The following is a 57,671-nucleotide window of genomic DNA, read 5'->3' as shown; positions in this document are numbered from 1 at the left end:
GATCGAATGACGGCATGGGCCCGGTCACATTCTCGACAGCAGCCATACGGCTCACCTCAATGCTTTCGCTGCGGTAAGTACCCTACCAAGAAGTGGCTACTCGCCAACAGAGAGTGTCCAGGTCATTCTGTGTTCCATCCCGCGGCGGACGGACCGCGGCAGGCGTGCGAGGCACGCGCGGAAGGAAGGAATGACCATCATGCCGATCGTCGTCACTGGAGCCACCGGCCAGCTGGGCAGGCTCACCGTCGAGGCACTGCTGCGGCGCGGGATTCCGGCCGCGGACATCATCGCGACCGGCCGGGACATCGCCGGGATCAAGGATTTGGCCGACCGAGGCATCACGGTACGCCGCGCCGACTTCGCGGACACGGACGGCCTGGCCGAGGCATTCGCGGGGGCGGACAGGCTGCTGCTGATCTCGGCCTCGGTCCCCGTGGGCGAGCGGGTCGCCAACCACCGCCGCGTGATCGACGCCGCGGCATCCGCAGGCGTGTCGCTAGTGGCGTACACGAGCACGACGCACGCGGACACGGCCACCACCGTCATCGGTGCCACGCACAGCGAGACCGAGGCGTATCTGCGGGACCGCGGAATCCCCAGCGTGCTGCTGCGCAACGGCTGGTACTTGGAGAACTACACCAGCCAACTGCCGCAGATCCTGCAGAACGGCGCGGTCGTCGGCGCCGCAGGCGAGGGGCGGATCAGCGCAGCGTCCCGCGCCGACTACGCCGAGGCCGCAGCGGTCGTCCTCACCACTGAAGGCCACACCGGCGCCGTGTACGAGCTCGGCGGCGACGAATCCTTCACCCTGACTGAGCTCGCCGCCGCGATCTCCGCTGCGGCCGGAAAGCAGGTTACCTACGCTGACCTCCCGGTGGCCGACTTCGCCCAGGTACTGGACGCCGCGGGCCTACCCGCCGAGCTGGCGGAGGTCCTCGCTGACGCTGACCGCGGTATGAACCGCGGCGAGATGTACACCGACTCCGGCGACTTGCGCCGCCTGATCGGCCGCCCGCCCGTGACCCTGGCCGAGGCACTCGCGGCCGCCCTGCATTACTGAGGTTGAACTCGTGATGTGGCCGGGTTGCTCAGGTGGGTCTGATTGCCAGGCCGGTCCCGGTAGTCGCGCCAGGAGAAGCTCTTGCGCCCATCGCGACGGCCGTCGTCATGGCGGGGCCGGTAGATGAGCCTGGAGCGGCGACCGGGTTTGTAGCAGGTCAGCGCGGCGATGGAGATCCGTCTGCGGGAGCGGCCGCGGACCCGCACCACCGGGGTCCGGCCGCGCTGTGACCAGGTCTTCGCGTGCGGCGTCCCGCGTACGGCTGCGCGTCTCGGCCCTCGGGGGACGACGCGACGTTGATCGGCGTCGGCGCTCTGACGGGCTGCGGTGCTCAGGGATTGAGCTTCTCGTAGGCGGCGCCGTGCCATTCGAGGAGTAGCACGGTGGCGTCGTCCTGCAGCCGGTGATTCTGGTAGTCCATCACGGTGCGGATCAGCCGCCGCAGGGTCTCGGGCACCGGCAGCCCCGCGGCGTTCTGTTTGATCATGAACTCGACGAACCGGCCCAGGCCGAACTCGCCGCTGTCCGGGTTGCGCATCTCGGTGATGCCGTCGGTGTAGAGGAGCAGCCGGTCGCCGGGCTGGAGTTGGTCCCGGCAGAGCGTGACGGGAAGCCCGAGATCGAGTCCCATCGGATGGGCGGGCGGGCACTTCAGGGTGGCGATCCACCGGCCCCCGCGAATCAGCACCGGCGGGTGATGGCCGCGGTTGATCCAGCTGAACACGCCGGTGTCCAGGTCGAGGTCGCCGATGATCGCGGTGACGAAGCGGTCGGCCCGGCCGAACTCGTCGATCAGTACACGCTCGATCATCTCGCTGTTCTGCGCCAGGCCGTGGCCCTGCCGCCGGTTGTTGCGGCAGGCCGCGACCGCCAGGTTGGCGGTCAGCCCGGCCGACACGTCGTGTCCCATCGCGTCGAAGACGGCGACGTGCGCCACGTTGCCGGAGGTCGAGTAGTCGAAGGCGTCCCCGCCGATCTCGTACGCCGGTTCGAGGACCGCGCCGATCGCCACCGTCGGCGTGGCGAAGGTGAGCGGCGGCATCAGGTTCCACTGCATCTCGGCCGCCACGTGCATCGGCCGGGTCCGCACGAGCCGCGCGTGATAGTCGCTGAACGACCGCTTGCTCACGACGATCAGGGAGATCAGGGAGGCGATGTGCCGCATCCGGTCGCCGAGGCCGGCGTCCTCGGCGGTGGGCCGCATGTGCAGGACTCCCAGGCGCTCGGTGCCGTCGAGCATCGGAACCCACCACTGGACCGGGTTGTCGCCGCGCAGCGGGCGCACCTCCTGCAGGGCGCGGCCCGCCAGAGTGGTGTCGATCTTCAGCTCCTCCGGCTGGGCCTCCTCCTCGGCCGGGCCGCACAGCCTGCGCAGCACGTTCTGCTGCAGGTCGCAGAGGTAGACGGAGATCCCGTCGAAGCCGGCCAGGTGTTTGTAGTTGTCGATGAGCGCCGGAATGCCTTCGAACGCCGTCAGGTGGCTGTCCGCCAGCATGTTCGCCAGTGCGCCCAGCAGATCGTGTTTCTCCGTAGGAGGGGGGATGCCCTGCTCCATCGTGCTCACCCCCAGGGTCCTTCATTACCTACCTTCGATGCTCGCCCTCACACGGTCCTGGGCCGATCGGTATCAACGTTTTTTGGAACAGATGACCGGTGCTTCACCGGCTCAGTCGAAGAAGCGGGCCAGCCGCCGCTCGTCCGCGGGCGTGGTGCCGTCCTTCGCCGGCACGAGGTCCGCGTAGACCGTGGACTCGTCGCGGGTGACCAGCAACGGGAACCAGCACCGGCCCGAACCGTCGGGCCGGCACAGGTGCTTGAAGGTCGCGACGTCGATCAGCCGCAGGTGGGTGGGGTCGGCCACCGCGTTGACGTGCCGCCACCAGGGGGCGAGGACGTGCAGCACCCCGCCGGGCCGCAGGATCCGGTGACACTCCCGCAGCAGGGGCAGGTAGTCGGCGAGGTGCTCCAGCACGTGCACCACGAAGACCTGGTCCACCGACTCGTCCGCCAGCGGCACCCCGCGCGACAGGTCGGCCAGCACGTCGACCATCGGCCCGGGGGACAGGTCGAGGCCGAGGTTGTCGCGGTGCTGCTTGGTGCCGCCGCAGCCGAGATCGACGACCCGGGGGGTGACGCCGGCCACCCGCACCCGGTCCCAGACGGCGAGCACCCCGGCCAGCCGGCCGAGCCGCTCCCGCAGCACCGCGAGAGCGGCGGCGTCCGGCACGTCTCCCTCGACGTGCGCAACCGCGCCGTCGAAACACACCCGCACGTCCAGGCCGCGGAGCCGGGGGTCGTGCGCCAGCAGGTCCGCCGCCGCCTCCTCCAGGTCCCGGTCGACCAGGTCACGCCGCCGCCTGTCCATCCGCACGCCCCCGCCGCTCCCGGCCCGCCGCCGGCTGTCTGACGTGTACCCGCCGCGGCCCCCCGGGGACCGTCGCGCACGCACGCTCCGTACGGGTCTGTGAGAAGGTGAATGAGGACCGTACAACGGGGGCAGGTGAGCGGTCATGCGCGATCCGCGGACCGGGGGGACCGGCGGACGGCGGAGAGGACACGTGGGAGGAGACGCGGACGTGGTTGCCGAAAGATCCGGAGCGCGGGACGCGAGAGGCACCTCACCGGAGCCGCTGACGCCGGAGCCGGACGACGGCGGGCTGGAGAAGATGATCGGCGGAGAGGCCGACATCGAGACACCGGCCGCCGAGACGCCGCCCCCGACCGGTGACGAGTCGGCGATGCCCGAGCCCGAGCCGGAAATCGGCCCGACCTCCTGAAGGCCCGGTGAACGGCTGAGATGGCTGACTACGTCGGCGCGGTCGACCAGGGGACGACCAGCACCCGCTTCATGATTTTCGATCGGTCCGGCAACGAGGTCGCCCGCCACCAGCTGGAGCACCAGCAGATCCTGCCGCAGGCGGGCTGGGTCGAGCACAACCCGACCGAGATCTGGGAGCGCACCCGCGCGGTCGCAGAGACGGCCATGCGTACGGCGGGCCTGCGGGCGTCCGACCTCGCGGCGCTCGGCGTCACCAACCAGCGCGAGACGACCGTCGTCTGGGACCGGCGCACCGGCCGCCCGTACTACAACGCCATCGTCTGGCAGGACACCCGCACCGACCGCATCGCCGCGGTCCTGGAACGGGAGGGCAAGGGCGAGGTGATCCGGCGTAGGGCCGGGCTGCCGCCCGCCACCTACTTCTCCGGCGGCAAGATCCAGTGGATCCTGGAGAACGTCCCCGGGGTCCGCGAGGCCGCCGAGCGCGGCGACGCGGTCTTCGGCACCACCGACACCTGGCTGCTGTGGAACCTCACCGGCGGCGTGGACGGCGGCGTCCACGTGACCGACCCCACCAACGCGAGCCGCACGATGCTGATGGACCTGGAGACGCTCGACTGGGACGACGAGCTGCTGTCGTTCTTCGGCGTGCCCCGGCGGATGCTCCCCGAGATCCGGCCGTCCGCCAATCCCGGCCTGTACGGCGTGACCCGCGCGGGCGGCCCGCTCGGCGGCGAGGTCCCGCTCGCGGGCGACCTCGGCGACCAGCAGGCCGCGACCGTCGGCCAGGTGTGCTTCGAGCCCGGCACGGCCAAGAACACCTACGGCACCGGCAACTTCCTGCTGCTCAACACCGGCACCGAGCTCGTCCGGTCCCGGCACGGCCTGCTCACGACGGTCTGCTACCAGTTCGGCTCGGCCAAGCCCGTGTACGCCCTGGAGGGGTCGATCGCGGTCACCGGCTCCGCCGTGCAGTGGCTGCGCGACCAGCTCGGCATCATCTCGGGGGCGGCGCAGAGCGAGGCACTCGCCCGGCAGGTCGAGGACAACGGCGGCGTCTACTTCGTGCCCGCGTTCTCCGGCCTGTTCGCGCCGTACTGGCGCGCCGACGCCCGGGGCGCGATCGTCGGCCTGTCCCGCTACAACACCAACGCCCACCTGGCCCGCGCCACCCTCGAATCGATCTGCTACCAGACCAGGGACGTCGTCACCGCGATGGAGCAGGACTCCGGCGTCGTCCTCGACGTGCTGCGGGTGGACGGCGGAGTGACGGCCAACGAGCTGTGCATGCAGCTCCAGGCCGACATCCTGGGCGTACCGGTCTCCCGGCCGGTCGTCGCCGAGACCACCGCGCTCGGCGCGGCGTACGCCGCCGGGCTCGCCGTGGGCTTCTGGAAGTCCACCGACGATCTCAGGCGCAACTGGCACGAGGACCGCCGCTGGGAGCCCACCTGGACCGACGAGCGGCGCGAGCGCGGCTACGCCGGATGGCGCAAGGCCGTCCAGCGGACGCTCGACTGGGTCGACGTCGACTGATCACGGATACGGAGGGGCGTCCGCCGTCCGCGACAGCACGTCGAGAAGCCGCCCGGGCGTCTCCACCACGGCGAGGAGCCCGGCGCCGGCGAACACAGGTGCGCCGAACTCGGCCGGGTCGCCGAACCCCCACGTCACGGCGACGGTCCGGACGCCGCACGCGGCGGCCCCGGCGACGTCCTCCAGGCGGTCGCCGACCATGACGGTCGCGTCCGGCGGCGCGCCGAGGACGTCGAGCGCGTGGCGGACCACGTCCGCCTTGTGCCGCCGCGTCCCGTCCAGCGTGGCCCCGGCGACGTACGCGAAGAAGCCGTCGAGGCCGAAGTGCGCGAGGATCTTCGCCGCGAAGACGGCCGGTTTCGACGTCGCCACCGCCAGGGTCCAGCCCTCGGCGACGAGGGCCTCCAGCACGGCGGGGATGCCCGCGATCACCTCGTTCTCGTACATCCCGGTCTCGGCGAAGCGCTCCCGGTACGCGTGGATGGCGTCGCCGAGGCGCTCCTCGGGGACGCCGAGCATCAGGAAGCCGTCCTGGAGGGGAGGGCCGATCAGGGCGCGGAGCCGTCCGTGGTCCACCTCCGGGAACCCGACGGCGGCCAGGGCGTGCCGCAGCGAGGCGACGATGCCGATCTCGGGGTCGGTCAGTGTGCCGTCGAGATCGAAGAGGCAGTAACGGGCATCGGTCACGTGAGGCCGTCCGTTCGCGGTGGTCGTGCAGGTGGGATCGCACGGGTGAGGGCGTGCGGGTGGGGTCATGGGCGGATGCGTGCAGGTGGGTACTATTCCAGCCGGTCGTCCCGTCGCTTCGCGCGGGTGCGGCAGCCGTACAGGACCTTCCCCCTGGTACGCGCGGACGCGGAGGTGATCACGCGAGCCGCGGGTAGACCGGTGAGCGGGAGGTGAGGCCGATGACCACGCCGGAGCGGAGCCGTCCCCACGCGGAGCCCGAGGAGGGCGTGCGGCACGGCCGGCTGTCCGCCCGTCCCGTGGCCGTGCCGCGGGCGGCGTCGCCTCCCGAGCCCGGGACCCACCGCCTCGACGGCCGCGCCCTGCTGCACGTGCCGCCCGGCCTCGGGGACGGGCCGGCCCCGCTCGCCGTGGTGCTGCACGGCGCGGGCGGCACGGCGGAACAGGCGCTGGAGTGGCTGGTCCCCGAGGCGACCCTTCTCGGGGTGCCGCTGCTCGCGCCGCAGGCCGTCTCGGCCACCTGGGACGTGATCGTCGGCGGGTACGGCGCGGACGTGTCGAGGATCGACGCCACCCTGGAGGAGACGTTCGCCCGCGTGGCCGTCGAACTCGGCGGCGTGGCCGTCGCCGGGTTCTCCGACGGCGCCTCCTACGCGCTGTCGCTGGGGCTGGCCAACGGCGATCTGTTCCATGCCGTGCTGGCGTTCTCTCCCGGCTTCATGGCTCCGATGATCCGGCACGGCCGGCCCCGCGTCTTCGTCTCGCACGGCACCTCCGACCGGGTGCTGCCGATCGACCGCTGCAGCAGGCGCCTCGTCCCCGAGTTGCGGGACGGCGGATACGACGTGACGTACGAGGAGTTCCGGGGCGGGCACCGGGTCCCGCCCGAGGTCGCCGCGGCCGCCGTCCGATGGTGGCGGAACCCTACCCCTGATGGTCCCTTATTCATGTAGGTAATAGGGGTTATTATCACGGGTATGGGAGCACTGCTCGACCTCGTGCAACTGCGAACGTTCGTGGCCATCGCCGACTGCGGTGGCTTCGGCCGGGCCGCGTCCGCGCTGCGGACCAGCCAGCCGACCGTGAGCCAGCACGTCCGATCGCTGGAACGCGTCATCGGGCAACCGCTGGTGGAGAAGACCGGCAGGTCCACCCGGTTCACCATGGCGGGCGAGACGCTGCTCGTGGAGGCGCGGCGGCTGCTCGCCGTCCACGACGAGGCCCTCTGCCGGCTGGGGGCCGAGCGGACGGCGGGGCTGACCGTCGGCGCCGTCGAGCACGCGGGTTACCAGACGCTGCCCGACCTCCTCGGCGCGCTGATGGCGGCGCTGCCCACGCGGGACGTCGTGTTCCGGCTGGACCGCAGCACCCCCCTGGCCGAGGCGACCCAGAAGGGGACGCTGGACATGGCGCTGATCCTCGGCGTCGTGCCCGGCGTCGGCGGCAGGCAGGTCGCCGCGCTGCCGCTGCGCTGGCTCGCCGCGCCGGGCTGGTTCCTCCCGCCGCCGGACCGGCCGGTGCCGCTGGTGGCCTTCCAGGAGCCGTGCGCCCTGCGGCGGCAGGCCGTGAGCGTGCTGGAGGGGCTCGGCTGGCCGGTGCGGATCACCACGGAGGCGGTCAACCTGGAGGGTGTGCTGGCCGCGGCCCGCGCCCGGCTCGGCATCGCCCTGCTGCCCACCGCATTCGGCGTGCCGAAGGGCCTGGAGGAGATCACTCCGCTGCCCGCGCAGGACCCGGTCGGGCTGCGCCTGCTGAGCAGGCGAGGGCTCGACCCGGAGATCGAGTCGAGTGCCTGCGCGGCCCTGCGTGAATTCTTCTCCTCGGTCGCGGAATTCCCCGGCGCGCTCGCCGCACAGGTTGCCATAGGGAATTCGAATTGATTTCAATCGGCATCGCAAATGGGTCGGTGACAATGGCGTAATAAGTTGACCGTCGCGTTTTGTCGTGGTGTGATTCCGTCGATGTCCTGAATTCTCCTGGTCCGCGGGACGGGAATTCGCCAATCGATCCGCCGGTTCCGCCGGGTTCCGGCTATTTCGGCGCGCCCGCGTGCCCCGCTCTCTCCTTTTCCCATCGCGACAGAAAAGGCCTCACCGATGTCAGTGAGCGACGACACCGCCACCCAAGTGGACGACGAACCGGCCGGGCGGCGGGGCAGCCTGCGGTCCAGGCGTCCGGCGGTACGCGCTCGCCGGCACGCAGGTGTCGCTCGACCCCGCGGTGGCGGCCACCGCGGTGACCGGCCTGATCGACCGCAACATCTTCGACTCCCTGGTCGTGCAGACCGGTCCCGCCACCTTCGGGCCCTGGCTGGCCACGAAGTGGGCCGTGTCCGGAGACGGACGGACCTACACGTTCACCCTCAGGGACGGCGTCACCTTCCACGACGGCACGCCGTTCACTGCCGAGGCGGTGAAGGCGACGCTCGACCACGTGGTGGACCCGGCCACCAAGTCGGCCTACGCCGCGTCGCTGATCGCGCCGTACGAGAAGTCGCGGGTGGTGGACGACCACGTCGTCGAGGTGACGCTGAAGCGGCCGTTCACCCCGTTCCTGCAGGCCCTGTCGGTGCCGTACCTGGGCATCCAGAGCCCGGCGGCGCTGGCCAAGCCGGTCGCGGACTACCGCCCGGTCGGCACCGGCCCCTTCTCCTACGTCTCCTGGGAGAAGGACAAGCGGGTCACGCTGCGCAAGAACGCCGCCTACGCCTCGCCGCCCGCCGGCGCGTCCCACCAGGGCGCGGCCTACCTCGACGGCCTCGTGTTCGAGTTCGTCCCCGAGGACGCCACCCGGTACGGCGCGCTCACCAGCGGGCAGGTCCAGGCGATCGCGGGCGTCCCGCCGGTCAACGCCGGCAGACTGCGGTCGCTCGGGGGATTCGATCTCACCGCGCAGGAGACGCCGGGCCTGAACTACAACCTCTATCTGAACCAGACCCGCGGGCCGCTCAAGGACGTGCGCGTGCGCCGCGCCCTGTCGGCCGCCGTGAACGTCGCCGAACTGGTGAAGAACATCTACTTCGGCCGGTTCCCCGTCGCGCGCCACCCGCTGAGCCGCACGACCGCGGCCTACGACGCGACGGCCGAGAGCGAACTGGCGTCCCACGACCTCGCCGCGGCGGAGCGGCTGCTCGACGAGGCGGGCTGGAAGAAGGGCTCCGACGGCTACCGCGTGAAGGACGGCAAGACCCTCGCCCTCACCTGGCCCTACTGGGCGGAGGGCAACAAGGAGCAGCGCGACGTGCTCGCCGAGGGCGTCCAGGCCCAGGCCAAACTCGCCGGCATAAAGATCGAACGACCGGCCGTGGACACCGGCGCGTTCGTGAGCAAGTACCTCATCGGCGGCGAGTACGACCTCGTCGACGTCAGCTTCGCCCGGCCCACGCCCGACGTGCTGCGCTTCGCGTTCGCCTCGGGCAACACCTACGCCAAGGCCGGCGGCAACGTCGCGCTGGTCGACTCGCCGCGGATCGACACCTGGGTGGAGGAGGCGGCGGAGACGTCCGATCCGGCCACCGCCGCGAAGGACTACGCCGCCGTGCAGCACGAGGTGCTCCGGCAGGCGTACGTGCTGCCGCTCTACACGCCGGTGCAGCTCACCGCCTTCTCCGCCAAGGCGCGCGGCGTCGCCTTCGACGCCCAGACCTACCCGGTCTTCCACGGCGTGTGGCTGGGGGCGTGATCCCGTGCCGCCGCTGGCCCGCCGGCTGACCCGCCGGCTGGCGCTGACCCTGTTCGTGCTGTGGGGCGCCGCCACGTTCGCCTTCGCCGGGATGCGGCTGGTGCCCGGCGACCCCGCCCGCGTCATCGCGGGCGGGGTCCAGGCCAACGCCACACCCCAGGTGCTGGACGCGATCCGCGCGGAGTACGGCCTGCAGGAGCCGACCGTCGTGCAGTACGCCCTGTTCCTCGGCCGGCTCCTGCGCGCCGACCTCGGCGGCTCCTACCAGCTGGGCCGGCCGGTGAGCCAGGTGATCGGCGAGCAGATCGGCGCCACCCTGGCGCTCGCGGCGGGGGCGGCCGCACTCGGCTTCGGCCTCGCGGTGGCGCTCGCCACGCTCACGGCCGACCGGCCACGCCTGCGGGCGCTGTCGCGCGCCGCCGAGTTCTGCTCGATCTCGACGCCGAACTTCTGGATCGGCATCCTGCTGCTGGCCGCCTTCTCCTTCCACCTGGGCTGGTTCCCCGTGATCGGCGACGACGGTCCGGCCGCGCTGGTGCTGCCGTGCGCCGCGCTCGCGCTGCCCATCGCCGGGGTGTTGGCCCAGGTGACCAGAGAAGGGCTGGAACGCGCCCTGGACCAGCCGTTCGCGCTGACCGCCCGGGCGCGCGGCGCCACCGAGCACCGCATCCGCGTGCGCCACGCGCTGCGGCACGCCGCGCTGCCGGTGCTCACGCTCTCCGGCTGGGTGCTCGGGGAACTGCTCGCCGGCACCGTGGTCGTGGAGACGGTCTTCGCCCGGCAGGGCCTCGGCCACGTCGTTGTGGCGGCGGTGCGCGGCCGGGACTTCCCGGTCGTGACGGGTGTGGTGGTGCTCTCCGCGCTCACCTTCTCCCTGATCAACATCGTCGTCGACCTGCTCTACGGGCTCGCCGACCCGCGGATCGGGGCGGCGGCGTGAGCGCGGTCCCGGACGCGGCGGCCGGCGGGCCGTACGAGCCGACGCGGGCCGGCCTGCCGAAGGTGAGGCTGCCGAGGGTGGGGCTGCCCCGGCCGGGCGTCGCGCTGGCCGTCGCGTTCTTCGCGCTCGTCTGCCTGGCCGCGGCCTTCCCCGGCCTGTTCGCCCACGCGCCCGACCGGGTGGACCCGGCGCTCGCGCTGCGCGGGCCGATGGAGGGACACCCGCTCGGCACCGACCAGCTCGGCCGTGACGTGCTCGCCCGGCTGGTCTTCGGCACGCGGCCGTCGCTGCTCGTCGGCGTGGGCTCCACCCTGCTCGCCGGCGTCGCGGGCGCCGCCTGGGGGCTGCTCGCCGCGCTGGGCGGCCGCGTCGCGGGCGAGGCGGCCATGCGGCTGGCCGACGTGCTGCTGTCGTTCCCGGCCGTCCTGATGGCCCTGCTCGTCGTGGCCGTCCTCGGGCCCGGCACCCGCAACGCCGCCCTGGCGATCACCGTCGCCCTCGCGCCGGGGTTCGCCCGGGTCGTGCGCGCGCAGGCGCTGGTCGTCCGCGGCTCGCCGTACGTGCGGGCGGCGGTCGGCCTCGGCCTTGCCCCGGCGCGGATCCTGCTGCGGCACATCGCGCCGAACGTCGTCGCGCCCCTGCTGATCCTGGCCACGGTCAACGTCGGCACCGCGCTCATCGCCGGGGCGTCGCTGAGCTTCCTCGGGCTCGGCCCGCAGCCCCCCGCCCCCGAGTGGGGCGCGATGCTCGCCCAGTCGCGCGACTACCTCGACGTGAGCTGGACCCTCGCCCTGTTCCCGGGGGCGGCCATCACGCTGACCGTGCTGTCCGCCACCGTCGCCGGGCGGGCCCTGCAGGCCCGCTACGAAGGACGGGAGGCTCGATGAGCGGCGACCACCTCTCCACGCCGCTGCTGGAGGTGGCGGGGCTCTCCGTTGGCTTCGCCACCCGGCGCGGCGTCGTACCGGCCGTGCGGGACGTCGACCTGTCGCTGCGCGCGGGGGAGTGCCTCGCGGTGGTGGGCGAGTCGGGATCGGGAAAGAGCGTCACGGCCCGGGCGCTGCTCGGCCTCGCCGGTGCCGGCGCCCGGGTGACCGCGCGGACGCTGACCTTCGAGGGACGGGACCTGCGCACGCTGGGCGGCGGCCAGTGGCGGCGGCTGCGCGGCCGCCGCATCGGCTACGTCCTTCAGGACGCGCTGACCTCGCTCGACCCGCTCCGCCGGGTCGGCCTGGAGGTGGCGGAGGCCCTGGAGGTGCACGGCCTGGCGCGCCGCGACGACCTCGACGACCAGGTCATCCGGCTGCTCACCGAGGCCGGGGTGCCCGACCCGCACGTGAGGTTCCTGCAGTATCCGCACGAGCTGTCCGGAGGTCTGCGGCAGCGGGCGCTGATCGCCTCCGCCATCGCGGCCGAACCCGCCCTGCTGATCGCGGACGAGCCCACCACGGCACTCGACGTCACCGTGCAGGCGCAGGTGCTCGGCCTGCTGGAGGAGCGGCGGCGGCGGGGCACGGCGCTGCTGCTCATCAGCCACGACCTCGCGGTCGTCGCCCGGCTCGCCGGCCAGATCGCCGTCCTGTTCGCGGGCGTGGTCGTGGAGCGGGGACCGGCGGCGGCCCTGCTGGCGTCTCCCGCCCACCCCTACACCGCCGACCTGCTGGCGGCCGTGCCCGGCCTGGACGGCCCGGACAGCCCGGACGGCGGTCCGGTGCGAGGGCTGCCGATCGTCCGGACCGGACCCCCGGCCGCCACCGGCTGCCCGTACGCCCCGCGCTGCGCGCTCGCCGACGACCGCTGCCGCTCCGAGCCGCCGCCCCCCGTGTCGTACGGAGAGAACGGGCCGGACGGGCAGGACGGGCAGGACCGGATGGTCCGCTGCTTCCACCCCGGGCGGGCGCGGCCCGCCACCGCCTCCCGAGCGCCGACGGAGCCGGTCCGGGTGAAGGACCATGCCGTCGTCTCGGTGCGGGGCGTCACCAAGCGCTACCGCTCCCCGGACGGATCGTGGCGTACGGCCGTCGGCGACGTGTCGTTCGACCTGCGCGCGGGGGAGGCGCTCGGCCTGGTCGGCGAGTCGGGGTCGGGGAAGAGCACCACCGCGCGGATCGTGTTGGCGGAGATCGTCCCCGACGCCGGGACGGTGCTGCTCGACGGCGAGCCGTGGACCGGGCTGCGCGAGCGTGACCGGCGCTCGCGGCGCTCCCGGATCCAGCTCGTCGACCAGGACCCGCTGAGCTCGTTCGACCCGCGCTTCACGGTCGAGCGGGTCGTCGGCGAGGCGGTGCCGGGGAGGATGCCGCGACGCCGCAGGCGTGAGCGGGTCGCCGCGCTGCTCGGCCGGGTCGGGCTCGACCCCGCCCTGCTGGACCGCGTGCTCGCTCGGCTGAGCGGCGGCCAGCGCCAGCGGGTCGCGATCGCCCGCGCGCTCGCCCCGGGCCCCGAGGTGATCGTCTGCGACGAGCCGGTGTCCGCGCTCGACGTCACCGTGCAGGCGCAGATCCTGGCCCTGCTCGCCGAGCTGCGGCGCGAGGCGGGGGTCGCGCTGCTGTTCATCTCGCACGACCTGGGCGTCGTCCGCCAGGTCTGCGACCGCGTGGCCGTGATGAAGGACGGAAGGCTGGTCGAGACCGGCGCCGTCGCCGACGTCTTCCGCGCCCCGCGCGCCGCGTACACCGCAGAACTGCTCGCCGCCGTCCCGCGGATCGACGCGGGGCGTACGGCGGGAGCACTCCCGCACGCCGCCCTCAACCTGGAGGCTCCATGACCTCGCCCAACCCCTCCTCCGGCTCCGCTGGCTCCTCGGCCGGCCCGGGTCCGCGCGCCGCCCTCGTGACGGGCGCGGGGTCGGGCATCGGCCGGGCCACCGCCGAGCTGTACGCGGCGCGCGGCGTCGCGGTGCTCGCCGTGGACCACGACGAGTACGCGCTCAAGGAGCTCGCCGTGCTCGACGGCGTGCTGACGCTGGCCGGCGACGTGTCGCGGGAGGAGACCAACCACGCCGCGGTGGAGCTGGCGGTCCGCGAGTTCGGCCGCCTCGACGCGGTCGTGCTCAACGCCGGCATCGGCGGCACCCGGCCGTGGGAGTCCCCGGGGGCGGTGGAGGCCGCGGAGCGGATCTTCGCGGTCAACCTCCGGGGCCCGATCCTGGGCATCAGGGCCGCCGTGCCCGCCCTGCGCGCCGCCGGGGGCGGGGCGGTCGTGGTGACCGCGTCCGTGGCCGGGCTGCGCGCCGACCCCGGCAACTGGGCGTACAACGCGTCGAAGGGCGCGCTGATCAACCTCGTCCGCGCCGCGGCCATCGACCACGCGCCCGACGGCATCCGGGTCAACGCCCTCGCCCCGGGGCTCACCTGGACGCGGATCAACGCCGGGGTCCGCCGGGACCCCGTGCTCACCGCCGAGATCGAGCGCCGCATCCCGCTCCAGCGGTTCGCCGAGCCCCGCGAGCAGGCCGAGGCCGTCTGGTTCCTCACCTCGCCCGCCGCGTCGTACGTCACCGGGACCGCCCTGGTCGTCGACGGCGGCCTCGACGCGAGCCTCGGCATCCTCCCGCTGCCGCCCGTACACCCGTGACCCGCACGCACCGACCACAGCAACCGACAGGAGAAGGAGACCGCCGATGAGCACGACGGAGACGAGCACCACCGAGATCAACCGTACGGTGGCCAGGCGTTTCTACGAGGAGGTCGTCTCGCAGGGGCGGCTCGACGTCCTCGACGAGATCGTCGCCGACGAGGCGACGGACGGCGCGGTGCCCGCCGGGGGCAACCTCGGGCGGGCGGGGTTCGTCCAGCACATCACCTGGCTGCGCTCGGCGGTCGAAGGCGTGACCGCGACCGTGACGGACACCGTCGCCGAGGGCGACCGGGTGGTCGTCTACTGGACCATCGAGGGCGTGCAGCGCGGCGAGGTGTTCGGCGCCCCGCCGAGCGGGCGCCGCTTCAGCGGCCAGAGCATCAGCACGATCCGGTTCCGCGACGGCAGGATCGTGGAGTACGAGGTGCTCCCCGACCGTCTGGGCATCCTGCAGCAGCTCAGCGGCTGAGGCAGCCGTCAAGGAGCGCGGGGAGGGGGCGCTGTGGGGCGCGGCGCCGGCCGCGTCGCGTTCCCGCAGCCGGCTCATGCGGCCGGATCGTGCCGCCTGCTTGTGCCGCCTGCTCGTGTGGCCGGCTCGCGCGGCCGGCGAGTCGGCCTTCAGGCCCGGCCGGAGCGGTCGAGGAACCGGCGCAGGCCGTCCCGCACTCCGTCGGTGGGCACGGTGGCGGCGAAGCAGGCCGCCTCGACCGCCAGTCCCTCGTCGATCGGCAGGTTGATTCCCCGGGTGACGGACCGAAGGCAGGCCGCGACGGCCGTCGGCGCGTGCCGGGCGATCCGGCCGGCCAGATCCCGCGCAGCGCCGAGCAGGTCGGCGGCGGGCACGACGGCGTTGACCAGTCCGATCTCGGCGGCCCTGGCGGCGGGGATCGGATCGCCGGTAAGGATCATCTCCAGGCCGCGCTTGCGGCCCACGTGGCGCGGCAGCCGCTGGGAACCGCCGAACGGCGGAGGGAACCCGAGGGTGATCTCGGGTTTGGCGAACGTCGGCGCCACCGGCAGCAGCGGACCGGCATCGGGTTGGTTAAGGTCTCGCGCCGGTCTTTCGTCATGGGCACCAGGTGGGTGTGGGGGTGGACAGCGGCGTCCGGTGCGTAGATCCGGTGTCACTCTTCGTGTGGATTCCGTCACGGTGGTGTAAACCCGAGGGTACGATCAGGGTGTGGAGGTGGCCAGACGGGCTCGTGCGCACGTAGCGCGTCTCGACCTCAGCGCCGCCAAGGTGGCGGTGCTGGACGGTCAGGCGCATACCGCCCGCGCGCTGTGGAATCTGCTGCATGAGTTCTGCACCTTCCGGCAGGGCCGGTTGGCGACGGTGAAGGACTGTGACGCGGCGATCCGGGCGGCGCGCCGGGAGATCGACTGGATGGGCCGGTTGCCCGCCCAGGCGGCGCAGGCGGTGCTGAAAACCTACCGGCAGGCGTGGGCGAACTACTTCAACCCTGCCCATCCCGCAAACCGGCCTACGTTCAAGGGCCGGTTCCGGACCCGGTTGGCGGTGGATGTGCCGCAGGCCCGCGACTTGCAGGTCAAGCGGGTGAACCGGCGGTGGGGTGCGGTCAGTCTGCCGAAGGTCGGGCGGGTGCGGTTCCGGTGGACCAAGAACTTGCCCGGCGTGACCAGGGGCGGCCCTGCCGGGCGGGTCACCGGGGCACGCCTGGTAAAGGACGCCTTCGGCTGGCAGATCGTGTTCCGCACCGAAGCGGTGGTCGCGGAGGCCCCGGCCGCGCACCCCGGCCCTGGGGTGGGGATCGACCGGGGGATCACCGTCGCCCTGGCGTTGTCGGACGGCACCATGCGCGAGCATGGGCCCTGGCTACGTGACGGCGAGCAACAACGCCTGCGCCGGCTGGAGAAGAAGTCGGCCCGCCAGCGCGCCGCTCGTCCCTCCGGGCAGCCGGCCTCGCGTCGGCTGGCCCGCACCTACGACCGGATCGCCCGGCTCCGCGCGATAGCCAAGCGTCGAGCCGTCGACTGGCAGCATCAGACCACCACCGAACTCGCTGACACTTTCAGCGTGGTCGTGGTGGAAGACCTGAAGATCACGAACATGGTCCGCTCCGCCACCGGCACGATCGAACAACCTGGCCGGAACGTGCGGCAGAAGGCCGGGCTGAACCGCGCCATCACCGGGCAGGCGTGGGGCCGGACGGTCACCCTGCTGGAGTACAAAACCCGTGATCGCGGCGGGCTGGTGGTGAAGGTGCCCGCCCCGGGTACGTCACAGACCTGCCACCGGTGCGGGCACCGTGACCCGGCGGCCCGGGCCGGGATCAGGTACGCCTGTGTCAACCCCGGGTGCGGGTGGGCCGGGCATGCCGACACCAACGCCGCGATCAACATTTACAACGCCGCAGGAACTGTGGTGTCAGGACGTGGAGACCTCGGGGCTGCCCGGTCTGCGAAGCGTCAACCCCCGCGTGTCGCCTGACCGCGACACGACGGGAGAAGCTCCGGCCGTCAGGCCGGGGAGGAGTTCAAGCGATGCCTACCCTGCACAACACAACCCGCTCGGCTGGGTCCTCGACCGGGAGCGGCGTGCCCGCGTCGTCGAGATCGCCCGCGCCGCCGGCTGCCTGATCGTCGAGGACGGCACGGTCACCCGGCTGGAGGAGGCCCGCCGGCGGGACGCCGCCGCCCGGCAGGGCATCGCCCGGGCGGCGCTCGGCGGCATGGACGCGGTCGCCCACCCCGGGTCGTACATCGTCTGGCTCGGCCTGGAGCCGCACCAGCGTCCCGACCATGTGGCGGCCGTGCTGGCGCAGGAGGGGATCCTCGTGTCCACCGCCGACGCGTTCGCCACCGGCGCCTGGAGTCCCCCCGCGATCCGGCTGGCGCTGGCCACGCCGCTCCTGGACGACCTCGGGCCCGCGCTGCGCCGCCTGAGGTCCGCGATCGAGGCGATCCCGCCGTAACCCGCCGTAACCCGCCGTGACCGCCGTAACCACCGTGACCCGCCGTGACCCGCCCGCGCGTCCGGGCCCGGGCCGGGTCTCCGGCACCGGGCTCAGGCGCGGGGTCGCGAGGTCTCAGGTACGGCGGGGTCTCAGGTGCGGGTCCACCGCTGGTTCGCGCCGCCGTTGCACGTCCACATCTGCACCTTGGTGCCGTTGGCCGTCTGGTTGCCGTTCACGTCCAGGCACAGGCCCGACTGGACGCCGACGACGGTGCCGCCGGAGTTGACCGTCCACCGCTGGTTGGCGCCGCCGTTGCAGTCCCAGATGCCCACCGGGGCGCCCGCCGTGGTCCGCTGGTCGAACACGTCGAGGCACTTCGTGCCGCCGAACGTGCGCAGTTCCCCGGAGGAGGTCAGGGACCACTTCTGGCCCGCGCCGCCGTTGCAGTCGTAGATCTGGAGGGTCGAGCCGTTGTTCGCGGCCCCGCCGGCGACGTCGAGGCAGCGCCCCGACTGGGCGCCGACCAGCGTGAAGCTCTGCGGCGGAGTCGACGTGGCCGCCCAGGTGCCGGTCGCCGTGTCGATGGTCCAGGAGTCGTAGAACGCACTCATCGAGGCGGTGGAGCCGCTGATCGAGAGCGGCAGCCATACGGGCGTCGAGCTGTTGAGGTCGTTGGGGTTCCACCGGTCGCCGACGTAGACGTACGTGGTGCCCGACGACCCCGTCACCGGCACGACGGAGGAGGTCTGCGAGTCGAACGTGCGGCTGCCGTTGGGGGCGAACGTGGTGAAGCCGCTCCACGGCCCGGACAGGGAGGTCGCGGTGGCGTACGCGTTGTCGTTGGTGGACCAGCCCGTCAGGTGCGAGGCGAACAGGAAGTATCGTCCGTTCACCTTGACCATCGCCGGGGACTCCAGGTCGGCGAGCACCGCCGTCGTGCTCACCGCCTGGGTGTAGTCGGCGGACAGCCGGTCGATGCGCAGGCCGTGGGCACGGTCCTCGGTCAGCAGGTACGCCGTGCCGTCGTCGTCCTTGAACAGGCCCAGGTCCCGGCTCTCGAACCCGAGCGGACGCGAGGAGCCGCGGTAGGTGTACGGCCCGCACGGTGTCGGGCTGGTGGCCACCCCGGCCCGCGCGTCCCCGTAGGAGGAGTTGTCGATGTGCACCCACATCACGTACTGGCCGGTCGACGAGTTGTAGATCACCTTCGGCCGCTCGACGATGCGCCCGGCGGCGAGGTCTCCGCTGCTCTGCCGGCTCAGCGCGTTGCCCTGCCGGGTCCAGGTGGCCAGGTCGGTCGAGGAGTAGCAGGCGACCGCGGTGAACGTCGCGCCCGCGCTCTTGTCCTCGCCGACCATGTAGTACGTCGAACCGACCTTGAACACCCCGGCGCCGTGCGCCTGCAGCCGGTTGCCCGCCGTGTCGTACCACAGGACGCCGGGGCGAAGCGTCGCGGGGGCGGCGAACACCGGTGCGGGCATGATCAGCCCGGCGATCGTCAGGACGGCCGTGCCGAGCGCCGTGAACCACACGCGCATGCGTCTCATGGGTGCCTCACCTGGGTGGACGGGACGGGCGGGGCCGCGATCGGCGCCGCCCCGCCGGCCAGGCCCGGACGGGGGCCGCGGTGAGGAACCAGGCGAAGCGCCGGCGTCACGTGGCCGCGGAGGCGGAGCGTCGATCTTCGGCTTCGGGCGTCCCCGGACCATAGACGCGGTCCGGGGACGGGGGCAACGGCCGGCCCGCCCCGCCGGCTCGTCCACCCGCGATGACCTCGCCCCCGGCCGCCCGCCCCGCCCGGGAAAGCCGAAACTTTCACGTCCGGCGCCGCCGAGTGCCGGGATCAGCCGGCCGGTTTGAGTTCGAGGCCGGCGAGCGAGGCGTAGTGCATGAACTTGAACGGGTTGAGCATCTGGTTCCGCGCGACCATCGACTGCAGCAGGCTCTGCCGCAGGCCGGCGAGCTCGGGAACGCCGGGGTGGCTGAGCAGGCCGAGGTCGACGATGTGCAGGGCCAGTGGGTGCTCGCCGCGCCGGGCGAGTTCGAGTCCCGCCGTGACGAAGGCCGAGGCGCTCCCGCCACCCAGCAGGTCCAGGGCGGCCGACAGTTCGCCGGACGTGAACCGTTCGACTCCCTCACCGCTCCGGTGCCAGTATCCGGTCCGCTGGCGGTGCACGCGCTGGATGAAGTTGTCGCGGGTGACCAGGTAGGGCATGACCGAGGCGGGATGGTCCCTGAGGCTCGCCGGAAGATGGTCGAGCCGAAGGATCTCGGTGAGCGTCAGCCCGTCCGAGATCCCGGCCGTGATGACCCCCTCCAGGTCGCGCAGCGCCGCCAGCAGCCCGGGGAAGGCCTCGATCGTGTAGTTCTCGGTCAGCGCGGGATGCCCGTGGACGAGCTTGCGCGGGTGCAGGTCCATGACCGTCTGCATGGCTTGGAACAGGCCCTGCGGGGATCCTTCCGCGAGGGTCGGCGCGCCGAGATAGGGCATGCACATGTCGCCGGTGAAGGCCACTTCCAGGCTTGGGAGGTGAACGACCAGCCCGTCCTCGGTCTCGCCTCCCGGAATCGGGACGAGGGTGAAGTCCACTCCGCCGATCGTCAGCTTCTCCACGTCGTGCACGAGCCGATCGGGCTCGACCCGGGCGCGGCGGTCGTGCCCGATCGGGAGGTAGTAGCCGAGCGGCGGCGGGCCGGAGCTCTGGAGCGCGAGTTCGTGGGGGAAGTTCGCCTGGGCGATCACCTCGGCACCGTCGGCCGTGAGCGCGTCGAGTCCGCCGACATGGTCCCAGTGGGCATGCGTGAGGATCACGTGCGTGACCGGCAGGTCGGTGATCTCGCGAAGGTCGCGGAGGGCCGCGGCCGCGTGCTCGGGTGTGCTCGCGGCGTCGACGGCGACCACCCCGGTGCCGGTGACGACGAAGCCGACATCGGCGAAGTCGTAACCCTGCGCCACGTGGACGCCCGGTGCGTGTTCGACCATGCGCCGGGGGACGAAACGGAACCCGTCTTCGGGGCTCCCCCAGTGGTCGGTGATCAGGTGGTCGGTGGCCGGGTCACCGGCGCGGCCGCGCGCCCGTGCGGCCTCCTCGGTGCGGCCGAGCAGGTCGTACGCGCGTGACAGCGCGGCGTGGACGGGCCGCATGAAGCCCGGCGGGAACTGGTCCTTGACCATGAGGACGAACTCCAGGTCCGCCACGACGGTCTCCGCGCGGCCCGCGCATCGGGGCAGATCGGCCAGGGAGGTTCCGCGGTAGTAGTGGGGCAGCCCGAGGTCCAGGGAGGTGGCGGCGTCGAGCTTGGCGATCGCCGCCCCGGCCTGGCCGTCCAGACGGGCCTGGAAGGCGCCGGCGAGCGCCAGCAGGAGCCCGTCGCCCGGCGTCCGGGACGACAGGTCCGAGAAGAACTCGAACCCCTCCATGTCGAGCCCGGCGGCCCTGAACTGGTTCGCCAGCACGATCCTGACGCGCCGGTCGGCGTTCGGCCACGTGGCCACCTGGGAGAGCGCCGCGATCTCACCGTTCATGTCTCTTCTCCTGATCGTGTCGTCAGCCGGCCGGGTGCCGGTCGGCCGCATCCGGCGTGCCGGTCGCGCCGGGTCGTGGCCGGCGGATGAGTGCGAGGGCGAGGGCGGCGCCCGCCGCGGTGGCGATCATGAACCACCGGACGTCGTCGTGGGCGCCGATCACGGTGGACGCGGTGGGGGTGCCGAAGACGGCGACGAAGGCGGCGACGCCGAGGGCCGAACCGATCTGGCGGAACATGGTCTGGGCGCCGATGCCGGTGGCCAGCGTCCGTGGCGCCAGGGTGGAGGTGGCGGCGATCGTGAACGCGGGCAGGGCCAGGCCCACTCCGCTGCCCCCGATGAGCATGGCGGGGAGGAACAGGGACCAGTAGGCGGGCTCCGGTCCGATGAACGCGACCCACATCACCGACCCGGTTCCGAACAGCAGGGCGCCCGCGCCGCCGACGAGTCCGGGCCCGACGCGCTGCGCGAGCCTGCCGGCGAACGGCGCGCACACCGCGGCCGCGACGGGTCCGGGAGTCAGGGCCAGCCCGGCCCGCAGGATCGAGTAGTGCCAGGTCCCGGTGAGGAAGAGCACGTTGGCGAGCAGCATCGCCGAGAACGCGGCGGAGAACAGGGCCGCCGACAGGCTCGACAGCGCGAACGCCGGGACGCGCACGATGCTCAGCTCCAGGACCGGGGCGCGGTGACGCCGGGAGCGCGCCGCGAACCCGGCCGTGAGCACGACGGCGGCGGCGAAGCAGCCGATCACCCGCCCGTCCCAGTGCCACGAGTGCCCCTGGACGAGGCCGAGATTGGCGAGGGAGACGGCGGCGACGAGGACGACGGTGCCGAGACCGTCGGGCAGCGGCGGACGGGCGGGATCGCGGATCTCGGGCAGCACGCGATACGCGCCGGCGAGCACGATCACGGTCAGGGGAACGTTGACGATGAAGATCCAGTGCCAGCCGACCTGAGTGAGGAGCCCGCCCAGCGACGGGCCCGAGGCGGCGCCCACCGCGCCCAGGGCGGACCAGGCGCCGATCGCGGCCGCCCGGCGCCGCGGTGGGATGGAGGGCAGCAGAAGGCCGAGTGAGGCCGGGGTGACCGCGGCGGCTCCGGCTCCCTGCAGGACGCGGGCGGCGATGAGGAACCCGAGGGACGGTGCGACCGCGCACAGGGCCGACCCCAGGCCGAACGCGAGCAGGCCGGCCGTGAAGACCCGGCGCCGGCCGACGACGTCGCCGAGTCTGCCGGCGGGCACCAGCAGAGCGGCGAAGACGATCGCGTAGGCGTTCAGGACCCAGGACACGTCGGCGACGGTGGAGTGGGCGAAGTCCGCCTGAATCGCCGGGACGGCGATGTTGACGATGAACACGTCGAGCGTGGAGACGAACACCGCCAGCGCCAGTACGGCGAAGACGGCACGTGGGTGACCGGCGCCCGGGGGCGGGGTGAAGGGAGGCGGGCCTGAGGACGGATCCGCGTCCGCGGCGGCGGCTCGCCTGTCGAGAGTAGCCATGGACGTACTTCTAAAGTGCTTAGACAAGAAAGTCAAGCAACTGTGTGATTCTCTCAAGTCCTCCTGGTAGGCTGGGGTCGTGCGCTCCTATGGTCAGTACTGCTCCGTGGCCAAGGCCCTCGACGTCATCGGTGATCGGTGGACGCTGTTGATCGTTCGTGAGCTTCTGGCCCGTGGTCCCTCCCGCTACACCGACCTGCGCTCCGGGCTGCCGGGAATCGCCACCAACCTGCTCGCGGACCGTCTGCGCGACATGGAGGCCGCCGGTCTCGTGGAACGCGAGGACGCCCCGCCTCCGATCGCCACCACCTTGTTCCGGCTCACCGATCGCGGAGGCGAACTGGAGCCGGTCCTTTCCGCGCTCGGCCGCTGGGGCGTGCCCCTCATGCGCGACTACCGGCCCGAGGACGCCTTCCTCGGCCAGTGGCTGCGCCTCCCGGTCCGGATGTTCCTCGCCGACCACGAACCCGATCGGCCCTCGGTCTCGATCCAGATCCGCGCCGGGGACCAGGCGGTGGTGATCGACGCCGACGGCGGCCGGGTCTCACTCCGACTGGGAGCCGACCCGGACGCCGACGCGACGATCACCGGCCCGCCACCGCGCGTCCTCGCCCTCTTCAGCGGCAGCGTCGCCCTCGATGACGCCGAAGAGCAGGGGCTGCTGGTCACCGGCTCCCGCGAGGCCGTCCAGCGGGTCCTGCCCCGCGCGGGAAGAGCCGTCGGCGCGGACGGGACCGCCTCCGCCTGATCTGACCTGTCCCGGCGGCCGAGAGACGGCTCACGCCGCCGGCTCGTCGAGGCGGAGCGTGCCGATCCAGGTGCGGATCGCCTCCGCGGTCGTGCCCGCGTGCTCCTCCAGCGTGGTGAAGTGGTCGCCGGGGATGTCGGCCGTCTCGTGCGACACCGGCCAGTACGCCTGCCAGCGCGCCGGGGCGGCCGGGTCGACCGTGGTGCCGCGCAGCGGCTCCACGGCCCGCAGCAGCAGGATCGGCGTGTCCAGGGGCTTCGGCTGCCAGCCGATGAACAACCGGTTGTAGGCGCCCATCGTCGTCAGCCTGGTGTCGTGCAGCGTCATGTCGAAGCGGTCGATGCGTTCGAGCATGCCGCCGATCATGGCGCCCTGCCACCACTCCATGCCCTCCTGGGCGGAGGCGTCGATCGGATAGCTGTCGATCAGCGCCAGCCCCGCCGGTCGAAGGCCCTGCTCCTCCAGCGCGAGGGTCACGGCGTGCGCCACGGCGCCGCCCATGGAACGGCCGACGACCACGAACGGCTCGTCGTCGGCCACGCACCGGCGCAGGCCCTCGACGTTCATCTGGATCAGCGTCTCCAGTGAGCCGGGCAGCAGGTCGTCCTCCCCGTCGGTGAACCCCGGCGACGGCACGACGTACACGTTCCGGTCGTCCCGGAACGCCTGCCCGAACCGGGAGTACTCGTGCGGCCCGGAGATCGCGCTGAGCGCGGGGAAGCAGACCACGGAGACGCGGCCGGGCCCGGTCGCGAGCCTGACCGGGGGCAGCGCGTGCCGGTCCCGGTCAGGCGCGGCGAAGTGCTCGCGTACGTGCGACGCCGCGACCAGCAGCCCCGCCGCCTCGTCGTGCTTGCCCGTCTCGTGCATGCGGCGGTGCAGCGCGGCGAGCCCTCCCGCCGGAGCCGCTCCGGTACGGCGGGCCGCACCGGCCGGGTCCTCGGCGGAGCCGGGCAGCTCACGGTCGAGGTACGCCGCGACGGCCTCGGGGGTGGGGTGGTCGAAGGTGAGGGTGGCGGGGAGTCGGAGGTGGGTTGTGGTGGTGAGGCGGTTGCGGAGTTCGACGGCGGTGAGGGAGTCGAGGCCGAGTTCGATGAGGGGGCGGTCGGGGGGGATGGTGTGGGGGTCGGGGTGGCTGAGGACGGTGGCGACCTCGGTGCGGACCAGGTCGAGCAGGGCCGCGCTCCGCTCCTCGGGGGTCAGCCCGGTGAGCCGGGCGGCGGGGGAGGGACCCGCGGACGCCGCGCCGCGCGCGGCGCGGCGGGCCTGCCGGACGACTCCCCGCAGCAGGGGCGGTGGCGCCTCCGCGGTGGACGTGAGACCGGTCGGGACGACCAGGGGCAGGCCGGCGTCTCCGAACGCGGCGGCGTCGAAGAGGGCGAGTGCCTCCTCCGCGGTCAGCGGCCGGAGCCCGGTCCGCCTGATCCGCGCCTGGTCCACCGAGGTGAGGTCGGCGGTGAGGGTGCTGGTGTGGGCCCATAGTCCCCAGGCGAGGCTGGTGGCGGGGAGGCCTTGGGTGTGGCGGTGGTGGGCGAGGGCGTCGTGGAAGGTGTTGGCGGCGGCGTAGTTGGCTTGGGCGGCGCCGCCGAGGAGGCCGCTGATGGAGGAGAACAGGATGAAGGCGGCGAGGTCCTGGTGGTAGCGGGTGTGGTGGTGGAGGTGGGTGGCGCCGTCGATTTTGGGGGCGAGGACGGGGTGGAGGTGGTGGTTGGGGGTGAGGGTGTGCAGGGGGGTGTCGTGGGTGATGCCGGCGGCGTGGATGACGGCGGTGAGGGGGTGGTCGGGGGGGATGGAGGTGATGAGATCTTCGACGGCGTGGGGGTTGGTGATGTCGGTGGCGGTGACGGTGACGTGGGCGCCTGCGGTGGTGAGTTGGTGGATGAGGGTGTCGGCGCCGGGGGTGTGGTGGCCGCGTCGGCCGGTGAGGTGGAGGTGGCGGATGTGGTGGTGGGTGGCGAGGTGGTGGGCGAGGAGGGCGCCGATGCCGGTGAGGCCGCCGGTGATCAGGACGGTCCCGTCGGGGTTCCACGCGCGCGGCTGAGCGTCGTCGGCCCTGTGCTGGGGGGTGTGTGGGGTGAGGCGGGGGGTGAGCAGGGTTCCGTCGCGGAGGGCGGTGTGGGGTTCGTCGTGGTGGCGGGCGGTGGCGGCGGCCTGGGGGAGCTGGCTGAGGGTGTTGTGGTCGTGGTCGATGAGGTGGATGCGGCCGGGGTGTTCGGTCTGGGCGGAGCGGACCAGGCCCCAGACGGGGGCGGTGGTGAGGTCGATGGGTTGTTGGCTGGTGGTGGCGACGGCGTGGTGGGTGAGGACGAGCAGCCGGGTGGTGGTCAGGCGGTCGTCGGCCAGGAAGGTCTGCAGGGTGGTCAGGGTGCGTTCGGTCACCGCGTGCGCCGCCGCCACCGGGTTTCCGCCCACCCTGCTGGGATCGCCCGTCTCGTTACCGGTGGCGGATGTGGCCCGCTCCGGATCGACCGGCTCGGTGTCGTCGTCCCGGACAGGGTGTTCCTGGTGGAGGTGGGAGCCGACGGGTAGGACGATCACGTCGGGGACGGGTTCTGCGGCGTCGACGGCGTCGGTGAGGGCGGTCAGGTCGTCGTAGTAGGAGGCGGTGACAGTTTGGCGGAGGGCTTCGTGGAGGGCGCGGTCGCCGAGCACGGCCCAGGCCTCACGCGCCACCGGCTGGAGTTCCAGGGGCGACCACTCCACCCGGAACAGGCTGTCGTCTGGCCTCGGTCCGGAGACGTTCAGCTGTTCTGCGGAGACGAGACGGGCGGTGAGGGTGTCGATGGAGGCGACCGGCGCGCCGGTGGGGTCCGTGGCCTGCAGTGACAGCGACCCGGCGTCACCGAGCTTGACGCGTACCCGCAGGTCGGTGGCGCCGGTGGCGTGCAGGCGCACCCCGCTCCAGGCGAACGGCAGCCGGTTGTGCCCCTCCGGGACCTCCGCCAGGCCGGCCCACGCCGGCAGGTGCACGGCGGCGTCGAACAGCGCCGGGTGCACGCCGTAGCCCGTCACGTCGCCGTCCGCCTCCTGCGGGAGCGTCACCTCGGCGAACAGTTCGTCGCCGAGCCGCCACGCCGTGCGCAGCCCCCGGAACGCCGGGCCGTACGGCAGGCCCGCCAGGGTCAGGGCGTCGTAGACGCTCTCCACCTCGATCGGCACGGCGTCCTCGGGCGGCCAGACGGTCAGATCGAAGCCGGGTGTGGCGTCGTCTCTGGTGAGTACGGCGGTCGCGTGGCGGGTCCACTCACCGTGCTCCCCCTCGTCGCGTGAGTACACGTCGAGCGTCGCGTTCCCGTCGGCGTCCGCGCCGTTCACGATCACCTGCACCCGGACCTTACGGCCCGGTCGCAGGACGAGTGGGGCGTGGAGGAGGAGTTCGTCGATGGTGGTGTGGCCGGTGTGGTCGGCGGCGTGGAGGGCGAGGTCGAGGTAGGCGGTGCCGGGGAGGATGGGGGTGTCGAAGACGGTGTGGTCGGTGAGCCAGGGGTGGGTGGTGAGGGAGAGGGTGCCGGTGTAGACGGTGGTGTCGTCGTGGGCGAGGGTGAGGGCGGCGCCGAGCAGGGGGTGGGCGGTGGTGGTGAGGCCGAGGGCTGCGGGGTCTGTCTGGCGGGTGGGTGGGGTGAGCCAGAGGTGTTCGTGCTGGAAGGCGTAGGTGGGCAGGTCGACGGTGGTGGCGGGGCCGTGGATGGCGGTCCAGTTGATGGGGGCGCCGTGGGTGTGGGTGTGGGCGGCGGCGGTGACGGCGGTGTGGGGTTCGGGCCGGTCACGGCGCAGCACGGGGACGGCGACCAGGCCGGGTGTGCCGTCGAGGGTGTCGCGGATGAGGCCGGTGAGGATGCCGTCGGGGCCGATCTCGATGTAGGTGGTGGCGCCGTGGTCGTGCAGGGTGCGGGTGGCGTCGGCGAAGCGGACGGGGCTGCGGAGGTGGTGTGTCCAGTAGGCGGGGCCGTCGGGTGGGGTGGGGGTGCCGGTGAGGTCGGAGACGAAGGCGATGGTGGGGGGTGTGTGGGTCAGGTCGTCGATGGCTTTGTGGAAGTCGTCGAGGATGGGGTCCATGTGGGGGGAGTGGAAGGCGTGGCTGACGGTCAGGGCCCGGACCTTGTGTCCCTGCTGCCGGAAGCGTTCGGTGATTTCGGTGACGGCGTCGTGGTCGCCGCTGATGACGGTGGAGGTGGGGGTGTTGACCGCGGCGATGGTGACCCTGCCCTCATGGGCGGCGAGGTGGGGGGTGATGGCGGTTTCGGGGGCGTTGATGGCGGTCATGGCGCCGCCGGGTGCGGCGGTGTGCATGAGGCGGGCGCGTGCGGCGACGAGGGCGGCGGCGTCGGTGAGGGTGAGGATGCCGGCGGTGTGGGCGGCGGCGATGGCGCCGATGGAGTGCCCGGCGACGGCGTGGGGGGTGATGCCCCAGGTGGACAGGAGGTGGGTGAGGGCGGTCTGCAGGGCGAACAGGGCGGGCTGGGTGTAGAGGGTCTGGTCCAGCAGCGTCTGGTCGGCGTCCCCGAGCAGGACCTCGCGTAGCGGCACGGGGGTGTGTCCGGCCAGGTGCTCGTCCAATGCCTCGATGGCCTGGTCGAGGGCGGTGGCGAAGGTGGGGTAGGCGGCGTAGAGGCCGCGTCCCATGCCGGGGCGTTGGCTGGCTTGGCCGGTGAACACGAACGCGACCTTGCCCGGCCGGGCGGTCCCGGTGACGATGCCGGGGGTGATGCGGCCGTCGGCGAGGGCGCGGGTGCGGTCGAGGAGTTCGTTGCGGGTGGTGCCGGTGATGACGGCGCGGTGGTCGAAGTGGGCGCGGGTGGTGGTCAGGGAGTGGGCGATGTCGACCGCGTCCAGGCCGGGGTGGCGGTCGAGGTGGTCGGCCAGGCGGGCGGCCTGGGCGCGTAGTGCTTCGGGTGACCGCGCCGAGACCACCCACCCCACCACCGGCACCCCACGCCCATGAGAAACGCCCAACGGCAGTGGCTGCCGGGCGCCCTGAAGGTCGTTCGCGAGCAGCGGTCGCGGGGTGTTCTGGCGGGCATCCGATCCTCGCGGCAGGGCGAGGGCGCCGTTCGCCGGCGCCGCATGCTCCCCGCCATGTGCGGTCGCCGGCCGCGTCCGCACCGGAGACGGGAGTGGGAGCTCGTCGTTCGAAGCGACGGTGCCGGTCGGCTCTGGTGCCTGTTCGATGATGACGTGGGCGTTGGTGCCGCTGATCCCGAAGGACGACACTCCGGCCCGCTTCGGCCGCCCGGTCTCCGGCCAGGGCACGGGCTCGGTCAGCAGGGCGAGCCCCGCCGACCAGTCGACGTACGGGGAGGCCTCCTCGGCGTGCAGCGTCCTGGGCAGCACCCCGTGCCGCATCGCGAGCACTGTCTTCATGACACCGGCCACGCCCGCCGCCGCCTGGGTGTGCCCGATGTTCGACTTGAGGGAGCCGAGCAGCAGCGGGCGTTCGCGGTCCTGGCCGTAGGTGGCCAGCAACGCCTGGGCCTCGATGGGATCGCCGAGCGTCGTGCCCGTGCCGTGGGCCTCGACCGCGTCCACCTCCCCGCCCCTCAGTCCGGCGTCCTCAAGGGCCCGGCGGATCACCCGTTGCTGCGCCAGGCCGTTGGGCGCGGTCAGGCCGTTGGAGGCGCCGTCCTGGTTGACGGCGGTGCCGCGGACGACGGCCAGCACGGGGTGCCCGTTCCTCCGCGCGTCCGACAGACGCTCCACCAGCAGCAGTCCGACGCCCTCGGCCCAGCCGGTGCCGTCCGCGGCCGCGGAGAACGCCTTGCACCGCCCGTCCGGCGCGAGCCCGCCCTGCCGCGAGAACTCGGTGAACATCCCCGGCGACGACATCACCGTCACTCCGCCCGCGAGCGCGAGATCCGACTCGCCCGATCGCAGCGACCGTACGGCGAGGTGCAGCGCGACCAGTGACGACGAGCAGGCCGTGTCGACGGTCACCGCCGGGCCCTCGAAGCCGAAGGTGTAGGCGATCCGCCCGGAGGCGACACTGGCCGCGGTGCCGGTCAGGGCGTACCCCTCGGAGCCCTCGGCCGTTTCGTGCAGCCGGGGGCCGTAGTCCTGGGGCGTCATGCCGACGAACACGCCCGTCCGGCTGCCGGCCAGCGACCGCGGCACCAGACCGGCCCGCTCGAAGGTCTCCCACGCCACTTCCAGCAGAAGCCGCTGTTGCGGATCCATGGCCGCCGCCTCGCGGGGGCTGATGCCGAAGAACTCCGCGTCGAACCGGTCGGCGTAGTGGAGGAAGCCGCCCTCACCGGTGACCGACGTGCCCCGATGTGACTCCACCGGGTCGTGCAGCGCCTCCGCATCCCAGCCACGGCTGATGGGGAAGGTGGTGACGGCGTCGGTGCCGTCGAGCACCAGGTCCCAGAGCTTTTCCGGGGTGTCGGCACCTCCGGGCCACCGCCCGGCCATCGCGACCAGCGCGATCGGCTCGTCGTCCGCCGGATCACCCCCCGACGGCGGTGAGAACGACGGCGCCACTGCATGAGCCGACGTGCCGCCCGGCGCCACGCCACCCGTGGCGCCGTCTGTTGCCATGCCACCCGTGGTGCCGCCGCTCGTGCCGATCCCCGGGGTGCGGGCCTCGGACAGAGCGCGCAGGTGGCGGGAGAGCGAGAGCGGTGACGGGTGGTCGAACGTGACGGTCGCCGGAAGCGGCAGGCCGGTGGCGGCGGCCAGAGCGTCCCGCAGTTCCACCGCCCCCAGCGAGTCGAGCCCCAGCTCCTTGAACGTGAGCTCGGCTTGGACGGCGTCGGCGTGACCCAGGACGGCCGCCGTGGCGGACAGGACGAGATCGAGCGATGACCGCCCGTCCGCCACCGGCTCCCGCTCGTGCCGGACCTCCGGCTCGCGCTGGGCTTCCGGCTTGACGGGCGCCTCCTGGCCGCTCTGCGCCTCCGGTTCGTGCTGTGTTTCCGGCTCGTGCTGGGCCCCCGGCCTGACATGTGACTCCTGCTTGGTCTGTGCCGCCCCTTCGTGCCGCGCCGCCGACCCTGCGGCCTCCTGCTCGGCCTCCTGCTCGGCCTCCTGCTCGGCCTCCTGCCCGGGCGCCGCCGGGGCGACCGATTGAGCGGGTTCGCCCGTGTACGGGGCCACATCGGCCGGTGCGGCGCTCTCCGCCTCGGCGGGAACCGCGTCGAGCCAGTACCGGCGTCGCCGGAACGGGTAGGTGGGCAGGGGCACCCGTCGCGCACCGGGCCGCAGGGCGCGGCTCCAGTCGACGTCGCCGCCGTTGACGTGGAGCACGCCGAGCGCCCGGAGGAACTCGTCCAGATCCCCTCTGTCGCGGCGCAATGTGCCGGTGACCAGGCCGTCGCGGCCAGCGGCGTCCAGGACCTTCCGGATGTCCGGCGTCAGGACCGGGTGCGGCCCGGCCTCCACGAACACGGTGTGGCCGTCGCTCAGCGCCGCCTCGACGGCCTCCTGGAACCGCACGGTGTCCCGAAGATTGTGGTGCCAGTACCCGGCGTCCAGCTCCGCCGGGTCGAACCGTCCGCCGGTAACCCCGGAGTAGAACGCCACCTCGCCGCGCCGGGCGGGCCGTCCGGCCGGGGAGCTCACCAGGCGGTCTCGCACGGTCTCGATCCCGTCCCGGTCCGAGATCCCGGCGAGCGCCTGACCGCACAGGACCGCGATCGCGGCGGCGTCGTCCAGCGACAGGGCGCCCGCGACGTGCGCTGCGGCGATCTCCCCCTGGGAGTGGCCGATGACGGCGTCCGGCCGGACGCCGAAGTGTTCCCAGAGCCGGGCCAGCGCCACTGTGACGGCGAACAGCGCGGGCTGCGCGACGTCCACCCGCTCGATCGGAGCCGCACCCGGCAGGTTCCACAGAACGTCGCGGGGCGACCAGTCGACGTACGGTCCGAGGGCCTCGGCGGCCTCGGCGAGATGCCCGGCGAAGACGGGGGAGGCGCCGGCCAGGGCCCGGCCCACGCCCGCCCACTGCCCGCGCTGCCCCGGGAAGACGAGCACGGTGCCGCCGAGCGCGCGTGCCCTGCCGTGTACGGCTCCCGGCGCCACATCGCCCGCGCCGAACGCCCGTAGGCGTTCCCGCAGCTCGTGGCGGTCGGTGCCGACCACCACCGCCCGGTGCTCGAAGGAGGTGCGGCCGGTGGCGAGCGAGAGCGCGACGTCGGACAGGTCGCCGTCGAGCGCGGACGAGCCGGACAGCCGGGCCGCCTGTTCGCGAAGCGCGTCCGGGTCGCGGGCGGAGAGGACGAGCGGCACGGCCACCGGCCCGCCGGTCTCGTCCCGGCTCTCCACCGCACTCCGGCTCTCGTCCCGGCTCTCCATCCGGCTCTCCATCCGGCTCTCCGTCCGGCTCTGGGCCTGGCTCCCCGTCCGGCTCTGGGCCTGGCTTTCGGCCTGGCTCTCGCCCCGGCTCTGGGCCGGAGCTTCGTTCCCGTCCGGGGCTTCGCTTCGGTGCGCGGCTTCGCCGCCGCCCCTGATCCCCCTACGGCCGGTGGCGGGGGACGTGTGCTCCGGCGGAGGCTCGGCGAGGACGACGTGGCAGTTCACCCCGCCCACGCCGAACGAGCTGACCCCCGCGACGAGCGGCAGGCCGGGCCGAGGCCAGGGGGACGGCTCGGTGACCACCCGCAGGTTGAGCGCGTCCAGGTCGATGGCGGGGTTCGGCGTCTCGTAGTTCAGGCTCGGCGGGACCTCGCGGTGGTGGATGCCGAGCACTGCCTTGAGGAGCCCGGCGATGCCGGCCGCGCCTTCGAGATGGCCGATGTTCGTCTTGACCGAACCCACCAGGAGCGGCTGCGTCGCGGGCCGTGCCGCCCCGAGCGCCGCGCCGAGCGCGGCCGCCTCGATCGGGTCGCCGACCTTCGTGCCCGTGCCGTGCAGTTCGACGACCTGTACGGCCCCGGGGTCGACGCCGGCCCTCTCCACCGCGAGCCGTACGACCCGCTGCTGCGCGGCGGCGTCGGGAACGGTGAGGCCGGGGGTCGCGCCGTCGTTGTTGACCGCGCTGCCCAGGATGACGGCGTAGACGTGGTCTCCGTCGGCCAGAGCGCGCCGCAGCGGCTTCAGCACGACGATCCCGCCGCCTTCCCCGCGCGCGTAGCCGTTGGCCCGGGCGTCGAAGGCGAAGCACCGGCCGTCGGGGGACAGGCCCCCGAACCGTTCGGCGGTCGCGGTGCTCTCCGGGACGAGGTTCAGGTTCACCCCGCCCGCCAGGGCGACCTCCGACTCGCCCGAGCGCAGGCTCTCGCAGGCCAGGTGCACCGCGACCAGCGCGGACGACTGCGCGGTGTCCACGGTGAGGCTCGGCCCCCGCAGGTCCAGGGCGTACGAGATCCGGTTGGCCAGGATGCCGCGGGTGAGCCCGGCGAGCGTGTGCCGGGTGATCGCCGCGTCTCCGCGCCCGTAGACGAGCGCGGCGTAGTCGGCGGCCATCGCCCCGATGACCACCCCCGCGGGCGTGCCGGCGAGACCGGCGGGCGGGATGCCCGCGTCCTCCAGCGCCTCCCAGGCCAGCTCGAGCACCAGCCGCTGCTGGGGGTCCATCGCCGCCGCCTCCTTGGGCGAGACGCCGAAGAAGCCCGCGTCGAACCCGTCGACCTGGTCCAGGAACCCGCCCCGCAGGCCGGCGAGCCGGGGCTCGCTCGTCAGCCGGCTCCGCGGGGGCGCGCCGACCGCGTCGCGCCCGGTGCGCAGCAGGTCCCACAGGGCGCGCGGGTGCGCCGCGCCCGGCAGCCGGCAGGCGAGGCCGACCACCGCGACCGCGCCCGCACCATAGGTGACCGCTTCGTCCATGCTGAGCATCCGCCCCTCGTCGAGCCTTGCGTCGTTTCCCGCCGCGTTCTCCCGGGCCGGCCGGCGTGCCGGCCCTGAAAAGGCCGGCCGTCACCGTCCCGCCGCGCCGCCCGGCCGCTCGGCCCGCCCGCTCACGCCGCTTTCGCCAGGAAAGGAGAAATCCGCCCGCCCGGTCGCGCCCACGTGGCGGAACGCGCCGGAAAAGGGATGTGAGCGGCCCACGGACTTTCTCGCCGGAGCGACGCCCTCCGGCCGGGACCGGCACAATCGACATTTGCACGAATTTCGTGAAATAGTCAACTGTGATGGCGAACACGCTTCTTCCGGGCTATCCATAAGGATTTCTTTTGATATTTCATCAAATATTCTGATTAGACCGTGAGAATGGCTCGCGGCTACCGTTCCGGAGAAGGAAAGGCCGGGCCGGACGATCGAGCGGAAACGCGAGCAGGGGGTGCGCCGATGACCGCTGCGCAGACGGAGACTGCCCAGACGGAAACCGTGCGGGAGGACCGGGAGGATCAGGACGATCGCGATCCCGCCGCCCGGCTCGCCCGTCTGCTGGACGCGGACTCGGCGGCGCCGCTGCATCCCGGGGACACGAGCGGCGTGCTGGCGGTCACGGGCCGGATCGGCGGGTCACCGGTGGTCGCCTTCTGCACCGACGCGACCGTCATGGGCGGGGCGCTGGGCCTGGCCGGGGCCCGGCACATCGCCGCCGCCGTGGACGAGGCGCTGCGGCGGCGGGTGCCGGTCATCGGGGTGTGGCACTGTGGCGGGGCCCGCCTCGCGGACGGGGTCGAGTCGTTGCACGGAGCGGGCCTGGTCTTCGCGGCCAACACCCGCGCCTCCGGGCGCGTGCCGCAGATCTCGGTCATCGTGGGTCCCGCGGCGGGCGCGGCGGCCTACGGCCCGGCACTGACCGACCTGATCGTGATGTCCGGTGCGGGTCGGGTGTTCGTCACCGGTCCCGACGTGGTCCGCCGCGTGACGGGCGAGGACATCGACATGGAACGCCTCGGCGGCGCGGACGCGCACGGCCGCCGCTCCGGTGTGGTGCACGTGGTCGCCGGTGACGAGCAGGACGCCTTCCGGCGCACCCGTGTGATCGCCGGCCTGCTGACCGGGACCGGGCGGTTCGACCTGGAACGCCTGACCGACGACCGGGATCCCGCCGCACTGCTGCCCGAGTCGGCCCGCCGCGCCTACGACATCCGCCCGGTGATCCGGGCGCTGCTCGACGACGGCGCGGACGGTCCCGCGTTCGTGGAGATCCAGCCTCGCTGGGCGCCGAACATCGTCGTCGGCCTCGGCCGCCTGGCCGGGCACCCGGTGGGCGTCGTGGCCAACAACCCGCTGCGCATGGGCGGCTGCCTCGACTCGGCGTCGGCGGAGAAGGCGGCCCGGTTCGTCCGCATGTGCGATGCCAACGGCGTCCCGCTCGTCGTGCTGGCGGATGTTCCGGGCTATCTCCCCGGCGTCGACCAGGAATGGGGCGGCGTGGTCCGCCGGGGGGCGAAGCTGCTGCACGCCTTCGCCGAGGCCACCGTGCCCAGGGTCACGGTGATCGTCCGCAAGTCCTACGGAGGGGCGTACATCGCGATGAACTCCCGCTCCCTGGGCGCGACCGCGGTCTTCGCCTGGCCCGGGGCGGAGGTGGCGGTCATGGGCGCCGAGGCGGCCGTGGGCGTCCTGCACCGGCGCCGCCTCGCCGCGGCCGGGTCCGAGGAGGAGCGGGAACGGCTGCTCGCCGAGCTGGTCCGCGAGCACGAGGAGCGTTCGGGCGGGGTCGGCCGGGCGCTCGAACTCGGGGTCGTCGACGAGGTGATCGACCCGAGGACCACCCGGCGGCGGGTGGCCGAGGCCCTCGCCGCGGCGCCCGCCTCGCGCGGCGCGCACAACAACATCCCGCTCTGACACCCCGCGCCTTGCCCACCCCGCGGCTCAGCGGCCTCCCGGCCTGGACACGGGGCGCTCTGCGTAGCTCCTGGCCTCGACCCGGCAGCTCCCGGATCCGGGTCCCGGAGGGCCTGCTGCGGAGTGCTCAGGGAGTCCGGGCCTGCGGGCCGGGGACGGCCTCACCGGCGACGTCGGCCTCGGTCCTGGGCGTCACCCGCCGCCGTACGGCCAGGCCGAAGCACGTGACGGCCAGGCTGAAGACGCCGGCCACGACGAACGGACCGGCGGGGCGCCACGCGTCGAACAGCGCCCCGCCGAGCGCCGAGACGATCATCACGCCGGCCGCGCCGCAGAGCGTGTGGACGCCGAACGCCGACCCCCGCACCTCCGCGGGCGCCTGCTGCGCGAGCAGCGGGCCCGCCGTGGTGATGGCGGCGATCTCACCGACCCCGATCAGCACGGCGACCAGCATCATGCCCGGGCCGAGGGGATCGGTGACGAGCAGCGTCGACAGGTAGGCGACGGCGGCGACGGCCTGCGCCAGGACGACCAGATCCTGACGCCGCATGCGGTCGCCCAGCCACCCGAACAGCGGCGCGCACAGCAGCGCGACCATCTGCGACACGCCCACCACCGCGCCCGCCTTGGCCAGCGCCGCCGCACCGGTGAGGCCGCCGTGCTCCGTGCCGTAGTTCTTGATCCACAGGGACATGAAGGCGACCACGATCGCGAGGTCGGCGCGGGCCACGAACGACGCCGCGTACGACAGGGCCACCCCGGGGTCGCGGACGAGGGCCACGCCCTCGCGCACCAGGCGGACCAGCGGCACCCGCGCCGCCGCGACGGGCCGCCGCCCGGACAGCGTCAGCCACAGCAGGCCCGCCGCGGCCACGATGCCCGCGGCGATCAGCAGGAACGCCGTGCGGGCCGCCCGCACCGGCTCCATGCCGCCCGACTCCAGCGTCTGCGGCAGCCGCACCAGGACCAGCACGGCGACCAGCGCGCCCAGCCCGCCGAAGAAGCCGACCAGCCCGTACGACGCGCCTCGTGACCTGCTGCGCACATAGTCGATCGCGATCGTGGACAGCATCGCGTTGATCGCCGCGACGCCCAGGCCGAACACCACCCGCAGCCCGGCCAGCGCGGCCGTGTTCCCGGCGAACGGGAACAGCGCGGTGCCGGCGGCGCACAGGGCCAGCCCGGCGACCACGATCACCCGCCGCCCGAACCGGTCGGCCAGCGCGCCGTACCACGCGAGGCTCACGACCATCGCGATCTCGGCCGCCGTGTTGAGGAGGCCGACGACGGTGCCCTGCCGGGACTCGGGCAGGCCCAGGATCACGCTGAGGACGTGCGGCTGGGCCGACGGCAGGAAGGAGATCACCGCCGTCCCCGCCGTGGCGAGCGCCAGCAGGGCCCACATGTTGCCCCTGGTGACGCCGTCGGCGAGCCACGCGCCCAGCACGCGGCGCGCCAGGGAGGGCTCGGCGCCGGGCTCGCGGCCAGGCTCGGGGCCGGTCCCTGGGGCGGTCTCGGGGGGTGCGGGCATGAGGCGATCATGACACCGGACGATGCGCCTATTCGGGAAATATCGCGTTCTTCATTGCGATCGGATGAGATGGCTTCACTTTCCCGCCTCCGGCTACGATGATCGCCACTGGCGAGGGGGGAGATCTCCATGGATCCGGGGGAAAGCGGGACCGGTGGCGAGCCCGTCGTGGCATCGGGCGCCGGGGCTGGTTTCGATCCGAACGTGCCCAACGCGGCCCGGATGTACGACTATTTCCTGGGCGGCAAGGACAACTTCCCCGCCGACCGCGCGGCGGCCGAGCAGGTGCTGAAGCATGTGCCGGAGATCCCCCTCGGCATCAGGGAGAACCGGGACTTCCTCGTCCGCGCCGTGCGGTTCCTCGCCGGCCGGGGCATCCGGCAGTTCCTCGACATCGGCGCGGGCCTGCCGACCCAGCGCAACGTCCACCAGGTGGCGGCCGAGCACGCGCCCGGCGCGCGGACGGTGTACGTCGACAACGACCCGCAGGTGCTCGCACACGCCCGCGCGCTGCTCCAGGACAGCCCGGAGGTGCGGGTCGTGCAGGGCGACCTGCGGCGGCCGGAGGAGATCCTGGCCCATCCGGACGTGCGCGACCACCTGGACTTCACGCGGCCGGTCGCCGTCCTGCTGCTCGCCATCGTCCACTTCCTGCCCGACTCCGACGAGCCCCGCCGCGTGATCGGCCGGATCCGCGAGGCGCTCGCCCCCGGCAGCTACCTGGCGATGTCGCACGTCGCGGTCGACGAGCGCCCGGAACGCGCCCCGGACGTGGAGCGGGTCTACCAGGGCGCCTCGGCGCAGTTCGTCGCCCGCCGGACGGCCGAGATCACACCGTTCTTCGAAGGGCTCGACCTGGTCGAGCCCGGCGTCGTGAACCTGCACCAGTGGCGGCCCGAGCACGACGCCTTCGACCCGCGCCTGCTGGGCATCGGGAGCTACTTCCTGTGCGGGGTCGGCGCCGTCCGCTGAGTTGCCTCCCGCGCGGAGGGCGCGAGCCTGCCCGCGCCGAGCGCGACCGCCAGCAGCAGCACGGCGACCAGCCCGAACGAGGCGGGCAGCCCGGTCAGGGAGGCGATCCCGCCGATCGCGCTCGGCGCGACGAAGCCCGACGCGTAGCTGACCGTGGCCGCTCCCGCGACGCCCTCGCTCGGCGTGCGCCCGGCGTGGCCCGCCGCCGCGAACACCAGCGGGACGACCACCGCGATCCCCAGGCCGATCAGCATGAACCCGCCGGCCGCCGGGACCGGGGAGCGCGCGGCCACCACGAGCAGCGCGCCGAGCGCCGCCAGCGCGCCGCCGCCCCTGACGGTCGCGACCGGGCCCAGCCTGCGGACCACCGCGTCGCCGCACAGCCGGCCCGCCGCCATCGTGCAGGCGAAGGCCGTGTACGCGGCGGCGCCCACGGCCTGGGACGCGCCGGTCACCTGCCCGAGGTAGACCGCGCACCAGTCCTGGGCCGCGGCCTCGCCGAACACCGCGCAGAAGCCGACCAGCCCGATGATCACGACGCCGCGCGACGGCAGCACGAAGTGCGGCGGGGCGGCCTCCTCCTCGCCCGCCCGCACGTCGAGCAGCAGCGGCCCCATCGCCAGGGCCACGAGGAACAGCACGACCGCGGCCCCGCCCAGATGCGCGCGGGCGTCGAGCCCCGCGTTGGCCGCAAGCGTCCCCACCGCGCCGCCCGCGAGCGTGCCCACGCTCCACATCCCGTGCAGGCCGGACATGATCGGACGGCCGAGCCGCTGCTCGGCCACCACCCCCTGGGCGTTCATCGCGACGTCGCCGACGCCGGCCACCGCGCCGTACAGCAGGAGCGCGGCGCACAGCAGCGGCAGGTTGGGCGCCAGCGGGGGCAGGACGAGGGCCAGGCACCACAGGCCGATCGAGACCCGGGTGACGGCCCGCCCGCCGAACCGGTGCGTGATCCGGCCCGCGGTCGGCATCGCCAGGATCGAGCCCACAGCCGGCGCGAGCAGGGCCAGGCCGAGGCCGCCGGGCCCCACACCCACGTGATCCTGGATCCAGGGGATGCGGGAGGCGAAACCACCGGTGACCGCCCCGTGCAGGGCGAAGACGACCGACACCGCGAACCTGGCGCGTCTCAGTTCCCGAAGATCCACGGTCGTACGCTATTGCGTGCCCGGCCGTGCGGTCGCCGCGGGCCCGTGCGGTCACCCCGGGTGCGCCGCCGAGTGCGGGGGGTGCCATTCGGGGTACGGGCGGAAAGACCGTTAGGGTCTTCCCGTGCACATCCGCCCCATGAGGAGCTTGACATGTCCGTGAACGAGATCGAAGACGGACCCGGCTTCGCCGACCTGGCGCTTGGCCCGGAGCTCCTCAAGGCGCTGTCCGGCCTCGGTTACGAGGAGCCCACCCCCATCCAGCGAGAGGCCATCCCGCCGTTGCTGGAGGGCCGCGACCTGCTCGGGCAGGCAGCCACCGGGACGGGCAAGACCGCCGCGTTCGCGCTGCCCATGCTGCAGCGGCTGCACGGCGTCCTCCGCGCGGCGGGCGGGGAGGAAGGTGGCGAGCCCGGCGGGCTGGTGCTGGTGCCCACGCGCGAGCTCGCCGTCCAGGTGTCGGAGGCGATGCACCGCTACGGCCGCGACCTCGGCACGCGGGTGCTGCCCATCTACGGCGGCCAGCCGATCGGCCGGCAGCTGCGGGCGCTGGAGCGCGGGGTGGACGTCGTCGTCGCCACGCCGGGCCGCGCCCTCGACCACATCGGCCGGGGGACGCTGCCGCTGAAGGGGCTGCGCATGGTCGTCCTCGACGAGGCCGACGAGATGCTCGACATGGGCTTCGCCGAGGACATCGAGGCCATCCTCCAGGACATCCCCGAGGAACGGCAGACCGTGCTGTTCTCCGCGACGATGCCGCCGCGCATCGACGGGATCGCCCGCCGCCACCTGCGTGAACCCGTCCGCATCAGGATCGAGCGGGAGGCGCCCGCCGCCGGGGAGGCGCCGCTCATCCGGCAGAGCGCCTACATCGTGAGCAGGGCGTACAAGCCGGCCGCGCTGGGCCGGGTGCTCGACGTGGAGGCGCCGACCGCGGCGATCGTGTTCTGCCGCACCCGCGAGGAGGTCGACCAGCTCACCGAGACGATGAACGGCCGCGGCTACCGCGCCGAGGCCCTGCACGGCGGCATGGGCCAGGAGCAGCGCGACCGGGTGATGGGCAGGCTGCGCAGCGGCACCGCCGACCTCCTGATGGCGACCGACGTGGCCGCGCGCGGCCTCGACATCGAGCAGCTCACGCACGTCATCAACTACGACGTGCCGTCCGCGCCGGAGTCGTACGTGCACCGCATCGGCCGGGTCGGCCGGGCCGGCCGCGAGGGCGTCGCGATCACGCTCGCCGAGCCCCGCGAGCACCGGATGCTGAAGACCATCGAGCGGGTCACCCGCAGCAGGATCACGGTCGAGAAGGTGCCGACGGTCGCCGACCTGCGCGCCCGCCGCCTGGAGCTCACCCGGGCCGCGCTGCAGGAGAGCCTGATGGAGGACGGCGACCTCGACCGCTTCAGGGTCGTGGTCGAGACGCTCGCCGACGAGTTCGACCTGGTGGACATCGCGCTCGCCGCGGTCAAGCTCGCCCACGAGTCCACCGGAGCCGCCGCCGACGAGGAGGAGATCCCCGAGGTGACGCCGCGCGCGCCGCGCCCCGAGCGCGGGCCGCGCGAGGGCCGTGACGACCGGTACGGACGCGACGACCGGCGCGGGCGGCGCGGCGGCGGCCCGATGAGCCGGGTGTTCGTGGGCGCCGGCCGCAGCGCCGGGGTGCGCCCTCAGGACATCGTCGGCGCGATCACGGGAGAGACCCGGGTCACCGGGCGGGAGATCGGCGCCATCGAGATCGCCGACCGGTTCACGCTGGTCGAGATCCCCGACGCCGCCGTGGACGAGGTGGTCGAAGCGCTGCGCCACACCACCATCAAGGGCAAGCGGCCCACCGTGCGCAGGGACCGCGACGGCGCCCCTCGCGGCCGCCGCTGACGGTCCCGGCGCGGCCGCCGGCTCCGATCACCCGCCCGTGGTCACCCGCCCGTGGGGCTGGCGGCGCGTTCTCCGCGTTCTCCCGTGGCGTCTCGCGCCGCCGTCCTGCGCAGGGCCGCCCGCCACCGGCCGAGCAGCAGCACGAGGAGGGCCGCCAGGACGGCGACGCTCAGCCCGGTGCCGAGCAGCGCCCCGGTCCGCTGGTCGGCCGCCGGATCCGGGGCCCAGGGCAGCCCGAGCGCCGCGTACCACTGCGGCGCCTGTCCCGGACCGGTGAGCACCGCCAGGCCCGTCCAGATCCGTACGGCGATCGCCGTGGCGAGCATCCACGCGCGGACCTGCGGCCGGATCGCCCACGGGAGCGGGTCGACGCCGGCCGCGACGACGAAGAAGAGCACCCCGGTGACGATCACGATGGTCTGCGCGGCCAGCCGCAGGGCGAGGCTCGGCTGGGCGAACGCGAACAGCCCGGTCAGATACAGCGCCGGGTACGGCAGCGCGTACAGGGCCAGTGCCACCATCGGATGGGACAGCGTGCGGGCCGCCGGGCCGTCGAGCGCATCCGGGCCGGGGTGGGCGCGCCGCCACAGCGTGAGCGGGGCGCCGGCGGCGAGCAGGACGGGCCCCACCGCGCCGAGCAGCGCGTACTGCGCCGCGTGGGCGGAGAACAGCGCCGGCGCGTACGCCGCGACCCCTCCCGACGTGGCGTAGGCGAGGACCAGCAGGCCCGCCAGCCAGGAGACGGTCCGCCCGGCCGGCCACCCCGCGCCGTCCGCCCGCAGCCGTCGCACGCCGGCCAGGTAGGCCGCCGCGGCCGCCGCGAGCAGGAGCAGCGCGATCGGGTCGGGCCGCACGTCCGTGGCGAGCGCGCCGGGGGTGAACGGCGGGAGGGCGTATCCCAGGGCGTCGTGCTGGTGCTCGGCCTCGCCGGCGGGCGGCGCGCTGCGCCCCAGCGCCACGGCCAGCGCCAGCGTGCCGGCCATGACAGTGATCTCCCCGGCGGCCAGCCGGACGAACGGCGCGCGGGACACGCCGGTCCGCAGCGCCTCGATCGTGGCGCGCCGGTGCCGCCACCCGAACCAGCCCAGCGCGGCCAGCGCGGCGATCTTGGCCAGCACGAGCAGGCCGTACCTGGACTGCCACAGCGGGGGGAGCGCGCCGAGCCGGACCCAGGCGTTGAGCGCGCCGGACGCCGCGGCGGCGGCGAAGCAGCCCAGGGCGAGCGTGCTGAACCGGCCCACCGCGACGGCCAGGCCGGGCGCGGCGCGCAGGTGCGCGACGAGGGCATAGAGGCCGCCGGTCCACAGCACGACGGCCGCGACGTGCGCCATCAGGCTGAGGACGGCGAGATTGTGGTCGGCCGCCGAGGCCGAGTGCCCCACGTACGCCGGGGGCAGCACCGCGAGGATCGCCACCGCCAGCAGCACCGCCCGCCAGGCGCGTCCCCACGGCAGGAGGGACCCGGCGGCGAGGGCCACGGCCGCCGCCGCCACCACCGCGAAGGCCTGGCCCTGCGGGATGTTCAGCAGGAAGACGGTGAGCGCGCCGGAGCGCATCGCCTGGCCCGCGGGCAGCCCCAGGAAGTCCGACAGGGTCAGGACCTCGGTGACCATCGCGCTCAGCGCCCACCCGGCCGCCCACGCGGCGGCGGCCCGGGCGAGTGACCGGGTGGTCCCGGCGTCCGCGGCCCCGGCGTCCGCACGGCCGGTGCCCGAGGAGCCGGTGGGGACCAGGACGACGGACGCGAGCAGCACGCCGACCGTCGCGGCGGCGCACACGTCGAGCACGAGGCGGGCGACGGGCAGGCCCCAGGTGGTCAGCACTCCGGGTGAGGGCAGCCCTTCGATGGCCGGGCGTGGCCCGGCGCCGCCGAACCACAGGGCGAGCACCAGCACGGCCGCCGCCGTCGCCACGACGGCGGTGACCGGCCCGGCGGTGATGAAGCCGCCACGGCGCGGGGGAGAGGTCATCGGGGGGTCCCTCGGTTCGGCACCGTTGATCGGTCATGAGTATGACCGGTATGTGGCCGTTAGGGGAGTCCTGCCGCACTCGCCGGTCGCGGTCTTGGCGTCCCGGTGAAAACTTCAGCGCCGCCGGCGCAGTTCGGTGCCCGGGCGCGGGGGACCGGGAGGAGGCCTCCGTCCCGCGCGGGTGGACGCGCCGCAGGCGTGAGCCGGCGGCGGCTTCCGGGCACCGCGGAGGTCTCGGTGCCCGGGAGGAATCTTCGTGACCAGTGCGGCGGCGCGGCGAGGCCGAGGCCGGGGTACGCGGAGCAGGCATGGAATCGCTGAACACGACTCAGGGCCGAGATCACGGCGATATGCGATAATCCCCGCGTCATGCGCGCCACGCTCTCCTTCCGGCTCGCGCGGTCGGCCGCCTTCGCGGCCGTCAGCGTGCTCCTCGCCATGGGCGCGCACTGGTTCGCCGGGGGAGGCGGGCCCACGACCGGGGCGCTGCTCACCGGCGTGCTCGCCGTCACGGCGGGCGCGGCCGTCGCGGCGGGCCGGGAACGGTCTCCCCAGGTGATCGTCGGGCTGCTGCTCGGCGCGCAGGCGTTCCTGCACCTGCTGTTCGACGTCACGGCCTCCGCGGGTGAGCCCGCCCACCTCACGTGGCACGGCGGCCTCACCACGCAGACCGGCATGCTCACCGCCCACCTCACCGCCGCGCTGCTCACCGGATTGTGGCTGTCGCGCGGCGAGGAGGCGTTGTGGTCGGTCCTGCGCCGGATCGGCGCCGGGGCGGCCCACTGGCTCACGATGCTCGCCACGCTGGTGGCGCTGCTGCGGGCCGGTCTCGCGGGGATCACCCGTCCGCGCGTGCGCGCCACGCCGGGACGGCCTCGCGCGCCGCGCCCGGCATGGGTGCTGCGGCACGCGGTCGTCCGTCGCGGGCCACCCGTTTCTCCCGTCTTCTGAGCTTCCCGCGCGAGCGGCGCGTATCTCCCGGCGGAGGCCTCTCCCTCGTCGTCCCCCGGCATGGAGAGACGTGCCCTGCGGAGGCGTGCCCTGCGGAGGCGTGCCCTGCGGAGAACAGCGGCGCCAAGAGGCCTCGTGCCGCCCGGCGGCGCTGCCTTCCGGCCGTCCTCTGACGGCACTTCCTGCTCGCGCGTTCCCGGCATTTCAGTACAGAGACTGGAGAACCCCCATGACTTCATCTGTCCGCCGTGTGTCGGCGGTCGCCGCGGGTGCCCTCGCCGTCACCCTCGGTCTCGCCATGCCCGCCCTCGCCCACGTCACCGTCAACCCCGGCACCGCCGAGCAGGGCGGCTGGACCAAGATCGCGTTCCGGGTGCCCAACGAGCGCGACAACGCCTCCACCACCAAGGTGGAGGTGGCGTTCCCCACCGACCATCCGCTGCCGTTCGTCTCGGTCCGCCCGGTGTCCGGGTGGAAGGTCAAGGTCACCCAGGGCAAGCTGCCCCAGCCCGTCGTGTCCGACGACGGCGACAAGATCACCGAATCGGTGCTGAAGATTACCTGGACCGGAGGGAAGATCGAGTCCGGCCAGTTCCAGGAGTTCGAGGCCTCGGTCGGCCCGCTGCCCAAGAACGTGGACGCGCTGGAGTTCCCCACCGAGCAGACCTACTCGAACGGCGAGGTGGTCAAGTGGGCGGACCCGCCGAAGGCCGACGGGTCCGAGGCGGAGCACCCGGCGCCCACGCTCAAGCTCGTCGCGCCGAAGGCGGAAGAGGGCGGCGGCGAGGCCGCCGCGGCCTCTCCGTCCGCCGCCGCGGCCGCCGGCCCTGACGTGGCGCCGTCCGTGGCCGCGGTGGCGGAGGACGACGACGAAGGCGGCAGCGGCACCGCGGCCCTGGTGCTCGGCGGTCTCGGCCTGCTGGCCGGCCTGGTCGGGGCCGGCGCGGGCATCACGGCGCTGCGCCGTTCCCGCGGCTGAGCGGTCCTCCCGCCCGATCCGAACGAGCCCTCTTTCCGGCACCTCCGGGAAGAGGGCTCGCGCCTTCCGCGACCCCTCGTCATGATCCCGTGGCGGGGGCGGCGGGGCGCCGTGAAAAGGTGTTGACTCTCGCCCCAGGGGAGCCGTCAGGCTGGTGTCCCCCTGATCACCGGAGAGCAAATGATCATCGAAGCGCACGACCTGCGCAAGACCTTTCACGCGAAACGAGGACGAGGCAAGAAGAAGGAGGAGGTCGAGGCCGTACGCGGCATCGACCTCCAGGTCGAGCGGGGCGAGGTCTTCGCGGTCCTCGGCCCGAACGGCGCGGGCAAGACCACCACCGTCCGGATGCTCGCCACCTTCACCCTGCCCACCTCGGGCAGCGCCCGGGTGGCGGGTTTCGACGTCGCCAGAGAGGCCGCCAAGGTCCGGGAGAACATCGGCTACGTCAGCCAGGCGGGCGGCGTCGACGACACCGCCCCCGGCATCGAGAGCCTGCTCCTCGCGGCCCGGATCAGCGGGATGTCCCGCCGGCAGGCCCAGGCCAGGGCGGACGAGCTGCTCGCCGCGTTCAGCCTCACCGAGATCGCCAACCGCCCGGCGAAGACCCTCTCGGGGGGTCAGAAGCGGCGCTTCGCGATCGCCGTCGGACTGGTGAACGCGCCGCCGCTGATCTTCCTGGACGAGCCGACCACCGGCCTCGACCCCCAGAACCGGGCCAACCTCTGGGACGAGGTCCGCAAGCTGCGTGAGCAGGGCACCAGCGTGCTGCTCACCACGCACTACCTCGACGAGGCCGACGCGCTCTGCGACCGGCTGGTCATCGTCGACAACGGCAGGATCGTCGCGAGGGGGACGCCGGAGGAGCTCAAGAAGGAGGTCGCGGGCGACGTCGTGACGCTCCGGCTGGAGGACACGGACGCCGCCCGGAAACTCCTCGACGCGCAGCCGTACGTCAAGGAGGTCCGCGCCGAGCCCGGCGTCGTCCGCGCGTACCTCGACGACGGGGAGCACGGCCTGATGCACATGCTGCGCACCCTGGAGGAGAACGGCCTGGGCATCCGGTCGGTCTCCCTCGAACGCGCCACCCTCGACGACGTGTTCCTCAAGCACACCGGCCGCTCGCTGCGCGACGCCGCCTGACCTCCCGGGACTCACACGATGACTCGACACACGATGCTCTTCCTCGGCTACGAGCTCAGGAAACTCTTCGCCAACCCGGTCTGGCCGTTGTTCGGGATCATGCAGCCGGTGCTCTACCTGGTGTTCTTCGCGCCGCTGCTGAGGAGCACGGTCCCCGGCGGGAAGATGACGGACGTGCTCGCGATGTTCACGCCGGGCTCCATGATGATGATCGCCTTGTTCGGCTCCATGTTCGCGGGCTTCGGCATGATCAACGAGACCCGCAACGGCATGCTGGAGCGGCTCGCGGTCAGCCAGGCGTGGCGCCCCGCGATCATCCTGGGCCGCCTCGTCAAGGACGTGATCGTCCTGGTCCTGCAGGCGATCCTGGTGATCGGCATCGCCGCACTGATGGGCCTGCGGATCGGGCTGGCCGAGATGCTCCTCGTGCTGCTGCTCATGGCCGCGACCGGCCTGTTCGCGGCCAGCCTGTCCTACGGCCTGGCGCTGACCCTGCGGGACGAGAACGGCATGTCGCAGCTGGTGCAGTTCTTCGCCATGCCGCTGACCCTGATCGCCGGGCTGTTCCTGCCGGTCTCGCTCGGGCCCCAGTGGCTGCAGACGCTGGCGAAGTTCAACCCGCTCTACTACGCCGTCGAGGCGGGCCGGTCGCTGTTCCGCGGCGACCTGAGCGCCGAGACCATCCCGGTCGCCTTCGCCCTCTTCGCCGCGCTCACCGCGCTCACCCTGGTCTGGTCGGTGCGCTCCCTGCGCAACCTGGCCGGCTGATCACGAGACGGACCCGGCACCGGTCCGGCCGGGCCGGGGCCGGCGCGCCCGGACCGGTGCGGGTTTCGATGACCGCCGAGCGCTCCTGACGAAGCGTCTCAGGGGCCTGGGAGGCGTGTCGGGGGAGCGGATCGCGAGACGACGGCCTGGGCGGCGAGGAGTTCCGCGTACCTGCCGGGCACGGCCATCAGCCGTTCGTGAGTGCCGCGCTGGACGATGCGTCCCGCGTCGAGGACCAGGATGAGGTCGGCGTCCCTGACCGTGCTGAGGCGGTGGGCGATGACGATCCTGGTCTGGGGGAGCCGGGCCAGGTTGGCCTCGACGGCGGCTTCGGTGGCGCTGTCGAGGTTACTCGTGGCCTCGTCGAGCAGGAGCACCTTGGGCCGGGACAGTACGGCGCGGGCCAGCGCCAGCCGCTGCCGCTGGCCGCCGGACAGGCCGCCGCCCTCGGTCAGCATGGTCTCGTAGTTCATTGGCATCGCCATGATCTCGTCGTGCAGTGCGGCCAGTTCGGCCGCCGCGACGATGCGCTCCAGTGGGGCGTCGGGGTCGTTGAGTGCGATGTTCTCCCGTATGGTGCCGTTGAACAGGGACGGGTCCTGGGTGACGACGCCGAACTGGCGGCGCAGGGTGCGCAGGTTGAGCTCGCCGGCGGGGACGCCGTCGTAGCGGATCTCGCCCTCGACCGGGGGGTGCAGCGCCAGCAGAAGCCGGGCCAGCGTGCTCTTCCCGGAGCCGGAGGCGCCCACCAGCGCGACCTTCTGACCGGGGCTGATCGACACCGACACGCCCCGGAGGGTCCACGGGCCGCGCGGGTCGTGCCGGAAGCCGATGTCGCGCAGTTCGATCCGGCCGCGCAGGCGCAGCACCTCGATGCCCTCGTCGGGTTCCGGGGTGGAGATGAGGATGTCGGAGAGCCGGTCGAAGTGGGCGCCTGCCAGCTGGAGGCTCTGGAGGCTGGTCATCAGCGAGGCGAGCGGGGTCAGCGCGGCCAGGGCGATGGCGTTGAGCGCGATCAGCGCGCCGACGGAGAGGTCTCCGTCGAGCACCCGCCAGGCACCGATCCACAGCAGCGCGAGGGGCGTGATCACGTGGATCGCCGACACGACGGCGTCCAGGAGACCGTGGGTGAGACCTACGCGCGCGTCCGCTTCGAGTTGCTGTTCGAAGTGATCCGACCACTGTTTCATCGCTCTGCGCTCGGCGCCCGAGGCCTTGAGCGTCTCGATGCCGCTGAGCGTCTGGATCAGAGTGCCCTGCGACTTCGACAGAGCCGCCAGTTCCTGCTGCGTCAGCATGTGGACGCGCCGGGACGTGGCCAGCAGGAGCAGCGACTGGAGCAGGACCACGCCGGTCAGCGCCGCCCCGAAGATCGGGTCGCGGGCGTAGACGACCACCACGTAGCCGACGGCGAGCGGCCCGTCGAGGACCGCTGTGATGATCTGGCCCGTGAGCAGCTCTCGCAGGGTCGACACACTGGAGGCGCGAGTCACCAGGTCGCCGGTGCCCCGCTGGGTGAAATACGTGTAGGGCAGCGCCATCAGGTGGCCGACCACTCCCCGGCTGAGCTCCTGGTCGGCACGGGTGCGCACCGCCACCAGCAGCGCCGCCCGCAGATATCCCAGGACGAGCTGGGCCGCCCCCGTGATCAGCACCGCCGCTCCCAGCAGCGGCAGCAGGTCGGCGCGCTGCGGCAGGACCGTGTCCAGCAGCATCTCGGAGAACAGCGGCAGGACCAGGCCGACCAGCTGCAGCAGCAGCGAGGCCGCGACGACCTGCGCGAGCAGCCCGCGCCGGCGTCGCAGCAGGGTCCGCAGGAACTCCCGCCGCCACGCGCCGGCCAGTGACGACGATCCGCGCCGGAATCCCGCGCCCGGCTCGAAGACGAGCAGGACACCGGTGAACCCCGCCGCGAACTCCGGCGGGGTCAGCCGCCGGCGCCCCTGACCGGGATCGACGATGTCGACCCGGTCGACGGCCCACCGCTCGACCACCACGAAGTGATTGGACTCCCAGTGGGCGATGGCCGGGAGCGGCGCCCGGGCCAGGTCGTCGGGGGCGAGCTGGAACGCCTTGGCGGTCAGCCCGTGTTCGCGGGCACCCGCGACGATGGCGCGGGCGCTGAGGCCGTCGCGGCCGACGCCGAGGCGGCTCGACAGCTCGGTGACGGTCGTGCGGTGACCGTGATGGTGCAGCACCATGGCCAGGCACGCCGACCCGCACTCGGTCTGCGTGTTCTGGAGCACCACCCGCAGGCGGTTCACCGGGCGCCCTCGATCAGCACGGCGACGGCCCCGCCCGCCACCGCCAGGAGGGCCACGACGAGCCAGAGCAGCGGAAAGCAGGGGCCACGGTGACGGGACACGGTCACAGCCAGTGCCAGGTGACGGCGGCCTTGGCGCGCCGTTCGGCCATGTACTGCGCGAAGCCCGCGCGACCGGCGGCGGCGAGGGTGCGGGGGTCGGCGAGGTCCGCGGGCCGGCGTTCGCGGACGACGCCGAGCAGGTGGCCCTTCCCATGGGGGACGGGGCCGGTCACGGCCCCCGCGGGGACGGTGCGCATGGGTTCGGGCAGGTCGAGGGCGGGGCCGTCGGCGGTGGTGACGGTGATCCGGCCGCGGGAGGAGAGCGCCTGGATGAGGGCGGCGGCGGGGTCGGGGGCGCCTGCCAGCTCGGCGAGGCGGTCTTCGGGACCTTCCGCCCACAGTGCCCAGACATGGTCGAACTCGGACGGGTTGCGCTCCAGATAATCGCGTGCCGTCTCCTGCTCGATGCGGGCGCGGACCCGCTGTTTGAGGGCCAGACCGAAGATGTGATGGGTGTAGGCCGTCTCGTTCAGACCGACGTCGGCGAGCCAGCGCATCATGTCGGCGCGGCTGCGCAGGCCGTTCCTGACCCTGTAGGCGTCGGACGCCTGCTGGAGTTCCTCCTGAGTGGGCGGGCGCTCCCTGCCGGCCATGTCGCTCAGGATGCAGTAGTCGATCAGCTCGTCCTGGATCGTGCTGTCCCGCTCGGTCCGGGCACGCAGGGTGAGCAGAGCGTTCTGGATGAGCAGGGCGAAGCCGTCGACGGTGACGACCCGGCCGGAGGCCCAGTGAGTGGAGTGATCCAGGGTCCAGGGCACGCCGTCGTCGGCCGGGGCGGTCAGCGCCACGCTTCCCCCGTCGGGGTGGGCCAGCACCAGGTCGTAGTCGACGATGGGGCTGCCGGGCCGTACGTCGGCCACGAGCTGGGCGCGGGTGGCGGGCCGGGTCGCACGCCACTCGGCGACGGCCCGCCGGGCCTCGGGCACGGCGTCGCGGCGGCGTGGCAGCGTCCGCAGCAGGTCCACGGCTTCGGTAAGGACGGTGTCGAAGGCGCTGGTCATGGGGTGGTTCACCTGTGCGGTTCGGCGGCGATGAGCCAGTCGGCGATGGCGGCGGCGATGGGCAGGCCGGTGGTGGCCTCGATCCAGCCCCACTGCCCGGCGGGGTTGATCTCCAGGTAGACGTACTCGCCCTCGGGAGTGACGATCATGTCGATGCAGCCGTAGTGCAGACCGAGCGAGGCGGTCAGCTCCAGGCAGCGGCGCTCGACGTCGTCGGGCAGGCGATGGATCGCGTAGGTGGAGAAGGTCTGCTCGTAATGGCGGTAGTCGTACCTGGTCGCGCGTGATCCCTGGGAGTGGATCTCGGCGGGGAACACCTGGTCGCCCACCACGGTGATGCGCAGCTCGACGGCCTTCCTGACGTACGGCTGGAGAATGGCCGGGGCCAGGGCCAGCCGGTGCCTGTCGGTGAGACGGCGGCGCGTGACCGGCGTGGTGTAGTGCGAGTGGTCCTCGCCGTCGATCCGGAACTCGACGTACTCCACCACCTTGGCGATCAGCTCGCCTCCGGCGTCCTCCCAGAACGGGATGAGGTCCTCGTCGTCGTTGGTGACGAGGGTGTCGGGGGTGGTGAAGCCCAGCGCGGCCGCGACGCCGAGATTGACGAGCTTGTTCTGGGTGCGGACGATGTCGGAGGTCCTGGCCGGCAGCCAGCGGCTCTCGACGGTGTTCTCCCACCCGTGCAGCAGGATGGCGGCGATCTTCTCGACGTACTTCCGGTGGTTGTCGTCGGTCACCGACTCGGGTGCGTGCGGATGCGTGGGATGGCGGTTCCAGATCGCGGTGAACTGGGAGCAGTCGTACTCGCGGCCGTCGACGCGCAGCGTGTGCCGCCAGGATCCGCCGGTCAGGCGCGAGCTGATCGTGCTGTCGGCGGGGTAACCGCCCGGATCCCACCATAGGAACTCGGCGCCTCGTTCGACGAGTTCGGGGACGACCATCTCCACCGACGCGTCGTTTCTGGCGCTGAGTATCAGAATCACCGAATTTCCTATCATTGACGAAGGCGGCGTGCCCGGTACGCACGGGCACGCCGCTTCACAGCAACGTGGCTTCAGGCGTGGGGCGTCACAGGAGGACGTCCCGCCTGTCGATGGTCTGGCCCTGCTGGCTGCTGGACAGCCATGTGCACGGGTGCCACTCGATCTCCTTGCCCCCGACGATGTCGTCCAGGGCGTCCTCGGGCAGCTCAGCGGCGCTGCCGAGGTCGTCGAAGCGAATACTCATGTCTCGCACCTCCTCTCCGGGAATTCCCGACGAACTCTCGCGACGCCGTCTTGGATCTTGGTTGGAAGTGGCTTGCACCCCCCGGAGGAACCGGAGCGTCTCTTCTCGCCGCGAACGCACCTTCGCCTCAGGGACGGCGAGTGCGGCGATCCCCAGGCCCCCGGGAAGAGCGACCTCGCGGCCCCGTGCCGCCCGCACCCGCATAGGAGATGGGTGCTTGGGGCATTTCACCAGGTATCGGGGCCTGGTGATTGGGGGAGTCATGGCTGTGACAGCGGACCTTGCCAAGCTGCTCGACCGCGAGTACGAGGACAAGAGCCTGGAGGAGATCGTCAAGGCGCCGGTGGAGGCGCTCTCGGGCGTGACCGCGGAGGACGCGGAGATGCTGAAGAAGGCGTTCCACATCAAGACCATCGGTGACCTCGGCCGCAACAAGTTCTTCCGGGCGGCCACCGCGATGGTGGACCTCACCGACAGCCAGAAGTAGCCCGGCCCCCCGGCCGCTCCGGCCACCGTTGTAGAAGATTTCCACCGACTTATAGGTTGATGGAAGGCATCTCCATAGGGAGCGGTCGTGGGGGCTCTGTTCATCGGCGTGGACGGGGGAGGCACCAGCACGCGCTGCGTCGTGGCCGGGGAGTCGGGCGAGATCGCCGGACGGGGACGGGCCGGCGGCGCCAACGCGATCTCGGTTCCCGACCCGGCGGCCAATCTGCGCGCCGCGCTGGCCGGCGCGCTGACGGGCGTCGACCCGGCCCGGGTCGCCGGAGGCGTGTTCGGCCTCGCCGGAGTCGCCGGCGCGGCCGAGCCGGCCGAGCGGGCCTGGCGGGAGGCGGGGCTCGCGGGACGCCCGGTGGTGGTCTCCGACGTGCTCGTGGCCTTCACCGGAGCGACCGTCGAGCCGGACGGCGCGGTGCTGGTGGCCGGCACCGGCGCGATCGGCGCCCGCGTCCGCGCCCGCCGCGTCGTACGGCGGGCCGACGGGCTCGGCTGGCTGCTGGGCGACGAGGGATCGGGCGTGTGGCTGGGCCGGAGGGGCGCCGCCGCGGCGCTGAACGCGATCGACGGCCGGGGCGCCCCGACCCTCCTGGTCGCCCGGGTGGCCGAGACCGTTCTCGGGCCGGGCTCGGCCGGGGAGGACGACGGGCCCGCGCTCGCCGGGGAACTGGTGGCGGCCGTGTACGCGCGGGTCGCCGAGCAGGGGCCCGCCTGGCTCGGCACGCTCGCGCCGGTCGTGGACGCCGCCGCCCGCGAGGGCGACGAGGTGGCGCGCGGCGTCGTCGGGGAGGCGGCGCGCAGGCTGTGCCGTACGGCACGGGTGGTGTGCGGAGAGGGTGTCACGTGGGGCGGGGCGTGGGCGAGGGGAGGCGGAGGTCCGCTGGTGCTGGCGGGTTCGCTGCTGACCGAGCCGACCGAGCTCGCCCACCTGGTCTGGGCGGAGCTCGGCAGGTGGGCCGAACTGGTGCCCGCGCGGGACGCCGCGGCGGGTGCCGCGGCCCTCGCGCTGCGGGCCGCCCTCGGAGACGATCCCCGGGCCGCCGCGGCGCACCGCGCGCTGATCGGGCAGGGCATCCGGTGACCGCGGGCCGGGCGAGGGGCGACGGCCTGGACCGGCTGGCGATGGCCGTGCTCCAGCCCGGGTTCGACGGCACCGAACCGCCCGACTGGCTGCTCCGCGCGCTCGCGGACGGCCTCGGCGGCGTGGTGCTCTTCGCCCGCAACGTCACCAGCGCCGCCCCCCGCACCGCCGACCGCAGCGGCGATCGCGACGGCACCGGGGCAGCGGGCGGCCCAAGCCCAGGCCCAGGCCCAGTGGACGGTGCAGTGGGCGGCGCAGGGGACGGGACGAGTGCGCTGGTCGCCGCGCTGCGCCGGGAGCGGCCTGACGTGGTCGTGGCGGTGGACGAGGAGGGCGGCTCGGTCACCCGGCTGGAGGCCGCGACGGGAAGCTCCTGGCCGGGCAACCTCGCGCTGGGCGTCGCGGACGACGAGTCGCTGACCCGGCGGGTCGGGCGGCAGATCGGCAGGATGGTTGCCGCGGCCGGTGTCACGCTCGACTACGCCCCGGTCGTCGACGTCAACGCCGACCCCCGCAACCCCGTCATCGGTGTGCGCTCGTTCGGCTCCGACCCCGAGGCGGTCGGCCGCCACGGCGCGGCGTGGATCGAGGGCCTGCAGAGCGCGGGCGTGGCCGCCTGCGCCAAGCACTTCCCCGGTCACGGCGACACCGTGACCGACTCGCATCTCGCGCTGCCCGCCGTACGGGCCGCGCGGGAGGTGATCGAGCGGCGCGACCTGCCGCCCTTCCGGGCCGCGATCGCGGCCGGGGTGCGCGCGGTGATGTGCGGGCACCTGCTCGTTCCCGCCGTCGACGCGCTCCCGGCGACGCTGAGCCGGGCCGTGCTGACTGGTCTGCTGCGCGAGGAGATGGGGTTCGGCGGGCTCGTGGTGACCGACGCCATAGAGATGCGCGCGGTCGCCGCCCTGCACGACCCCGGCGAGATCGCGGTGCGCGCGCTGGCCGCCGGGGCGGACGCGATCTGCGTCGGGGTGTCCTCGGCCAGAGGAGAGAGCGTGTACGCGCTGCGCGACGCGATCACCGCGGCGGTCCGCGAGGGGCGGCTGAAGGAGGACCGCCTCGCCGAGGCGGCGGGCCGGGTCCGGGACCTGGCCGCCTGGTACGACGCGCGGGCGGGCGACAGGGCGGCGGCGGCCGGGGACGCCGACGAGGGCCTCGGGCTCGCGGCGGCCACCGCCGCGCTGCGGGTGACCCCCGGACCCACAGGACCCACAGGACCTTCGGCGACCGGGCCCGCCACCCCGGCCGCGCCGGCCGAAGGGGCCGCTCGGGCCACCGGCGCCACTGAGGAGGCGGTGGGGCCGGGCGTGCTGACCCGGGCGCCGCTGGTGGTGAGCATGACGGCGCGCCCCAGCCAGGCCGTGGGCCGCGTCACCCCCCTCACCCTGGGCCAGGCGCTGGCGGAGATCCTGCCGGGGACCACGACGGCCGAGGTGAACGACGAGGACGACGTACCGGGCCTGCTCGCCACGCTGGGCGACACCGGGCGCCCGCTGGTGATCGCCGTCCACGACGCCGTACGGCACGCCTGGATGCGGCGCCTGCTGGAGGAGGCGCTGCGGGCCAGGCCGGACGCCGTGGTGGTCGAGACCGGGGTGCCCGGGACGCCCGCCGGGCGGCTGTACCTCGCCACCCACGGCAACTCGACGGCGTCGGCGCGGGCGGCGGCCCGCTGGCTCGCCGGCCGGTCGCAGTGAACCGCAACCGGAAGGGTGTTCCCGCAGGTCACGGGCGTCGGTAAAAATTAACTCCATAGCGGTGTCCAGGCATGGAAAAAATTGACGGGTCGCGAGTGCGCCCGTATTGTCCAGGCAATCGGGAACCAGGAGCAGCCCATGAAGCGACTCGCAGCGATCATGGCAGTGGCGTCGATCGCCACGGCCACCGCCTGCGGCACTACCGGGACGACGGAGACCGCCCGCACGGGCGGCGGCGTGTTCACCACGATCGACGGCAGCAAGCAGATCAACGCGAGCGCGCCGATCAACCCGTTCAACCCCGTCGGATCGGTCTTCTCGGGATACAACGGCATGGCGCTGGCGTGGCCCAAGAACGACCCCACCGATCCCAACCAGTTCTACCCGGCCATCGCCGGAAGCTGGACGACGTCCCCCGACCGGTCGCAGGTCGACATCCACCTGCGCCCGGACGCCAAGTGGTCCGACGGCGTGCCCGTGACCAGCGAGGACGTGCGGGTCTCGATCGGTCTCGCCTACACCCAGGGCGGCACGGCGTACGCGCTGGACCCGAAGGCGGCCGGCGCCGCCGCCGACATCCAGGTCGTCGACCCCACGACGGTGCGGATCACGCAGGGGGCCAACCGCAGTTCGACGTTCCTCGCCAACCTGCTGTCGACCGTGGTCGTGCCCGCGCACGTCTTCGGCAAGCTCCTCCCGGCGGACTTCTGGCAGCTGCTCAAGACCGCCCAGCACGGTCAGGGCGCGGCGGCCGACAAGGCGAAGAACACGATCACGGGGCTGGCGGAGAAGGTCATCGCCTTCGACCCGGGCCACGACGTGTCGGCCGGGCCCTTCGTGCTGGAGCGGGTCAACCCGGGCGCGGCGCTGCTCGCTCGCAACCCCTACTTCTACGACCGGCAGAAGATCGCGCCGGACAAGGTGAAGATCCTCAACTACACCGGCAACGAGCAGATCTGGAACTACCTGATCGCCGGCCGGCTGGACAACGCCCCCTTCACCTCCGTGCCCACCGCCGTCATGAACCGGATCCGCGAGGCCCGGGGCAGCAAGGTGATCAAGGGCTACTCGCCGGTGGCCGTCTCGCTGGCGTTCAACCAGGCGCACAAGCCGTACGACAACGTGCACGTGCGGCGGGCACTGGCCTACCTGATCGACCGCGCCCAGGTGACGAGGATCGCCTCCCCGGAGGGCGGCACCCCCGCCGCCACCACCTCCGGCATCCACGCCCAGGCCGCCCGCGCCTGGCTCGGCTCCGGGTTCGACGGCCTGGAGCAGTACCGGATGGACCCCGCCAAGGCCGACGCCGAGCTCAAGGCGGCGGGCATGACCAAGCGCAACGGCCGGTGGGCCATGCCGGACGGCAGCCCCTGGAAGGTGCGCATCCACGTGCCCGCGTCGTTCTCCGACTGGGTCGCCGCGGCCAAGTCGATCAGCAGCCAGCTCGCCGACCACGGCGTCGACGCGAGCGTGGTCACCGCCGCCGACTACACGCTCTACCTGGGCGAGCTGGCCGACGGGAAGTACGACCTGGGACTGTGGCTGATCGGCCTCGGCCCGTCGCCGTACAACATCTTCCAGCGGCTGTTCGGCCAGGCGAACGGCTGGCAGATGTTCGGCGGGCGGCTACGGCACGTCGCGCCCGGCACCGAGGGCAACTGGATGGGCGGCCCGGAGAAGGTCGACGCCGGCGCGGCCGGGGTCGTCGACCCGGGCGAGCTGACCGGCAAGCTGAACTACGCCTCGCAGGACGAGCAGAAGCGCATCGTCGGCATCCTGGCCAAGGTCGCCAACGAGCAGCTACCGGTCGTCCAGCTCTGGGACTACGTCAACACGCAGTTCGTCAACACCTCCCGCTACACCGCGTTCCCGCCCGACGACGACCAGGCTCTGCGGCTGTCGTCCGGCGTGTGGATGCAGCTCGGGATGATCAGGAAAGCGGAGAAGGGGCGGGTATGACGCAGACGGTCCCCGGGCGGCACCGGGCCGCCGCCATCGCCAGGAAGGTCGCGGGCCACGTCGTACGCGGCCTGGTCATGATCTGGGCCGTGGCCACGATCAGCTTCGTCATCATCCGGGAGATCCCCGGCAACCCGGTGCTCGGGCAGTACGAGAGCCTGATCCAGAAGGGCATGTCGCCCGAGCAGGCCGAGCGGGCCACCGCCGTCCTGTACGGCTTCCTGCCCACCGGCAGCCTGTGGCAGCAGTACGTGGGCTACCTGGGCTCGCTGCTCCACTTCGACCTCGGGCGTTCGCTCAGCACGCCCGGCGTCGAGGTGACCACGCTGATCGGCCACGCGGCCCGCTGGACCGTGCTGCCGGTCCTCGCCGGCACGCTGCTCAGCTTCCTGCTCGGCGTGACCATGGGCGTGTACGCCGCGATCAAGCGGTCCGGCAGGCTCGGCGACGCGCTCGCCCTGTCCGGCTCGCTGCTGCACGGCGTGCCCGTGTACGTCATCGGCCTGCTGCTCACCGCGATCTTCGCCACGCTGTGGCCGATCATGCCGTCCGGCGGGCCGGTGGACGTCGAGTTCGTCCCCGGCCTCAACCCCGGATACATCGGCTCGCTGGTGCACCACGCCGTGCTGCCGGTGGTGACGTACACCCTGGCCAGCTACGGCGGGTGGATCCTCGCCATGAAGTCGAACGTGGTCGCCGTGCTCGGCGACGACTTCATCCTCGCGGCCGAACTGCGCGGCCTGCGGCGCGGCATCGTGTTCCGTTACCTCGCGCGCAACGCGATCCTGCCGCTGTTCACGATCCTCGCCCTGTCGATCGGCATGCTCTTCGGCGGCTCGATCTTCATCGAACAGATCTTCAACTACCCGGGCCTCGGCCTGCTGCTCGTCAACAGCATCAGCAGCCGCGACTACGCCCTCATGGGCGGCACGTTCCTGGTGATCACGGTGGGCATCGTCGTCGCCAACATCGTCGCCGACCTGCTGTACACGGTGATCGACCCCCGGGTCAGGAGCGGAGGCGCGGCATGACCGTCATCGTCGACCCCGCCGGGCCTCCGGCGGCACCCCCGGAGACCACCCGGGCCACGCTGCGGCGCAACTTCTGGCGCGGCGTGTGGCGGGTGCTGCGGCGCAAGCCCAGCCGGATGGCCGGAGTGGTCATCGTCGCCCTGTTCGCGCTCATGGGCGTGGCCGGGCCGCTGCTCTACCCCGCCCAGCTGCCGCGCGACGACAACGCGCTGTACGCGCCGCCGAGCCTCGCCCATCCCTTCGGCACCGACTTCGAGGGCACCGACGTGCTCGCCCTCGTGATCACCGGCGCGCGGTACGTGCTGCTCACCGGCCTCGCCACGGCCGTCATCACGGTCGCACTCGGCACCGCCATCGGGCTGTTCGCGGGCTTCCATCGGGGCCGGTGGGACACCGTGCTCATGCGGCTGACCGACATGAACCTCGCCATCCCCGGCCTGCCGCTGCTGCTCGTGCTGTCCACCGTGTGGAAGTTCGAGAGCCCGCTGGAGATGGGCCTGGTGCTCGGCGTGCTCGGCTGGGGCGGCATCGCCCGCGCCGTGCGCTCGCAGACGCTGTCGCTGCGCGAGCGCGGCTTCATCGAGGCCGCCCGCGGGCTCGGCCTGCCGACCCGGCACATCATCGGCCGCGAACTGCTGCCGAGCATGGCGCCGTACATCGCGATGAACATGCTCATCGCCGTCACCGGCGCGGTGTACGCCCAGGTCGGCCTGTTCTTCCTCGGCGTGCTGCCGTTCGAGTCCAACAACTGGGGCGTGATGCTGAACCTCGCCGTCTTCAACGGCGGGGCGCTCACCACCCCGGCCGCGCTGCCGTACCTGATGGCCCCGCTGATCGC

Annotated in this window: 43 protein-coding genes (2 of these 43 only partly in view); 27 read left to right on the top strand and 16 right to left on the bottom strand. The window is 73.1% G+C overall.

Annotated elements, in window-relative coordinates:
• On the bottom strand, nt 1-46 hold the beginning of the coding sequence (locus HHX37_RS25130; protein WP_067253666.1) for a winged helix-turn-helix transcriptional regulator. The gene continues 359 nt to the left of window position 1, outside the view; the window shows 46 of its 405 coding nt (coding positions 1-46); it begins with the start codon at nt 44-46; the stop codon falls past the left edge of the window.
• 153 nt (nt 47-199) lie between these two features.
• Between HHX37_RS25130 and HHX37_RS25125 the strand changes: the two genes are divergently transcribed.
• Complete coding sequence (locus tag HHX37_RS25125; RefSeq protein WP_205826473.1) at nt 200-1,063, top strand: SDR family oxidoreductase; 864 nt, start codon at nt 200-202, stop codon at nt 1,061-1,063.
• 331 nt (nt 1,064-1,394) lie between these two features.
• Here the strand turns inward: HHX37_RS25125 and HHX37_RS25120 are convergent, their stop codons facing one another.
• Together HHX37_RS25120 and HHX37_RS25115 are read right to left on the bottom strand one after the other, a co-directional pair.
• Nucleotides 1,395-2,618, bottom strand: a complete 1,224-nt coding sequence (locus tag HHX37_RS25120) for a PP2C family protein-serine/threonine phosphatase (protein ID WP_220503144.1) — start codon at nt 2,616-2,618, stop codon at nt 1,395-1,397.
• 111 nt (nt 2,619-2,729) lie between these two features.
• Nucleotides 2,730-3,428, bottom strand: coding sequence for a methyltransferase domain-containing protein (locus tag HHX37_RS25115; protein WP_182876818.1), 699 nt, complete (start codon nt 3,426-3,428; stop codon nt 2,730-2,732).
• Nucleotides 3,429-3,639: 211 nt separating this feature from the next.
• Between HHX37_RS25115 and HHX37_RS25110 the strand changes: the two genes are divergently transcribed.
• Together HHX37_RS25110 and glpK are read left to right on the top strand one after the other, a co-directional pair.
• Entirely contained in the window at nt 3,640-3,840 is a 201-nt protein-coding gene (locus tag HHX37_RS25110; protein ID WP_138463273.1) for a hypothetical protein, read from the top strand.
• 20 nt (nt 3,841-3,860) lie between these two features.
• On the top strand, nt 3,861-5,378 hold the full coding sequence (gene glpK, locus HHX37_RS25105) for a glycerol kinase GlpK (RefSeq protein WP_182886983.1): 1,518 nt from the start codon (nt 3,861-3,863) through the stop codon (nt 5,376-5,378).
• Here glpK and HHX37_RS25100 read toward each other — a convergent pair whose 3' ends face one another.
• Nucleotides 5,379-6,065: an HAD hydrolase-like protein gene (locus tag HHX37_RS25100; RefSeq protein WP_220503112.1), complete on the bottom strand. Its 687-nt coding sequence runs from the start codon at nt 6,063-6,065 to the stop codon at nt 5,379-5,381.
• A 221-nt stretch (nt 6,066-6,286) separates the two neighbouring features.
• On the opposite strand from HHX37_RS25100, the gene HHX37_RS25095 reads away from it, so the two are divergent.
• The 8 genes from HHX37_RS25095 to HHX37_RS25060 all read left to right on the top strand — a co-directional run bounded on the left by HHX37_RS25095 (nt 6,287) and on the right by HHX37_RS25060 (nt 14,734).
• Nucleotides 6,287-7,018, top strand: coding sequence for an alpha/beta hydrolase (locus HHX37_RS25095; RefSeq protein WP_182886981.1), 732 nt, complete (start codon nt 6,287-6,289; stop codon nt 7,016-7,018).
• 24 nt (nt 7,019-7,042) lie between these two features.
• Nucleotides 7,043-7,945, top strand: a complete 903-nt coding sequence (locus HHX37_RS25090; protein WP_111699485.1) for a LysR family transcriptional regulator — start codon at nt 7,043-7,045, stop codon at nt 7,943-7,945.
• A gap of 322 nt (nt 7,946-8,267) precedes the next feature.
• Nucleotides 8,268-9,746 carry an ABC transporter substrate-binding protein gene (locus HHX37_RS25085; protein WP_182886980.1) on the top strand — a complete coding sequence of 493 codons (1,479 nt, stop codon included), beginning with the start codon at nt 8,268-8,270 and terminating at the stop codon, nt 9,744-9,746.
• 4 nt (nt 9,747-9,750) lie between these two features.
• The gene (locus HHX37_RS25080; protein WP_310740515.1) at nt 9,751-10,686 is read left to right on the top strand and encodes an ABC transporter permease; all 936 of its coding nucleotides are present in this window, start codon (nt 9,751-9,753) and stop codon (nt 10,684-10,686) included.
• The gene (locus tag HHX37_RS25075; protein ID WP_310740514.1) at nt 10,683-11,573 is read left to right on the top strand and encodes an ABC transporter permease; all 891 of its coding nucleotides are present in this window, start codon (nt 10,683-10,685) and stop codon (nt 11,571-11,573) included. Before HHX37_RS25080 ends, HHX37_RS25075 begins: the two co-directional genes overlap by 4 nt.
• Nucleotides 11,570-13,453, top strand: a complete 1,884-nt coding sequence (locus HHX37_RS25070; protein WP_182886979.1) for an ABC transporter ATP-binding protein — start codon at nt 11,570-11,572, stop codon at nt 13,451-13,453. Before HHX37_RS25075 ends, HHX37_RS25070 begins: the two co-directional genes overlap by 4 nt.
• Nucleotides 13,450-14,262, top strand: a complete 813-nt coding sequence (locus tag HHX37_RS25065) for an SDR family NAD(P)-dependent oxidoreductase (protein WP_182886978.1) — start codon at nt 13,450-13,452, stop codon at nt 14,260-14,262. The genes HHX37_RS25070 and HHX37_RS25065 overlap by 4 nt, the downstream gene beginning before the upstream one ends.
• Nucleotides 14,263-14,308: 46 nt before the next feature.
• Entirely contained in the window at nt 14,309-14,734 is a 426-nt protein-coding gene (locus tag HHX37_RS25060; RefSeq protein WP_111699481.1) for an ester cyclase, read from the top strand.
• 149 nt (nt 14,735-14,883) lie between these two features.
• Here the strand turns inward: HHX37_RS25060 and HHX37_RS25055 are convergent, their stop codons facing one another.
• Nucleotides 14,884-15,279 carry an enoyl-CoA hydratase-related protein gene (locus HHX37_RS25055; protein ID WP_220503111.1) on the bottom strand — a complete coding sequence of 132 codons (396 nt, stop codon included), beginning with the start codon at nt 15,277-15,279 and terminating at the stop codon, nt 14,884-14,886.
• A 166-nt stretch (nt 15,280-15,445) separates the two neighbouring features.
• Between HHX37_RS25055 and HHX37_RS25050 the strand changes: the two genes are divergently transcribed.
• Nucleotides 15,446-16,714 (top strand): transposase, encoded by a 1,269-nt coding sequence (locus HHX37_RS25050; protein WP_310740513.1) that lies wholly within the window; start codon nt 15,446-15,448, stop codon nt 16,712-16,714.
• Nucleotides 16,704-17,198 carry a hypothetical protein gene (locus HHX37_RS25045; RefSeq protein ID WP_220503110.1) on the top strand — a complete coding sequence of 165 codons (495 nt, stop codon included), beginning with the start codon at nt 16,704-16,706 and terminating at the stop codon, nt 17,196-17,198. The genes HHX37_RS25050 and HHX37_RS25045 overlap by 11 nt, the downstream gene beginning before the upstream one ends.
• 131 nt (nt 17,199-17,329) lie before the next feature.
• On the opposite strand, the gene HHX37_RS37105 is transcribed toward HHX37_RS25045, so the two are convergent.
• From HHX37_RS37105 to HHX37_RS25030, 3 genes are all read right to left on the bottom strand, one after another.
• On the bottom strand, nt 17,330-18,727 hold the full coding sequence (locus HHX37_RS37105; RefSeq protein WP_182886977.1) for a lectin: 1,398 nt from the start codon (nt 18,725-18,727) through the stop codon (nt 17,330-17,332).
• 296 nt (nt 18,728-19,023) lie between these two features.
• Nucleotides 19,024-20,706 carry an MBL fold metallo-hydrolase gene (locus HHX37_RS25035; RefSeq protein ID WP_182886976.1) on the bottom strand — a complete coding sequence of 561 codons (1,683 nt, stop codon included), beginning with the start codon at nt 20,704-20,706 and terminating at the stop codon, nt 19,024-19,026.
• A 22-nt stretch (nt 20,707-20,728) separates the two neighbouring features.
• A complete protein-coding gene (locus HHX37_RS25030) occupies nt 20,729-22,207 on the bottom strand; it encodes an MFS transporter (protein ID WP_182886975.1) in 1,479 nt (492 codons plus the stop codon).
• A gap of 79 nt (nt 22,208-22,286) precedes the next feature.
• On the opposite strand from HHX37_RS25030, the gene HHX37_RS25025 reads away from it, so the two are divergent.
• On the top strand, nt 22,287-22,955 hold the full coding sequence (locus HHX37_RS25025; RefSeq protein WP_182886974.1) for a winged helix-turn-helix transcriptional regulator: 669 nt from the start codon (nt 22,287-22,289) through the stop codon (nt 22,953-22,955).
• A 30-nt stretch (nt 22,956-22,985) separates the two neighbouring features.
• Here the strand turns inward: HHX37_RS25025 and HHX37_RS37100 are convergent, their stop codons facing one another.
• Nucleotides 22,986-32,714 (bottom strand): type I polyketide synthase, encoded by a 9,729-nt coding sequence (locus HHX37_RS37100; RefSeq protein WP_310740512.1) that lies wholly within the window; start codon nt 32,712-32,714, stop codon nt 22,986-22,988.
• Nucleotides 32,715-33,176: 462 nt separating this feature from the next.
• On the opposite strand from HHX37_RS37100, the gene HHX37_RS24985 reads away from it, so the two are divergent.
• A complete protein-coding gene (locus HHX37_RS24985; RefSeq protein WP_182886973.1) occupies nt 33,177-34,631 on the top strand; it encodes an acyl-CoA carboxylase subunit beta in 1,455 nt (484 codons plus the stop codon).
• Nucleotides 34,632-34,758: 127 nt separating this feature from the next.
• Here the strand turns inward: HHX37_RS24985 and HHX37_RS24980 are convergent, their stop codons facing one another.
• Nucleotides 34,759-36,162: an MFS transporter gene (locus HHX37_RS24980; RefSeq protein WP_182886972.1), complete on the bottom strand. Its 1,404-nt coding sequence runs from the start codon at nt 36,160-36,162 to the stop codon at nt 34,759-34,761.
• Between the two features lie 129 nt (nt 36,163-36,291).
• Between HHX37_RS24980 and HHX37_RS24975 the strand changes: the two genes are divergently transcribed.
• The gene (locus HHX37_RS24975; protein WP_182886971.1) at nt 36,292-37,134 is read left to right on the top strand and encodes an SAM-dependent methyltransferase; all 843 of its coding nucleotides are present in this window, start codon (nt 36,292-36,294) and stop codon (nt 37,132-37,134) included.
• On the opposite strand, the gene HHX37_RS24970 is transcribed toward HHX37_RS24975, so the two are convergent.
• Complete coding sequence (locus HHX37_RS24970; protein WP_182886970.1) at nt 37,101-38,285, bottom strand: MFS transporter; 1,185 nt, start codon at nt 38,283-38,285, stop codon at nt 37,101-37,103. The genes HHX37_RS24975 and HHX37_RS24970 overlap by 34 nt on opposite strands.
• A gap of 153 nt (nt 38,286-38,438) precedes the next feature.
• Here HHX37_RS24970 and HHX37_RS24965 point away from each other — a divergent pair, with 153 nt between their 5' ends.
• Nucleotides 38,439-40,163, top strand: a complete 1,725-nt coding sequence (locus HHX37_RS24965; protein WP_111701466.1) for a DEAD/DEAH box helicase — start codon at nt 38,439-38,441, stop codon at nt 40,161-40,163.
• A 41-nt stretch (nt 40,164-40,204) separates the two neighbouring features.
• On the opposite strand, the gene HHX37_RS24960 is transcribed toward HHX37_RS24965, so the two are convergent.
• A complete protein-coding gene (locus HHX37_RS24960; protein ID WP_182886969.1) occupies nt 40,205-42,133 on the bottom strand; it encodes a cytochrome c oxidase assembly protein in 1,929 nt (642 codons plus the stop codon).
• A 369-nt stretch (nt 42,134-42,502) separates the two neighbouring features.
• On the opposite strand from HHX37_RS24960, the gene HHX37_RS24955 reads away from it, so the two are divergent.
• The 4 genes from HHX37_RS24955 (at nt 42,503) to HHX37_RS24940 (ending at nt 45,974) form a co-directional block, all read left to right on the top strand.
• Nucleotides 42,503-43,084, top strand: a complete 582-nt coding sequence (locus HHX37_RS24955) for an MFS transporter (protein ID WP_182886968.1) — start codon at nt 42,503-42,505, stop codon at nt 43,082-43,084.
• Between the two features lie 229 nt (nt 43,085-43,313).
• Nucleotides 43,314-44,063, top strand: coding sequence for a YcnI family protein (locus tag HHX37_RS24950; protein WP_182880874.1), 750 nt, complete (start codon nt 43,314-43,316; stop codon nt 44,061-44,063).
• A 180-nt stretch (nt 44,064-44,243) separates the two neighbouring features.
• Nucleotides 44,244-45,206, top strand: coding sequence for an ATP-binding cassette domain-containing protein (locus HHX37_RS24945; RefSeq protein ID WP_182886967.1), 963 nt, complete (start codon nt 44,244-44,246; stop codon nt 45,204-45,206).
• A gap of 18 nt (nt 45,207-45,224) precedes the next feature.
• Entirely contained in the window at nt 45,225-45,974 is a 750-nt protein-coding gene (locus HHX37_RS24940) for an ABC transporter permease (protein ID WP_182876733.1), read from the top strand.
• Between the two features lie 98 nt (nt 45,975-46,072).
• On the opposite strand, the gene HHX37_RS24935 is transcribed toward HHX37_RS24940, so the two are convergent.
• The 4 genes from HHX37_RS24935 to HHX37_RS24920 form a co-directional block, all read right to left on the bottom strand.
• The gene (locus HHX37_RS24935; protein ID WP_310740511.1) at nt 46,073-48,238 is read right to left on the bottom strand and encodes a peptidase domain-containing ABC transporter; all 2,166 of its coding nucleotides are present in this window, start codon (nt 48,236-48,238) and stop codon (nt 46,073-46,075) included.
• A gap of 103 nt (nt 48,239-48,341) precedes the next feature.
• Nucleotides 48,342-49,340: a TIGR04500 family putative peptide maturation system protein gene (locus HHX37_RS24930; protein ID WP_182886966.1), complete on the bottom strand. Its 999-nt coding sequence runs from the start codon at nt 49,338-49,340 to the stop codon at nt 48,342-48,344.
• Nucleotides 49,341-49,348: 8 nt separating this feature from the next.
• Nucleotides 49,349-50,323 (bottom strand): MvdC/MvdD family ATP grasp protein, encoded by a 975-nt coding sequence (locus HHX37_RS24925; RefSeq protein ID WP_182886965.1) that lies wholly within the window; start codon nt 50,321-50,323, stop codon nt 49,349-49,351.
• Between the two features lie 85 nt (nt 50,324-50,408).
• Nucleotides 50,409-50,567, bottom strand: a complete 159-nt coding sequence (locus HHX37_RS24920; RefSeq protein WP_182880878.1) for a hypothetical protein — start codon at nt 50,565-50,567, stop codon at nt 50,409-50,411.
• 268 nt (nt 50,568-50,835) lie between these two features.
• Here HHX37_RS24920 and HHX37_RS24915 point away from each other — a divergent pair, with 268 nt between their 5' ends.
• The 6 genes from HHX37_RS24915 to HHX37_RS24890 form a co-directional block, all read left to right on the top strand.
• A complete protein-coding gene (locus tag HHX37_RS24915; protein ID WP_208758927.1) occupies nt 50,836-51,054 on the top strand; it encodes a hypothetical protein in 219 nt (72 codons plus the stop codon).
• Nucleotides 51,055-51,141: 87 nt separating this feature from the next.
• Entirely contained in the window at nt 51,142-52,146 is a 1,005-nt protein-coding gene (locus HHX37_RS24910; RefSeq protein WP_310740510.1) for an N-acetylglucosamine kinase, read from the top strand.
• Nucleotides 52,143-53,843: a glycoside hydrolase family 3 protein gene (locus tag HHX37_RS24905; RefSeq protein WP_310740509.1), complete on the top strand. Its 1,701-nt coding sequence runs from the start codon at nt 52,143-52,145 to the stop codon at nt 53,841-53,843. The genes HHX37_RS24910 and HHX37_RS24905 overlap by 4 nt, the downstream gene beginning before the upstream one ends.
• Before the next feature lie 138 nt (nt 53,844-53,981).
• Complete coding sequence (locus HHX37_RS24900) at nt 53,982-55,802, top strand: ABC transporter substrate-binding protein (protein ID WP_182880879.1); 1,821 nt, start codon at nt 53,982-53,984, stop codon at nt 55,800-55,802.
• The gene (locus HHX37_RS24895) at nt 55,799-56,833 is read left to right on the top strand and encodes an ABC transporter permease (RefSeq protein WP_111697543.1); all 1,035 of its coding nucleotides are present in this window, start codon (nt 55,799-55,801) and stop codon (nt 56,831-56,833) included. Before HHX37_RS24900 ends, HHX37_RS24895 begins: the two co-directional genes overlap by 4 nt.
• Nucleotides 56,830-57,671, top strand: the 5' portion of a protein-coding gene (locus HHX37_RS24890) for an ABC transporter permease (RefSeq protein WP_111697544.1). Its footprint extends 82 nt past the window's final position; only the first 842 of its 924 coding nucleotides appear in the window; the start codon lies at nt 56,830-56,832; its stop codon lies beyond the right edge, outside the window. Before HHX37_RS24895 ends, HHX37_RS24890 begins: the two co-directional genes overlap by 4 nt.

Origin of the sequence: Microbispora sp. H10885 (assembly GCF_014161415.1) — a bacterium.
In the GTDB taxonomy this organism is placed as follows: Bacteria; Actinomycetota; Actinomycetes; order Streptosporangiales; family Streptosporangiaceae; genus Microbispora; species Microbispora triticiradicis.
This window is presented reverse-complemented; position numbering and strand designations above follow the sequence as displayed.

Excerpts from the sequence above, each read along its gene's own strand:
- HHX37_RS25125 (WP_205826473.1), top strand. The coding sequence starts at position 200 with ATGCCGATCGTCGTCACTGGAGCCACCGGCCAGCTGGGCAGGCTCACC.
- HHX37_RS25120 (WP_220503144.1), bottom strand. The coding sequence starts at position 2,618 with ATGGAGCAGGGCATCCCCCCTCCTACGGAGAAACACGATCTGCTGGGC.
- HHX37_RS25115 (WP_182876818.1), bottom strand. The coding sequence starts at position 3,428 with ATGGACAGGCGGCGGCGTGACCTGGTCGACCGGGACCTGGAGGAGGCG.
- glpK (WP_182886983.1), top strand. The coding sequence starts at position 3,861 with ATGGCTGACTACGTCGGCGCGGTCGACCAGGGGACGACCAGCACCCGC.
- HHX37_RS25095 (WP_182886981.1), top strand. The coding sequence starts at position 6,287 with ATGACCACGCCGGAGCGGAGCCGTCCCCACGCGGAGCCCGAGGAGGGC.
- HHX37_RS25090 (WP_111699485.1), top strand. The coding sequence starts at position 7,043 with ATGGGAGCACTGCTCGACCTCGTGCAACTGCGAACGTTCGTGGCCATC.
- HHX37_RS25070 (WP_182886979.1), top strand. The coding sequence starts at position 11,570 with ATGAGCGGCGACCACCTCTCCACGCCGCTGCTGGAGGTGGCGGGGCTC.
- HHX37_RS25065 (WP_182886978.1), top strand. The coding sequence starts at position 13,450 with ATGACCTCGCCCAACCCCTCCTCCGGCTCCGCTGGCTCCTCGGCCGGC.
- HHX37_RS25060 (WP_111699481.1), top strand. The coding sequence starts at position 14,309 with ATGAGCACGACGGAGACGAGCACCACCGAGATCAACCGTACGGTGGCC.
- HHX37_RS37105 (WP_182886977.1), bottom strand. The coding sequence starts at position 18,727 with ATGAGACGCATGCGCGTGTGGTTCACGGCGCTCGGCACGGCCGTCCTG.
- HHX37_RS25035 (WP_182886976.1), bottom strand. The coding sequence starts at position 20,706 with ATGAACGGTGAGATCGCGGCGCTCTCCCAGGTGGCCACGTGGCCGAAC.
- HHX37_RS25030 (WP_182886975.1), bottom strand. The coding sequence starts at position 22,207 with ATGGCTACTCTCGACAGGCGAGCCGCCGCCGCGGACGCGGATCCGTCC.
- HHX37_RS37100 (WP_310740512.1), bottom strand. The coding sequence starts at position 32,714 with ATGGACGAAGCGGTCACCTATGGTGCGGGCGCGGTCGCGGTGGTCGGC.
- HHX37_RS24985 (WP_182886973.1), top strand. The coding sequence starts at position 33,177 with ATGACCGCTGCGCAGACGGAGACTGCCCAGACGGAAACCGTGCGGGAG.
- HHX37_RS24980 (WP_182886972.1), bottom strand. The coding sequence starts at position 36,162 with ATGCCCGCACCCCCCGAGACCGCCCCAGGGACCGGCCCCGAGCCTGGC.
- HHX37_RS24975 (WP_182886971.1), top strand. The coding sequence starts at position 36,292 with ATGGATCCGGGGGAAAGCGGGACCGGTGGCGAGCCCGTCGTGGCATCG.
- HHX37_RS24965 (WP_111701466.1), top strand. The coding sequence starts at position 38,439 with ATGTCCGTGAACGAGATCGAAGACGGACCCGGCTTCGCCGACCTGGCG.
- HHX37_RS24960 (WP_182886969.1), bottom strand. The coding sequence starts at position 42,133 with ATGACCTCTCCCCCGCGCCGTGGCGGCTTCATCACCGCCGGGCCGGTC.
- HHX37_RS24955 (WP_182886968.1), top strand. The coding sequence starts at position 42,503 with ATGCGCGCCACGCTCTCCTTCCGGCTCGCGCGGTCGGCCGCCTTCGCG.
- HHX37_RS24950 (WP_182880874.1), top strand. The coding sequence starts at position 43,314 with ATGACTTCATCTGTCCGCCGTGTGTCGGCGGTCGCCGCGGGTGCCCTC.
- HHX37_RS24945 (WP_182886967.1), top strand. The coding sequence starts at position 44,244 with ATGATCATCGAAGCGCACGACCTGCGCAAGACCTTTCACGCGAAACGA.
- HHX37_RS24940 (WP_182876733.1), top strand. The coding sequence starts at position 45,225 with ATGACTCGACACACGATGCTCTTCCTCGGCTACGAGCTCAGGAAACTC.
- HHX37_RS24930 (WP_182886966.1), bottom strand. The coding sequence starts at position 49,340 with ATGACCAGCGCCTTCGACACCGTCCTTACCGAAGCCGTGGACCTGCTG.
- HHX37_RS24920 (WP_182880878.1), bottom strand. The coding sequence starts at position 50,567 with ATGAGTATTCGCTTCGACGACCTCGGCAGCGCCGCTGAGCTGCCCGAG.
- HHX37_RS24900 (WP_182880879.1), top strand. The coding sequence starts at position 53,982 with ATGAAGCGACTCGCAGCGATCATGGCAGTGGCGTCGATCGCCACGGCC.
- HHX37_RS24895 (WP_111697543.1), top strand. The coding sequence starts at position 55,799 with ATGACGCAGACGGTCCCCGGGCGGCACCGGGCCGCCGCCATCGCCAGG.